The organism is Barrientosiimonas endolithica (assembly GCF_030296655.1).
Classification (GTDB): domain Bacteria; phylum Actinomycetota; class Actinomycetes; order Actinomycetales; family Dermatophilaceae; genus Barrientosiimonas; species Barrientosiimonas humi.
On sequence record NZ_AP027735.1, the window covers coordinates 3,106,392 to 3,163,029 of the forward strand.

Genomic DNA, 56,638 nt, shown 5'->3' on the forward strand with positions numbered 1-56,638 from the left:
TCGGGCACGTCGCCCTCGACGATGCGCTGGGCCAGGCCCTCGACGACGGCGGTCTTGCCGACGCCCGGGTCACCGATGAGCACCGGGTTGTTCTTCGTCCGCCGGCTGAGCACCTGCACGACGCGCCGGATCTCGGAGTCGCGGCCGATGACCGGGTCGAGCTTGCCCTCCCGGGCCACGGCGGTCAGGTCGGTGCCGTACTTCTCCAGCGCCTCGAAGGTGCCCTCGGGCTCGGCGCTGGTCACCTTGGAGCCGCCGCGGGTGGCGGGGATGGCCGCCTCGAGAGCCTGCGCGTCGAGGCCGAAGTCGCCGGTGCGCGCGAGCGCGACCAGCAGGTGGTCGGTCGAGACGAACGAGTCGCCCATCGAGGACATCAGCTGACGCGCCTGCTCCATGACGTTGGCCAGGGCGCGCGACATCGACGGCTGCTGCACCGACGACCCTGCGGCCGTGGGGAGCTGCCGGATCGCGGCGTCAGCGGTCTGGCGCACCGCCGCGGGCGAGGTCCCGACGGCCTCGAGCAGCGGTGCGGTGGTGGTGTCGGTCTGGTCGGCGAGCGCCGCGAGCAGGTGGGCGGGCTCGACCTGCGGGTTGCCGTCGGTGGTCGCGCGGCGCACGGCCGCCGAGATGGCCTCCTGCGCCTTGGTGGTCAGCTGAAGATCCAAGGGTGCTCCTGGGGTGATCGAGACGGGTTCACTTGGTCCAACGAGCCAAAGTTGAGTCTATTCCGCTCAAGGCTGACTTTCTTGCTGCCGCGACCCTCGGCGGGAACGCGAAGGGCCCCGGTGACTCGCGTCACCGGAGGCCCCTCACGCTAGGCCCAAACCGGGCCCGCCGCAGGTCTCATCGAGCTACGGGTTCACGGTCACCAGGGTGCGCGCGGCCTCGGTCGACCCGTTGTTGAACGAGATGAGTCCGAGGTAGCGCTGCCCGGCGGTCAGCCCGCTCCAGCTCGCGGTCACCGTGACCGGCTGACCGATCTGGACCTGCTGCGAGGCCGGGGTGGCCGTGAGGTTGCCCGCCGGAGTCGAGCCCACGACGAAGCTGTGCAGCTTCACCGGGACGGTCGCGGGACCGGCGTAGTTGTCCACGATGACGGTGTACGTCCCCGCGGGCGGGTTCTGCAGCGTCACCGCCTCCTCCGAGGTGCCGCCGCCGCTGGTGCCGACGGTCTGCCCGTTCCGCTGGACGGTCAGGTCCAGGTCGGTGCCGGAGGTGTAGTCGCTGTCGAACGTCGCGAACCGCGCCACCTTGGTGCCGGCCGGGACGTTCACCGTGAACACCGCGTCGGTGGCCGTGGTGGCGTCCTTGGTCTGCACCGCGCTCGGCACGAGGCCGGCGGGAGCCGCGGTCATGGTGCCGGTGAACCCGGGCGTGACCTTGATCTCCTGCGAGCCGCTGGTGCCGGTGCCGGTGATCTCGGCCGGGGCCGAGGCCGCCACCGCGCGCACCGCGATCGGGCTGCGCACGGACTGGCCGCGGTTGCCCTCCCACGTCAGCGCACCGAACGACCACTGACCGAACGCCGCCGACGTGCGGGTCAGCGTCACCGTGAAGGTGCGCGACTGACCCGGCGGGACGGTGATCGAGCTCGGCGACACCGTCGCGGTGAAGCCGGCCGGCGCCTGCACCTTGGCGGTGTAGCGGGTGGCCTTCTTCTCCACGTTGGTGACCGTGCGGGTCACGGTCTGGCGACCGGCGAGGTCACCCACCGCGATGCTCGGGTAGTTCAGGTCGCTCGGGTCGGTGCTCCCGGCGGCCTCGCAGGTGCTGGCCTCGGTGACCAGCTGCAGCTGGCCGATGCCGCAGGCGTAGCGCAGCCAGTCGTTCCAGCCGGCGTCGTACACCAGGCCCGGGTTCATCGCCTGGGCAGGACGCACGTGGCCCGCGCCGTAGTCCAGCGGCGTCGCCGCGCGACCGGCCCGCTGGATCGGCTGACCGGTGTTGTCCAGCGTCGTCGCCGTGGTCATCAGCGCCGACTTGACCGCCGCCGGCGACCACGTCGGGTACTTCTGCATGACCAGCGCGGCGATGCCGGCGATGTGCGGCGTCGACATGGACGTGCCGGAGTAGGAGCCGAAGTTGTTGCCGTTGTTCCCCGGAGGGGCGACCGCCGCGATGACCGACGACCCCGGAGCGGTGATGTCGGGCTTGAGCAGGTCACCACCGCCGGCGAGCGCCGGACCGTAGGAGGAGAACCCGCTCATCTCCGGCGCGCGCACCGGCTTGGGGTCGACCGCCGAGATCGTGGCCGTCGCGCCGCTGGTCGCGGCGTAGGTCTTGATCGCGGCACCGCTGGTCGCGTCGACGTGGATCGACGGGACCGCGTGGTAGTCGGCGTCGAGCGACTGACCGGCGGCGGTGTTGGCCAGCACCATGCCGACGCCCCCGGCGTTCTTCACCGCGAGGCTCTTGTCGGTGCGGGCGTTGCCGCCGCGGTCGCAGATCACGATCTTGCCCTGGGCCTTGGCCGGGTCGAGCGCGGGCTGCACGCCGTTGCCGGCGTTGCCGTCCGCGTCGCTCTGGCACAGCCGCGCCGCGTCGGCGGGCGCACCCGCCGCGGCGACCGATGCCGCGGTGACCAGCGGGGCCGGGCCCACGCCCGGGCCGACGCCGACACCGTCGTACGTCTGGCCGTTGCCGAGCGTGATCGTCTTCTTGGCGCCGCGGTCGTGCGTCGAGGAGGCGACGGTCGTCGTCCACGGCGAGTTGTGCGCCACCGAGGAGGTGCCGACGGTGTCACCGGAGTTGCCGGCCGAGGTCGCGACGAACACACCCGCGTCCGCGGCCGAGAGGAAGGCGAGCTCGTCGGGGGTGACGACGTACTCGCGCGAACCGGAGATGGAGTAGTTGATGACGTCGACCCCGTCGCCGACCGCGGTGTCGATGGCGGCCACCAGGTCGCTCGTCGAGCCGCTGGCGGAGCCGTCGGGCGTCGCCCACAGCGCCTTGTACGCGGCGATGCGGGCCTGCGGCGCCATGCCGCTCATCGTGCCGACGTCGGTGCCGTCGATCGTGGCCTTCACGCCGTCGTTGCCGGCGGCGGTGCTGGCGGTGTGCGAGCCGTGGCCGTTGTAGTCGCGCGGCGACTTGAACTCGAACGGGTAGACCGTCGCGTTGTCGGCGAAGTACTGCGCGCCGATCAGCTTGTTGTTGCACTTCACCGGGGTGCCGCTGGTGCCCGGCTCGCACTTGCCCTTCCACTTGCTCGCGATGGTCGAGCGCTCGGTGGCGGACATCTCGGTCTCGGCGAACGCGGGGTTCTCGGGCCAGATGCCGGAGTCGATGACGCCGACGATCATGCCCGCGCCGGCCTGGTTGGGGCCGCCGAACTGCTTCTGCCAGACGCCGGTGGAGCCGTCGAGCCCGAGGAACCGCGGGGTGCTGACGGTGTCGGCCTTGCGCTTCTCGTCCTTCCAGACGCGCAGCACGTTGGGCGACTTCTCCAGCGCGTTGACCTGGCTCGCGGTGAGGTTGGCGGTGAAGCCGTTGAAGGAGACGCTGTACTGGTGGGTCAGCGCCGAGGTCGGAGCACCGACCGAGCGCAGCACCTGCGTCTGCTTGCCCTTGAGGTACCTGCCGTACGCGACGGCCGGCGCAGAGCTGCGCTGCACCTTCTTGCCGCGTGCGGGCTTGGTGGCGGCCAGCCCGGACTGACCGCCGGTGTAGCTGGCGATCGGGGCACCCGCGACCTGGACGACGTATCGCGCCTTGGGGCCGGAGTCGGACGGGGCGCCGGAGGCGGACGGGGCGCCTCCTGCGAGCGGAGCGACGGCCAGCGCCGCACTCGCCGCGCCGACCACCACCGCTCTGCGCGTGACGTACACAGACATGAACGAAACTCCTCGTGCAGGGAACGCCGCGCAAGAAGGTGTGCGGCGTGGGCACAAAGTAGGCGCAAATCAGCCACCGGCGGCGGCTACTCGTCAGTAGTTTCCGACCGTGTCGGACGTCCACCCCTGGGGGCACTTGTGGGGATCCCACCCTGCGGGTGAGGGTGGCCGCATGAGCGACGACACCCAGATCACCGTGGAACGCACCATCGATGCGCCGGCCAGCGAGATCTTCGACGTGCTGAGCAACCCCAAGCGCCACCCCCAGCTCGACGGCTCCGGCTTCGTGCGCAGCGAGGACCAGGGCGACCGCATCCAGCAGGTCGGCGACGTCTTCCGGATGAACATGGAGGGCGACCACATGGGCGGGGAGTACCAGACCGACAACACCGTCACCGGCTACGCCAAGGACAAGCTGCTCGCGTGGCAGACCGCCCCGGCCGACACCGACCCGCCCGGCTGGGAGTGGGTCTGGGAGCTGGAGCCGCAGGGCCCGGACAGCACGCTGGTGCGCCACACGTACGACTGGTCGAAGGTGACCGACACCGCTCTGCTGCAGAAGGTCGGTTTCCCGCTGGTCACCGAGGACCAGCTCGAGGACACCCTGGGCAAGCTCGCCGAGACGGTGTCGAGCTGACCATGGCTCGTCTGGAGGCGGTGCAGGGCGACATCACGCGCGAGCGCGTCGATGCGATCGTCAACGCCGCCAACAGCTCGCTGCTCGGTGGCGGCGGCGTCGACGGCGCCATCCACCGGGCAGCGGGCCCGGCTCTGCTGCAGGAGTGCCGCGCCGTGCGCCGCGACCGGCTCCCCGACGGGCTGCCGGTCGGCGACGCCGTCGCCACCGGGGCCGGCGATCTCCCCGCCCGCTGGGTGATCCACACCGTCGGCCCGAACCGCCGCGCGGGACAGACCGACCCGGCGCTGCTCGCCTCGGCCTACACCCGCTCGCTCGAGGTCGCCGACGAGGTGGGTGCGCGCACCGTCGCCTTCCCGGCGGTCAGCGCCGGCGTCTACGGCTGGGACCCGGGCGAGGTCGCCCGCATCGCGGTGGAGGCCACCCGCACGTCGCCGGTGACCGAGCGCCTCGAGCTCGTGCGGTTCGTGCTGTTCAGCGAGGACGTGCTCGAGGAGTTCCGTTCTGCCCTGGGCGATCTCGCCGATCAGTGACGGTCGGGTGAGACGTCCTCGTCGAGCCAGCCGTCGTGCTCCTCGGCGAGCGCGCCGAAGCGGGCCGCGAGCGCTCGCGCAGGCGCCCCCGTCGGGTCGTCGATGGTGTTGACCCCGACGTAGACCGCCCACTCGTGGTCCTCGGAGTCGTCCTCGCCGGAGAGCGCCTCGCGCACCACCCGCACCTCGGAGAACCCGTCGTCGTCGCGCAGGTCGTCGGCGACCGCCTCGGCGTCGTCGCGGCTCGGGAACACCAGCAGGAAGTCGACCACGCGACAAGGGTGCGACCTGCCCACCGGTGCGTCAATCGACCACACCCGTGTCGCCCTCGATTCACCCGCCGTGCGCCTGGGGCTCGGCGCAGGTTTGCCCGGGCTGCCTACCCTGCCGCGCGATGGCGGGGCGATTCGTGGCCGTAGGCGACTCCTTCACAGAGGGCGTCGGCGACAGCAACGTGTTGTATCCCAACGGAGTTCGCGGGTGGGCCGACCGGATGGCGCGGCAGCTGGGCCGGCACGACCCGGCGTGGGAGTACGCCAATCTCGCCATCCGCAGCAAGGTGCTCGACGAGGTGGTCACCGAGCAGCTGGACCGGGCGCTCGAGCTCGACCCCACGGTCGTGTCGTTCTACGCCGGCGGCAACGACATCCTCGCGCTGCGGGTCGACATGGACTCGGTGCTGCAGCGCTACGAGGCCGCCCTGACCAGGCTGGTCGGCAGCGGCGCCTGGGTGCTGGTCTTCACGACGTTCGACCTGAAGATGTCGGCGATGCTCGAGCCGTTGAAGCGCCGGATCCGCTTCTACAACAACGGTGTTCGGCACCTGGCCGCGCTGCACGGCGCGCAGCTGGTCGATCACACCCAGTGGCGGGAGTACGACGACCCACGCCTGTGGAGCCTCGACCGGATCCACATGTCGCGGCTGGGGCACAAGCGGCTCGCGGGCTACGTCTGCGACTCGATCGGGGTGCCGCACACGCTGAAGATCCCCGAGCTGCCCGACTGGGAGCCACGGCACTGGCGGCAGGTGGTGAAGGAGGAGCGGGTCTTCCTGCGCGACGAGGTGGTGCCGCTCGTGCGCCGCCGGATGAGCGGCGTGCGCGAGGGAGACACCCTGCAGCCGAAGTGGCCCGACCCCGTGCACCCTGCGGACGGGCTGAAGAAGCTCGCGCGCCAGCGGGCCGCCGAGGCCGACCGCGTCGCCCCCTGAGCAGCAGCCCCGCCAGGCAAGCCGATCGAGTGGCCCCGCGAGGGACGAGCGGGGCGTATCGAGATCGACGGCGGCACACATCGCACGACGGCGGACCACTTGTGATGTGGTCCGCCGTCGTACTTTCTGGTCCGCCGTCGTCGACGACGCCGGGAAGGTGAACCTGCCAGCCGCCGGTCAGCGGTGGTACGGGCCGCGAGGGGTCCAGGGCGCCAGCGCCGTGGACGTGGAGCGGCGCACCGGCCGCTCGCCCAGCCGCAGCGCGACGATCTGGCCGTCGGAGCCCGCGGCGAAGATGCGCCGGCCGGTCTGCTGCTCCAGCTGCTCGACCTGCTCGGTGAGCTCGCCGACGCGCGAGCGCAGCGCCTCGACCTGGTCCTGCAGCTCGAAGATCCGCCGTATGCCGGCGAGACTCACCCCGTCCTGCGACAGGCGCTGCACCTCGCTGAGCCGACGGATGTCGTGCGGGGAGTAGCGCCGGCCACCCCTCCCGTGCGGGAGGGGGTGACCAGGCCGAGACGGTCGTACTGCCGCAGGGTCTGGGCGTGCATCCCGGCCAGCTCGGCGGCGACCGAGATGACGTAGACGGGAGCGGTGTCGCCCGAACCCCGGGGGCTCATCGCGTGGCCTTCTCCAGCAGGTCGGACCGCGGGTCGAGCCCCTCCTGCTGCTCCTGGTCGCGCAGCGCCTCGACGGCCTTGGTGGCCTCGTCGGTGAGGCGCTGCGGCACCACGACCTGCACCTTGGCGAGCAGGTCGCCGGTGCCCTTGCCGGTCTTGATGCCGCGGCCCTTGACGCGCAGCACGCGACCGCTGGGGGTGCCGGGCGCGACGCGCACCTTGACGGGCTTGCCGTCGAGCGTCGGCACCTCCACGGTCGCTCCCAGCGCGGCCTCGGCGAAGGTGACCGGCAGGTCGACGGTGAGGTTGCGCCCGTCGCGGCCGAACACCGGGTGCGGCTCGACCGAGACGTGCAGGATCAGGTCGCCGGCCTTGGCGCCGGGCTGACCCGGCTCGCCCTTGCCGCGCAGCCGGACCTTCTGCCCGTCCTTGACGCCCGCCGGGATGCGCGCGGTGACGGTCTTGCCGTCGGAGTCGCGCAGCGTCACGGTGTCGCCGGACGCGGCCTGGCGGAACGACAGCGAGGCGTTGGCCTCGACGTCGCGGCCGGGTCGCGGGCCGGCGGGGGCGCCGTACTCGGAGTAGCCGCCGTAGTCGGAGTAGCCACCGCGGCCGCCGCCGAACGCCCCGCCGAACGGCGAGCCGCCCTGGCCGCCGAGGCCGGACAGCAGGTCCTCCAGGCTGATGCCCTCGGCACCGCCACCGGTGGAGTAGCGCACGCGGGTGCCGCCCGGGCCACCCGGACCGCCGGCACCGAAGGCGCTGAAGATGTCCTCGAAGCCACCGGCGCCGCCGCCACCGCCGGGCCCGCCGGCACCCGCGGTGAACCGGGCACCGCCGCGGACCATCTGGCGTACGGCGTCGTACTCCTGGCGCTTCTCGGGGTCGGACAGGACCGCGTTGGCCTCGCCGATCTCCTTGAACTTCTGCTCGGCCGCGGCGTCACCCGGGTTCTTGTCGGGGTGCCACTTGCGGGCCAGCTTGCGGTAGGCCTTCTTGATGTCGCTCTCGGACGCGTCCTGCGGGACGCCGAGAACGGAGTAGAAGTCCTTCTCGAACCAGTCTTGACTCGCCATCACACCTCCTTTGCCGGATGGCTGGTCGGTCTTCTCGTGGGCATCAGGCCGGGTCGGCCACGCTCACCCGCGCAGCGCGGACGACGCGGTCGCCGATCTTGTAGCCCGGCTGCATGACCTGCACGACCGTGGTGCCCTCGCTGCCCTCGGGCAGGTCGGCCTGCACGTGCATGAGCGCCTCGTGCAGCGTCGGGTCGAACGCCTCGCCCTTGGCGCCGATGCTCTGCACGCCGAAGCGGGTGAGCGTCGACTCGAGCTTGTCGGCGATCTTCGCGAAGGGCGTGCCCTCGGCCAGGTCGCCGTGCTCGCGCGCGAGGTGGATGTCGTCCATCACCGGCAGCAGCGCCTCGACCACCGAGCCGATCGCGGCGTCGCGGTCCTTGGGCCGCTCCCGCTTCATCAGCTCGCGGTAGTTGTGGAAGGCCGCCTTCTCGCGCAGCAGCTGGTCCTGCAGCTCGGCGGCGCGCTCGTCGGCACCGCCCTCGTTCTGTACGTCGGTCTCGCCCTGGGCGGGACCGCTCCCCGGGCGCCGTCCGGCGCCTCGGGCTGGGGGTGGAGCCGGGGGCCTGCTGACCGGTCGGGTCGACCGGCTGCTCTGGCCCGGGCTCGGGGTTCTGCTGGCTCACAGCCGAATCTCCTTCTGCCGCACCGCTGTCGCGCACCTTCCCAGTCTGCGGGTCGATGCGGCGCTTGTCGCGGATGACGGGGCGGCCGTCGTCCTCCGCCGGCTCCTGGGAGCCGGCGGAGGAGTAGGCGTCGGTCACTTCTTGTCGGCCTCGTCGTCGTCGATGACCTCGGCGTCGACCACGTCGTCGTCGGACGAGGCGCTCGAGCCGGCGTCGTCGGCGTCGGCCGCGCCGGACGTACCGCCCGCGGGCTGGCCGTCGGCCTGGCCCTCGGACTGCGCGTAGACCGCGGCCCCCATCTTCTGGGAGGCGTCGGACAGCGCCGTCGCCTTGGCCTGGATCTGGTCGGCCGGGGTGCTCTCGTCCTTGAGGGCGTCCTTCAGCTCCTGGATCGCGTTCTCGACCTCGGTCTTGTTCTCGGCCGGGACCTTGTCGCCGCTGTCGGAGAGGAACTTCTCGGTGGAGTAGACCAGCTGCTCCGCGGTGTTGCGGGCCTCGGTCTCCTCACGCCGCTTCTTGTCCTCGGCCGCGTGCTCCTCGGCCTCGCGCACCATGCGCTCGATGTCCTCCTTGGGGAGGGCCGAGCCGCCGGTGATCTGGATCGAGGCCTCCTTGTTGGTGCCGCGGTCCTTGGCCGACACGTGCACGATGCCGTTGGCGTCGATGTCGAAGGTGACCTCGATCTGCGGCACGCCACGCGGGGCCGGCGCGATGCCGGACAGCTCGAAGTTGCCGAGCAGCTTGTTGGCCTTGGCGATCTCGCGCTCGCCCTGGAACACCTGGATGTCGACCGACGGCTGGTTGTCCTCGGCGGTCGAGAAGACCTCCGAGCGCTTGGTCGGGATCGCGGTGTTGCGCTCGATGAGCTTGGTGAAGATGCCGCCCTTGGTCTCGATGCCGAGGCTCAGCGGCGTGACGTCGATGAGCAGGACGTCCTTCTTGTCACCGGTGAGCACGCCGGCCTGCAGCGCGGCGCCCACGGCCACGACCTCGTCGGCGTTGACGCCCTTGTTGGGCTCCTTGCCGGTGAGGTCCTTCACGACCTGGGCGACGGCGGGCATGCGGGTCGAGCCGCCGACGAGGACCACGTGGTCGATGTCGGAGACCTTGATGCCGGCGTCCTGGATCACCTGCTCGAAGGGCTTCTTGGTGCGCTCGAGCAGGTCCTTGGTGAGCTGCTGCTCGAACTGCGCGCGCGAGATGCTCTCGTCGAGGTGGATCGGGCCGTTCTCGCCCATCGAGAGGTACTGCAGCGAGACGTTGGTGGTCGTCGCGCTGGACAGCTCCTTCTTGGCCTGCTCCGCGGCGTCGCGCAGACGCTGCATGGCGATCTTGTCCTTGGACAGGTCGACGCCGGTGGAGTTCTTCACCTGGCGCAGCAGGTGGTCGACGACCGCCTGGTCCCAGTCGTCACCGCCGAGCTTGTTGTCACCGTTGGTGGCACGCACCTGGATGGTGGAGAAGCCGTCCTCGGGGTCCTTGCCGACCTCGAGCAGCGAGACGTCGAACGTGCCGCCACCCAGGTCGAAGACGAGGATGAGCTCGTCCTCCTTGCCCTTGTCGAGGCCGTACGCCAGCGCGGCCGCGGTGGGCTCGTTGATGATGCGCAGGACGTTGAGGCCCGCGATCTCACCGGCCTCCTTGGTGGCCTGCCGCTCGGCGTCGTCGAAGTACGCCGGCACGGTGATGACGGCGTCGGTCACCGGCTCGTTGAGGAAGGCCTCGGCGTCCTGCTTCAGCTTCTGCAGGATGCGGGCGGAGATCTCCTGGGCGGTGTACTTCTTGCCGTCGATCTCGGTGCTCCAGTCGGTGCCCATGTGGCGCTTGACGGAGCGGATGGTCCGGTCGACGTTGGTGACGGCCTGGCGCTTGGCGATCTCGCCGACCAGCACGTCGTTGTTCTTCCCGAAGGCCACGACGGAGGGCGTGGTACGTCCGCCCTCGGCGTTGGCGATGATCTCCGGGTCGTTGCCGTCGAGGAAGGCGACGGCCGAGTTGGTGGTGCCGAGGTCGATACCTACCGCACGTCCCATGTGTGTTGACTCCTCGTGAGTTCGGGGTGCGGCACCGGGTGCGGCGCCGCGTCTGACTAGGTCTGACTCAACTCCTGGCCGCCCGAGCCTGTCAAGATCGGACTCCGCAAAGTTGCGTTCACTAGGCTCAACCTTGGGACGGGGGTTCTGTTCCGGGTCACCCGGGTTGCGCGACGTGATCTGCGTCACACGCTACGCGCGGGGCGGCGGGCGCGGTCGGTTGCCGCCGTGATCGCTGCGCGAGCGCGTCGAGTGGTCACTCGTTGTCGGTACGCACGCGCCGGCACCCGCATCGAGTGACCACTCGGCGGGTGCCGGTCGGCGGGCGGTCGGGCGTCAGCCCGTGAGGTCGCGTGGGCGCAGGTCGAGGCGGCGCAGCAGCTGGGCGTTCAGCGCGACGACGACGGTGGAGGCCGACATCAGGATCGCGCCGACCGACATCGGCATCGTGATGCCCACGGGCGCCAGCACCCCGGCGGCCAGCGGCACCGCGACGAGGTTGTAGCCGGCGCCCCACACGAGGTTCTGCACGCTCTTGGCGTACGTCGCCTGGGACAGCTCCATCACCGACACCACGGAGCGCGGGTCGTCGGAGGCCAGGATGATCCCGGCCGAGCCGATCGCCACGTCAGTGCCGGCGCCGATTGCGATGCCGACGTCGGCGGTGGCCAGGGCGGGGGCGTCGTTGACGCCGTCGCCGACCATCGCGACCTTGCGCCCCTCGCCCTGCAGCTCGGCGACGGACGAGGCCTTGTCCTCCGGGCGTACACCGGCGTAGAAGCGGTCGATGCCCAGCTCCTCGGCGACGGCCGCGGCCACGGGCTCGGCGTCGCCGGTGATCATCACGACCTGGACGTCGCGGTCGTGCAGCCGCTCCACCGCGGCGCGCGACTCGGCGCGGATCTCGTCGGCGAGCCGCAGCGCGCCGGCGATGCGCCCGTCGACCGCGACGTGCAGCACGATCGCGCCCTCGGACTTCCACGGGTCGGTGGCAGCCAGCTCCTCGCCACCGACCTCGCGCACCATCGCCGGGCCGCCGACGCGCACCTCACGCCCGTCGACGGTCGCGGTGACACCCACCGCCGGCGCCGAGGTGAAGTCGGTCGCGCGAGGCACCTGCAGGTCACGCTCCTGCGCGGCGCGGACGATCGCCCGGGCCAGCGGGTGCTCCGAATCTGCTTCTGCCGCAGCGGAGTACGCCAGCAGCTGCTCCTCGTCGAGCCCGGACTCCGCGGTCGGCGACACGGCGGTGACGGCCGGGCGGCCCTTGGTGAGCGTGCCGGTCTTGTCGAAGATCACGGTGTCGACCGTGCGCATCGACTCCATCTCGAGGCGGCTCTTCACGAGGATGCCGGCGCTCGCGGCGCGCTCGGTGGCGATCGAGACCACGAGCGGGATGGCGAGACCCAGGGCGTGGGGGCAGGCGATGACCAGCACGGTGATCGCGCGGGTCACCGCGTCCTCCGGGGTGCCGACGACCGTCCACACCGTCGCGGTGATCAGGGCGGCGCCGAGCGCGAACCAGAAGAGCCAGCCCGCGGCCCGGTCGGCGAGGCGCTGAGCGCGGCTGGCCGACCCCTGCGCCTCGGCCACGAGGCGCTGGATGCCGGCGAGCGCGGTCTCGTCGCCGGTCGCGGCGACCTCGACGCGCAGACCCGAGTCGGTCGCGACGGTGCCGGCGACGACCTGGTCACCCGGCCCACGGCGTACGGGCTTGGACTCGCCCGTGATCATCGACTCGTCGAGCGAGGCGCTGCCGTCGATCACCTTGCCGTCAGCGGGAACTCGGCCGCCGGGGCGCACGAGCACGACGTCGCCCACGCGCAGGTCGGCGGGCGCGACGCTGACCACCTGGTCGCCCTCGACGCGCTCGGCCTCGTCGGGCAGCAGGGCCGCGAGCGAGTCGAGCGCCGAGGTGGTCTGGGCCAGCGAACGCATCTCGATCCAGTGGCCGAGCAGCATGATCACGACCAGCAGCGCCAGCTCCCACCAGAAGTCGAGGTCGTGCGGCAGCAGGCCGAGCGTCGCGCCCCACGAGGCGACGAACGCGACGGTGAGCGCGAGCGCGACGAGGAGCATCATCCCGGGCCGGCGGGCGCGGATCTCGTCGACGGCGCCGGTGAGGAACGGGCGGCCGAACCAGACGTACAGGATCGTGCCGAGCACCGGCGACACCCACGACAGGCCGGGCACGTCGGGCAGCGAGTAGCCGAGCAGGTCGGCGAACATCCCCGACAGCAGCACGGTCGGCACCGCGAGGATCAGCGACCCCCAGAAGAGCCGGCGGAACATCGCGACGTGGTCGCCGTGCCCGCCGTGGCCTCCCCCGTGGCCCTGGTGGCCACTCTGCTGACCCTCGCCCCCGCCGTCGTGGCCCGCGTGCTGGGCGTGGTCGTGCTCCTGGTGCTCGACGTGCTCCCCGGTGTGCTCTCGCATAGCCCATGTATACCCCCTAGGGGTATTACTGGCAAGCGGGGCTCAGCGGTCTCGCCCTGTCCGCTTGTGCTCCTACGGTCCGGCCATGGAGCAGCGCTCGATCCGCATCCGCGGAGCCCGCACGAACAATCTCGACGGCCTCGACCTCGACCTGCCGCGCAGCACCCTGGTCACCGTGGTCGGCGTCTCCGGCTCGGGGAAGTCCTCGCTGGTCTTCGACACGATCGCCGCCGAGGCGGGGCACCAGGTCAACGAGACCTATCCGCCGTTCACCCGCAACCGCCTACCCCGCTGGACCCGCCCGGACGTCGAGCGGCTCGACGGGCTGTCCCCCGTGGTCGTGATCGACCAGCGGCGACTCGGCGGCAACGCCCGATCCACGGTCGGCACCATCACCGACGCGTGGACCTATCTGCGGCTGCTGTTCTCGCGGGTGGCACAGCCGTACGTCGGGGAGTCGAACCACTTCTCCTTCAACGACCCGCTGGGCATGTGCCCGACGTGCTCGGGCCTCGGCGAGGTGGTGGTCCCGGCGGTCGAGGAGTTCCTCGACCTCGACCGCAGCCTGGCGGGTGGTGCGATCCGGCTGCCGGGGTTCGGGAACGGCGGGTACTGGTTCCGGCAGTACGCCGACATCGGCTCGTTCGACGCCAGCACCCCGCTGCGGGAATGGACTCCGGCCGAGCGCGAGGCGCTGCTGCACGGCGGGCCGGCCGCAGCCCGGTTGGGCACTCGACCACCCGCCGACTACGAGGGCGTCGTCGAGCGGTTCGAGCGGATCTACCTGCACACCTCCGACACGGTCTCGGACCGCAAGCGCGAGACGATCGAGCGCTTCACCCGCTCGCAGACCTGCCCCGACTGCGGTGGTGAGCGGCTCAACCCCGACAGCCGTGCGGCGAGGTTGCTCGACCGGACCATCGGCGAGATGTCGCGCCTGGAGGTCACCGAGCTGCTGGACGTCGTTCGTGCCGTTGACGATCCGACCGTCGCGCCGGTCGTCGCCGAGCTCTCCGAGCGGCTCGGGGCGATGGTCACGATCGGCCTCGGCTACCTGCACCTGGGACGGGCGACGAGCACTCTCTCCGGCGGTGAGGCGCAGCGGATCAAGACCGTGAAGCACCTCGGGTCGAGCCTGATCGAGATGCTGTACGTCTTCGACGAGCCCACCGTCGGGCTGCACCCGCACGACGTCGGATCGATGGTGGAGCTGCTCACCCGGCTGCGCGACAAGGGCAACAGCGTGCTCGTGGTCGAGCACGACCCCGCCGTCATGGCCGCCTCCGACCAGGTGGTCGAGATCGGACCGGGCGCCGGCGGCGAGGAGGTCGGCTCGTCTTCCAGGGCACGTACGCCGAGCTCACCACCGCAGACACCCCCACCGGCGACGCCCTGTCGACCCAGCAGCCGCTCACCACCGACCCGCGCGAACCCACCGGCTGGCTGCGGGTCGACGACGCCACCCGCAACAACCTCGACCACGTCACGGTCGACGTGCCCTGCGGGGTGCTGACCGTGCTCACGGGCGTGGCCGGTTCCGGAAAGTCAAGCCTCGCAATGGAACTCGTCGGGCAGCATGGCGCGATCGTCGTCGACCAGAAGGCCGTGGCGACGAGCCGGCGTTCGACGCCGACGACGTACACCGGGATCGCGGCGCCGATCCGTCGACTGTTCGCGAAGACCAACGGGGTGCCAGCCTCGCTGTTCAGCGCCAACTCCGACGGTGCCTGCCCGGACTGTCGCGGCCTGGGCGTGCGATACACCGACCTGGCGTTCATGGACGGGCAGGAGACGGTGTGCGAGACCTGCCACGGGCGACGCTTCAAGAACGAGGTGCTGCAGCACACGGTCGACGGCCTGAGCATCGCCGACCTCGACGACCTGCCGATCACCGAAGCGCTGAAACGCTTGGACGACAAGGCCGTTCGGCGTGGGTTGGAGCACCTCGACGCGGTGGGCCTGGGATACCTACGGCTCGGGCAGTCGCTCAGCACCTTGTCGGGCGGCGAGGCGCAGCGGGTCAAGATCGCCAAGGAGCTGCGCGAGACCACCGTGCCGACGACGTACGTCCTCGACGAGCCGACCACCGGCCTGCACCTGCGCGACATCGGCACGCTGCTCGGCGTGCTCGACGCGCTGCTGGACCAGGGGCACACGGTCGTGGTCATCGAGCACAACCTCGACGTGATCCGCCGAGCCGACTGGGTGATCGACCTCGGACCGGGTCCGGGGCGGCACGGCGGCCGGGTGCTGTTCGAGGGGCCCGTCGCGCAGCTGCGCAGGACCGTCACGGCCGAGGCGCTCGGGCTGGGCAGCTGAGGCTGAACCGAGCCCACAGCCCCCATGAAGCCGGGTTAGGTGCGTTTGACCCTGATGCATTGAGGTCAAACGCACGTAACCCGGTTTCATGCTCGGGAGATGGCCTTGGCCCGGTTGCGGGGTGGGGTCGATCGGGGCTCGTGCGGGGCGATCCGGTCGCGGGTGCGGTATTGGTTGAGCATGGCCCCGGCCGCGACCACGCCACCCACCCCAGTCCCCGCCCCGTGGGTGCTGCACGTGGACATGGACCAGTTCCTCGCCGCCGTCGAGCTGCTGCGGCGGCCCGAGCTCGTCGGGCTCCCGGTCGTGGTGGGCGGACGGGGCGACCCCACCGAGCGGGCCGTGGTGTCGACGGCGTCGTACGAGGCGCGCGCGTTCGGCATCCGCTCCGGGATGCCGCTGAAGCTGGCGGTGCGCAAGTGCCCCGACGCGGTCTTCCTACCGGTCGACTTCCCGGTCTACGAGGCGGCGTCGCAGCAGGTCATGGCCACCCTGCGAGCCTTCCCCGGCGCGGTCGTCGAGCTGCTCGGCTGGGACGAGGCGTTCGTCGGCGTGACCACCGCCGACCCGGTCGCGACCGCGCGCGAGATCCAGGCCGCCGTGCTCGCCGCGACCGACCTGCACTGCTCCGTCGGCATCGGCGACACCACGGTGCGCGCGAAGAACGCGACCGACTTCGGGAAGCCGCGAGGGACGTACCTGCTCACCCGGGACAACTGGCTCGAGGTGATGGGCGAGAAGCCGACCAAGGCGCTGTGGGGCATCGGCAACCGCATCGCCGAACGCCTGACGACGCTCGGGATCCGCACGGTCGCCGAGCTCGCCGCCGCCCCCGACGAACCGCTCGTCGCGGAGTTCGGCCCGTCGACCGGACCGCACATCGGCCGCCTCGGACGGGGCGAGGGCAGGGCCACCGTGGACGACACCCCGTGGGTTCCGCGGGCGCACGGCCACGAGACGACCTACCAGCACAACCTCACCGACCCGGCCGAGATCGCTTCTGCCATAAGGGAACTCGCCGACCAGTGCGTCGCCGACATCCGCCGCGAGGGCCGTCCGTGCCAGCGCGTGCACCTCAAGGTGCGGTTCGCGCCGTTCTTCACCGTGACCCGCGTGCGCAAGCTGCCCGACCCGACGTACGACGTCGCCACCATCACCGACACCGCCCTGGCACTCCTGGGCGGGCTCGGCGACGAGCGACCGATCCGGCTGCTCGGCGTGCGCGCCGAGATGGTGCCGCCGGAGGGTGGGTACGACGTGCGCGGGCACGGCCGCCCGGCCGCGCCCTGAGGAGGGCGCGACGCACGACGCTGGCCCTCAGAGCACCAGCGCCAGCAGCAGCACGAACGGCAGCGACACCAGCGACCCCAGGCTGGTCGCGACGGTGAGCGTCTTGAGCGCCCCCTGCGTCGAGAGGCCCAGCAGCGACTTGAACATCCAGAAGAAGTTGCTGTTGACGTGCAGCGCGAACATCGCACCCGAGGCGATCGCCAGGCAGATGACCACCGGAGCCACGCCGGTCGAGGCGACGACGGGCGCGATGATGCCGCCGGCCGTGATGGCCCCGACCGACACCGACCCGATCGCGAAGTGCAGCACCGCCGCGATCAGCCACGCCAGCACCACGCTCACCAGCACGGGCGCGCCCGCGTCGGCGGAGAACAGCCCGGCCAGCGTCTTGTCCAGGCCGGTCGCCTTGATGACCGCGCCGAGCGAGCCGCCGATGCCGGTGATCAGCAGGATCTCGCCGGTGGTGCGGAAGCCGCGCGCGAGCGCGTCCTCGGTGCGGTTGGTGCCGAGCACGCGCCGCCCGGTGACGAACGCGATCAGCAGCCCGACGAACAGCGCGAGGTTCGCGTCGCCGACGAACGCGATGAACGGGTTGGAGAAGCCGAGCAGGTCGGCGAACGCCCCGAACGCGATGAGCACCAGCGGCACCAGGATCGGCAGCAGCCGCACGAGCAGCGGCAGCCGCAGCGCCTTCTCGGGCACGTTGTCGAGGTCGTCCTCGTCCGGTACGTCCGTCGCGCCTGCCGCAGCGCCCGCACCTGCCGCACCCGCCGCGGTGGCACCGCCCGCACCTGCCGCAGCGCCCGCACCGGCCGCAGCCGACCCCGTCGCCGAGCCCGCGGCCATGGCCTCGTGCTGGGCGACGTACGCCGCGTGCTCGGGGTGGTCGGGGTGCTCGACCTCGTTCACGTCGATGTCGGTCGCCGGGTTCCACAGGCCCATGCGCAGCAGCTGGCGGAACAGGAACGTCACGATCAGCGCGGTCGCGAGCCCGAGCGGGGCGCCGTAGAGCAGGTAGGTGCCGAGCGGCACCTTGATCAGCCCGGCGACCGCGACCGCGGCGAGGCCGGGCACGACGAAGACGTAGCCGGCGAAGATGCCGACGCCGAGCGCCCCGGCGAGCCAGGGCAGACCGTTCTTGCGGTCGACGACCTGCGCGGACTGCCGGGCCATCGGGGCGGAGAGCACGACCTGCACGTCGACGTAGATCGAGGGGAAGATCGTCGCGAGCGCCGCGCTGATGGCGTAGGGCAGTCGGCCGCCGACGCGCCGCGCGATGACCTCGACCAGCGCCGCGAACGTGCCGGTCGCCTGCAGCAGCGACCCGATGAGCACGCCGAACCCGATGAGCAGACCGACCTCGGCCATGATCTCGCCGAACCCGCCGGTGATCTCCTCGAGCGTCTTGGCGAAGCCGACGCCCGCCGCGAGCCCCAGGTAGAGCGCCGAGATGATCAGCGAGATCACCGGGTCGACCTTGAAGCGGATGATCAGCAGGATCGCCACCAGGATCGCGATCGCGGTGTGCAGCATCTCCACGGTGGGCTCCATCGACGCCGTGATTTCAGAAACCACCGAGCGTACTGGCGCGCCCGGCCCCCGGACGCAGGATGACCGCGGCTCGACACGGCATCGGCCCCCTCGCTATTATCGCCGCATGACGATGATTCAGCCGAGCGCGACCGAGCGGGCCACCGAGCCGCTCGAGACCGTCGCGCCGCTCGACGAGCGCGCCGCTGCCGTCTCCGCAGCCGCGATGTTCCGCAGCATGGGAGACCCGGCACGCCTCGCGATCCTGCGCCACCTGCTGATCCGCGAGCACCGGGTCGTCGAGCTGATCGAGCACCTCGGGCTGGCTCAGTCGACCGTCTCGCAGCACCTGGCCTGCCTGCGCGAGTGCGGCCTGGTGACCTATCGGCCGGTCGGGCGCGCGTCGGCGTACTCCGTGACGCAGCCCGAGCTGGTGACCGCGTTCTTCGCCGCGGCCGAGCAGCTGCTGGAGTCGACCTCCGACGCGGCGCAGGCCTGCTCCACGGCGGGGGTGCGCTGATGGGCGCCGGGCACTCCCACGGCGGCGGCGCCGCCGGTCACGCGGGCGGTCGGCACCGCTGGCGGCTCGCGGTCGCGTTCGGCCTGGTCGCCTCGTTCTTCCTCGTCGAGCTGATCGCCGGTCTGATCTCCGGGTCGCTGGCGCTGCTGTCCGACGCCGGTCACATGGCCGCCGACGTGGTCGCCCTCGGCGCCGCACTCACCGCCACCCGCATCGCGACCCGCAAGGACACCACCGGCCGGCGCACCTACGGCTCCTACCGCGCCGAGGTCTTCGCCTCGGGCCTGACCGTGCTGATCATGCTGGCCGTCGCGACGTACGTGACGGTCTCGGCGATCAGCCGCATCGGCGGCTCGCCCGAGGTCGCCACCGGCCCGATGTTCATCGTCGGCGGCATCGGCCTCATCATCAACATCGTCGCGCTCCTGCTGCTGCGCAGCGGCGCCTCGGAGAGCATCAACGTCAAGGGCGCCTACCTCGAAGTCATGGCCGACACCCTCGGCTCGGTCGGGGTCATGGTCGCCGGCGTGCTCATCATGATCACCGGCGACGCCATCTGGGACACCGTGATCGCCCTCGCCATCGCGATCTTCGTCGCGGTCCGCGCGATCATGCTGGCCCGCGAGGTGCTCACCGTGCTCGGCCAGCACGCCCCGGCCGGCATCGACCCGGTCGAGGTCGAGACCAAGCTCGCGGCGATCCCCGGCGTGCGCGAGGTGCACGACCTGCACCTGTGGACCCTGACCTCGGGCATGAACGTCGCCACCGCGCACCTGGTCTCCGACGACCCCAGCCAGACCACCGCGCTGCTGGAGCAGGCGCAGAACCTGCTGCGCACCGACTTCAAGGTCGAGCACGCGACGCTGCAGGTCGAGCAGGACCCGACCCGCTGCGCCGAGGTGAGCTGGTAGTCCGAACCGGCCGATCCCGTACGCCCTCCCCGGCTCTTCCGGTAGTCTCATTTTCGGGGAGAGTCGCCACGTAGCGCCGCACCTGTTGCATAGAGTTCTCATTCGTGACGCAAGTGAGGATCAAGCAGGCTGCGGCTCTGCTGGGGGTCAGCGACGACACCGTGCGCCGGTGGTGCGACGCCGGCCGGCTGGAGTCGACCACCGACTCCGCCGGTCGGCGGGTGATCGACGGGACTGCGCTGGCGGCGTTCGCCCAAGGGCTCGCCGCCGGCGCCGACTCCCCGCGCGGCCCACGCCGTCGTCGGCCCGCAACCGGATGCCGGGCCTGGTCACGCGCGTCGTGCGCGACACGGTGATGGCGCAGGTGGAGCTGCAGTGCGGCCCGTTCCGCGTCGTGTCGCTGATGAGCCGTGAGGCGGCCGACGAGCTGGGGCTGGAGCCCGGCGCGCTCGCGATCGCGACGGTGAAGTCGACCAACGTCGTCGTCGAGACCGAGGAGGCCGGGGCATGAGCAGCACGTCGAGGATCGCGTCGAGGAGAGCGGCCCCGGCCGCGGTTGCCGCCCTGATCACCGTGGCCGGCTGCGGCAACGGCACCGGGGAGGGCGCCGGCGAGAACGCCGGCTCCGCCGCGCCGGGTGCCGGGTCGGGGGCCGCGTCGAGCGGGCGGGTGACCGGCACGATCACGGTGATGGCGGCGGCGTCGCTCAAGGAGTCGTTCACCTCGCTGGCCCGCACCTTCGAGCAGCAGCACCCGGGCACCAAGGTGGTGCTGAGCTTCGGTCCGAGCAGCGGTCTGGCGGGGCAGATCACCCAGGGCGCGCCGGCCGACGTGTTCGCCTCGGCGAGCCGCAAGAACATGGACCAGGTGACGCAGGCGGGCGACGCCGCCTCGCCCACGACCTTCGCCCGCAACCAGCTCACGATCGTCACCCCGGCGAGCAACCCCGCGAAGGTGCGCGGGCTGAGCGACCTGACGAAGCCGTCGGTCAAGACCGCGGTCTGCCAGGCTCAGGTGCCGTGCGGGGTGGTGGCCGCGACGGTGTTCCGCAACGCCGGGGTCACGGTCAAGCCGGTCACCCAGGAGGTCGACGTCAAGGCCGTGCTGTCGAAGGTCACGCTCGGCGAGGTCGACGCGGGCCTGGTCTACGTCACCGACGCCAAGGCCGCGGGCACCAAGGTCGCCCAGGTCGCGATCCCCGCCGACGACAACGCCTCGACCGACTACCCCATCGCGCCGCTCACCGGCAGCAAGAACCCCGCCACCGCCAAGGCGTTCGTCGACCTGGTCCTGTCCCAGACCGGGCGCCAGGTGCTCACCGGCGCGGGGTTCGCTGCGCCATCCTGATGCCGTGAGCCTCCCCGACGTACGCCCTCGCCGGGCGCGGTCGAGAGCGCCCTGGCCCCTGGGGGTGCCGGCGCTGCTGGCCACCCTGCTGCTCCTGCTCCCGCTGCTCGCGATGCTGCTGCGGGCGCCGTGGACCGACCTGCCGCGGCTGCTGGCCCAGCCCGAGGTGCGCACGGCGCTGCGTCTGTCGCTGCTGTGCGCGACCGCGGCGACCGCCATCTCGCTCGTGCTGGGCGTGCCGCTGGCCTGGGTGCTGGCGCGCTCGCAGGCCCGGGGCATCCCGCTGCTGCGCGCGCTGGTGACGGTGCCGCTGGTGCTGCCGCCGGTCGTGGGCGGCATAGCGCTGCTGCTGGCGTTCGGGCGCGAGGGCGTGGTCGGTCGGTGGCTGGACCAGTGGTTCGGGGTGAGCCTGCCGTTCACGACGACCGGGGTGATCGTGGCCGAGACGTTCGTGGCGATGCCGTTCCTCGTGGTGAGCGTCGAGGGGGCACTGCGGGCGGCTGGTGAGGACCTGGAGGAGGCCGCCGCGACGCTGGGCGCCTCGCGTGCGCGAGCGTTCCGGCTGGTCACGCTGCCGCACGTGCTGCCCGCGCTGGTCGCCGGGGCGGTGCTGTGCTGGGCGCGGGCGCTGGGCGAGTTCGGCGCGACGATCACCTTCGCCGGCAGCTTCCCGGGGACGACGCAGACCATGCCACTCGCGGCCTACCTCGCGCTGCAGACCGACCCCGACGCGGCGGTGGCGCTGTCGCTGGTGCTGCTGACGGTCTGCCTGCTGGTGCTCGTCGGGCTGCGCGAGCGCTGGTGGCCGCACGGGAGCGACGCGTGAGCGAGGTCGGCAGCCTGCGCGGGGTGGCCGGTGCCGGGAGCTTCCGGCTCGAGATCGATCTGACGCTGCGGGCCGGTGAGGTGGTCGCGGTGCTCGGCCCCAACGGCGCCGGCAAGTCGACCCTGCTGCGCACGCTCGCGGGGCTGAACCCGTTGCGCTCCGGGCAGGTCCGTCTCGGCGGCACGCTGCTCGACGACGCCGAGGCCGACGTGCTCGTGCCGCCCGAGCGCCGCGAGGTGGGCCTGGTCTTCCAGAGTTATCGCCTGTTCCCCCACCTCAGCGTGACCGACAACGTCGGGTTCTCCTGGCGGGCGCGCGGTGCGAGCAAGGCGCAGGCGCGCGAGCGGGCCGCCCCGTGGGTGCGGCGGCTGGCGCTGGAGGAGCTCGCCGACCGCAAGCCGCGGCAGCTGTCCGGTGGGCAGTCGCAACGGGTCGCGATCGCGCGGGCGCTCGCGTCGGAGCCACAGCTGCTGCTGCTCGACGAGCCGCTGGCCGCGCTCGACCCGCGGTCGCGCACCGAGATCCGCTCGTCGCTGCGCCAGCACCTCGCGGAGTTCCCCGGCGCGGTGCTCATGGTGACCCACGACCCGGTCGACGCCATGGTGATGGCCGATCGGTTGCTGGTCATCGAGCAGGGCCGCGTGGTCCAGGACGGCTCCCCGGTGGAGGTCGCGCGGCGGCCGCGGACGGCGTACGTCGCTCGGCTGGTCGGCCTGAATCTCTATGCGGGACAGCACGACTCGCACACCGGTTCGGTCGCGCTGGAGGGCGGCGGCCGCCTGGTCGCGACGACCGAGGACGAGCCGCTGCACGGGGAGCACGTGCTCGTCACGCTGCGACCCGCGGCCATCGGCGTGCACCGCGAGCGCCCCTCGGGCAGCCCGCGCAACTCCTGGCCGGCGAGGGTCGAGGGACTGGAGCAGCTGGGCGACCGCGTACGGCTGGCGACCAGCGGCGAGCCACCCGCCGTCGTCGACCTCACGCCCGACGCGGTGGCCGAGCTGGGCCTGCAGGTCGGCGACTCGGTGTGGCTCGCCGCGAAGGCCACCGAGGTGCTGGCCTACCCCGATACCGCCCAGGCAGAACAGCCCCCGTCGCCGGCGGTCTCGGAGTAGCCGGCGGCACTGAGCCGGGCCGCCGGCCACGCCCGGGCCGCCGGCCACGCCCGGGCCGCCGGCGACGCCCGGGGGACCTCGGAGCCGGCCTTAATCTGGGGCACGTGGTGCGCCACCCCGGCCCGGCCCACGGGACGCCCCACCCGCGACTGGCGCACGAGGCGCCCCAGAGTAAAGCCGTCCCGATGCGTCCTCCCGGGCCAACCGATCAGATACCGACCGTTCGCCGCCGGGGAGCCGGTCTCGGCGCCGGTCCGCGGCCCGGCGCGCGGCGGCCCGGCCCGAGCGGGCACGCTGGCCTCATGCGCCTGCCGATCCCTGACGACGTCCTCGCCGCTGCCGAGCGCCTCGACGGCGTCGCGCACCGCACGCCCGTGCTCACCTCGACCCGGCTCGACGAGGCGCTCGGCCTGCAGGTCTTCCTCAAGTGCGAGAGCTTCCAGCGCATGGGGGCGTTCAAGTTCCGCGGCGCCTACAACACGCTGGTGCAGCTGACGTCGGAGCAGCGCAGGGCCGGGGTCGTCGCCTACTCCTCCGGCAACCACGCCCAGGCCGTCGCCCTCGCCGCGCGGCTGCTCGACATGCCGGCCACCATCGTCATGCCCACCGACGCGCCACGGATCAAGCACGAGGCGACGCTGGGCTACGGCGCCGAGGTGGTGCAGTACGACCGGCACACCGAGTCGCGCGAGGAGATCGGCCGGGCGATCGCCGCGGAGCGTGGCGCGGTCGTCGTGCCGCCGTTCGACCACCCCGACATCGTCGCCGGTCAGGGCACCGCCGCGCTCGAGCTGCTGCAGGACGTCGGCCCGCTCGACGCGCTCGTCGCGCCGATGGGTGGCGGCGGGTTGGTGACCGGATCTGCGCTGGCCGCAAGGCTTCTGGCGCCCGACGCGCAGATCTTCGGCGTCGAGCCCGCCGCCGGCGACGACGCCCGGCGCTCCCTCGAGTCCGGCGAGATCGTGCGCATCGACACCCCGCGCACCATCGCCGACGGGGCACAGACGCAGGCGCTCGGCGAGGTGACGTTCGCCCTCGCACGCCAGCTGCTGACCGCGGTCTGGACGGCGACCGACGACCAGCTCGTGGCGTCGATGCGCACCCTCGCGAGCACGCTGAAGATCGTCGCCGAGCCGACCGCGGCCCTCGGCCTCGCCGGGCTCACCGAGCACCGCGACGAGCTCGCCGGCCGACGCGTCGGCGTCATCGTCTCCGGCGGGAACGTCGACCTGGGCCGCTTCGCCGAGCTGGTCGGGGGTGCGGCATGAGCGGGTCGGAGGGCCGTCCGCCGCAGGCCCAGCACCCGCACGAGCCGCACGACGCGGCGTTCGCGACCCGGCTCAACTGGCTGCGCGCGGGCGTGCTCGGCGCCAACGACGGCATCGTGTCGATCGCCGGCATCGTGGTCGGGGTCGCGGGTGCCACCACCGACCGCTCGGCCATCCTGATCGCCGGGGTCGCGGGCGTCGTGGCGGGCGCGATGAGCATGGCGGTCGGCGAGTACGTCTCGGTCAGCACCCAGCGCGACAGCGAGAAGGCGATGCTCGCCCTGGAGCGCCGCGAGCTGCGCGAGATGCCCGCTGAGGAGCTCGACGAGCTCACCGCGCTCTACGTCGACAAGGGCATCGAGCCCGCGCTCGCCCGCGAGGTGGCCGAGCAGCTGACCGCCAAGGACGCCCTGCGCGCGCACGCCGACATCGAGCTCGGCATCGACCCCGACGAGCTGGCCAACCCGTGGCACGCGGCGGGCGCGTCGTTCGTGTCGTTCCTCGTCGGTGCGCTGCTGCCGATGATCGCGATCCTGCTGCCGGGGCCGACCTGGCGGGTGCCGGTGACGTTCGTCGCGGTCCTCGTCGCGCTGGCCCTCACCGGCCGGATCAGCGCCCGCCTCGGCCAGGCCCCCAGCCTCCCCGCGGTGCGACGCAACATGGTGGGCGGCGCGCTCGCCATGGCACTGACGTACGCCATCGGCACCGCGGTCGGCGTCGGCGTCTGACGGGCGGCCGACGGCGGGCGTACGTTGGTCGCATGGCCGAGAGTCCCGTCACCGTCACGCGGGAGGGCGCCGTCGCCCGCGTCACCCTCACCAACCCCAAGAGGCGCAACTCGCTGTCGGAGGACACGCTGCGCCGGCTGCTCGCCGCGCTCGACGAGGTGGCCGCGAGCGACGCGACCGGCGTCGTGCTGCAGGCCGAGGGGCCGGTCTTCTCCGCGGGGCACGACTTCGCCGACGTGGCCGCGCGCGACATGGTCGGGGTGCGCGACCTGCTGGCGCTGTGCCAGTCGGTGATGGAGCGGATGCACACGATGCCGCAGGTCGTGGTGGCGCGCGTGCACGCGCTCGCGACCGCGGCCGGCTGCCAGCTCGTGGCCTCCGCCGACCTCGCCGTCGCCGCCGACACAGCGGGCTTCGCGCTGCCCGGCGGCAAGGGCGGCTGGTTCTGCCACACCCCGGCCGTGCCGGTCGCGCGGGCGATCGGGCGCAAGCGGCTGATGGAGATGGCCCTCACCGGCGACGTCGTCGACGCGAAGACAGCGCTCGACTGGGGCCTGGTCAACCAGGTCGTCCCCGAGGGCGAGCTCGACGCGGCGGTCGACGACCTGCTCGCGCGCGCGACCCACGGCAGCGCCGCCTCGAAGGCGTGGGGCAAGCGTGTGCTCTACGCCCAGCTCGACCGACCCGAGTCCGACGCGTACGCCGTCGCCGCCGAGGCGATGGCCGCCGCCTCGCAGACAGGCGGCGCCAAGGAGGGCATGAGCGCCTTCCTCGAGAAGCGCAGACCCTCCTGGACCGACTGACGCAGGGGCGCCGGGCGTACCTATGCTCGGGGTGACGCCGACGACGAGGTCGGCGCCCGATCCGTGAGCCAGGAGGCGGCGACACCATGCGCGACTACGGCAAGTTCTACATCGGTGGCGAGTGGGTGCAGCCCACCGACGGGACGCCCCTCGACGTGATCAACCCCGCGACCGAGCAGGTCGCCGGCCGGATCACGCTGGGCACGGCGGCCGACGTCGACCGGGCGGTCGAGGCGGCGCGCACGGCGTTCGAGGCGTACGGCCGGACCGAGCCGAAGGAGCGCCAGGAGCTGCTGTCGGCGATCGTCGCGGAGTACAAGAAGCGCAGCGGCGACCTCGCCGCCGCCGTGACCGAGGAGATGGGCGCGCCCACCAAGCTGTCCGAGACCGCGCAGGTCGGGATGGGCCTCGGCCACCTCGTGACCGCGATGAAGGCGCTGGACTCCTACGCCTTCAGCGAGGACCGCGGCACCACCCGCATCGTGCGCGAGCCGATCGGCGTCTGCGCGTTCATCACCCCGTGGAACTGGCCGCTCAACCAGCTCTCCGCCAAGGTCGCGCCGGCCCTGGCGACCGGGTGCACGATGGTGCTGAAGCCGTCGGAGGTGGCGCCGTTCTCGGCGTACATCTTCGCCGAGATCCTTGACGCCGCAGGCGTTCCCGCGGGCGTCTTCAACCTGGTGAACGGCGACGGGCCGACCGTCGGGGCCGCGCTCGCCGCGCACCCGCAGGTCGACATGATCTCGATCACCGGCTCGACCCGCGCGGGCGTCGAGGTCGCCAAGGCCGCCGCGCCGACCGTCAAGCGCGTGCACCAGGAGCTCGGCGGCAAGAGCCCGAACATCATCCTCGACGACGACGCCTTCGAGAAGGGCGTGAAGATCGGCGTCGCCAGCGTCATGCACAACAGCGGGCAGTCGTGCAACGCGCCCACCCGCATGCTCGTGCCGGCCGCGCGCATGGAGGAGGCCAAGAAGATCGCCCAGGCCGCGGCCGAGAAGACCACGGTCGGCGCGCCCGACAGCGAGGCGCGCATGGGGCCGGTCGTGTCCGAGGCACAGTGGAACAAGATCCAGGACCTGATCCAGAAGGGCATCGACGAGGGCGCCACGCTGGTGTCCGGCGGCACCGGCCGCCCCGATGGGTTGGACGCCGGATATTACGTGAAGCCAACGGTTTTCGCCGACGTGAGCAACGACATGACCATCGCGCGCGAGGAGATCTTCGGGCCGGTTCTGTCGATCCTGCCGTACGACGACGTCGACGACGCCGTGCGCATCGGCAACGACACCGACTACGGGCTGGCGGCGTACGTCTCCGGTTCCGACACCGAGCAGGTGCGCTCGGTCGCGTCGCGCCTGCGCGCCGGGCAGGTCAACCTGAACAGCGCCCAGGTCGACCTGAGCGCGCCGTTCGGTGGCTACAAGCAGAGCGGCAACGGCCGCGAGTGGGGCGACACCGCGTTCGACGACTTCCTGGAGACCAAGGCGGTCATCGGCTACACGCCGGCCGAGAGCTGACGCTCAGCCGGTCGCGGTGACCTCGCTGACCTGCATCACCGGCGTGATGTCGGTGTAGTTGGCGATGTCGCCGAGGATCTGGTCGGCGTTGGGACCGAAGCCCGCCGCCCAGGCCTCCTCGGTCTCGACCTCGAACCAGCACGCCGCCTCGTAGACCGCGGGGGCGTTCGGCGCACCGCCGTTGAGGCCGCGCTCGACGCCCCACGCGGTGACGGCGGAGCCCACCAGCTCGGCCACCATCGGCACGTGCCGGGAGCGGTAGTACTCGTGGTCGAACCGGGCTCCTCGGTGCGCGGGTAGAGGACGCTGACCTTGATCACGGGGGCTCCTTGGGTGCGACGGGCGCGCCGGGCGGCGGCAGGACCCCGCCCAGGCTAGCGGGGCCGCCGCCGCGTGCAGATGGACAGGACAAAGGATTCGGGGCCCGCGGGACTCCGCGGCTCGGTGCGGGCGGCCGCCCGTTGTTCCTGTCCAGATGTACGCCCTCGTACCCTCGTGACATGTGCGTCGACGATGCCGGGCGAGCGAGCCCGCGAGCACGCCCGGAGGAGGAGACGCGCTCAACGGACGCAGCGCCCTCGTACTTCGTCCCGGTCGCGGACCACACCTATCGCCCGACGTCGCTGACGCAGGGGGCGTGGCGGGAGGACGAGCAGCACGTGTCGGTGCTGGCGGGGCTGGCGGCGCACGAGATCGAGCAGCACGAGCCGCGGGCGGACCTGCTGGCCTGCCGGTTCAGCTTCGAGATCCTCGGCCAGATCGCGCGTGAGGAGATCAGCTTCGAGGTGCGCACCGCTCGCCCCGGCCGGACCATCGAGCTGGTCGAGGCGGTCGGCACGATCGGCCCGCGCCCGGTGCTGCTGACGCGCGCCTGGCGGCTGCTGACCTCCGACACCACCTCGGTCGAGGGCATCGAGCTGCCGGCCATGCCGAAGCCGCAGGACTGCGAGCCGTTCGACGGCGCGGCGCAGTGGCAGGGCGAGTTCCTGGCGTCGCTGGAGTGGCTGGCCGCGCCGGGCGGGCGCGACGGCCGCCGGCAGGTGTGGACCCGCACGCCGGTCGACCTGGTCGAGGGCGTCGAGGTGGGCGACCTCGCGCGGTTCGTGTCGCTGGTCGACCTGGCCAACGGCGTCGCGACGCGGCGGCACCCGAAGACGATGGGTTATCCGAACGTCGAGCTGTCGATCCACCTGCTGCGCCGCCCCGACCCGGAGTGGGTGGGGCTGGACACGTCGGTGTCGTTCGGCCCGGACGGCGTCGGTCTGACCTCGACGGTGCTGAACGACGTGCACGGCCCCGTCGGCACCGCCGCCCAGAGCCTCACGCTGCGCCTGCCGTAGCACACAAGCCGGTCGAGCAGCGCGGAGCTACTCGACCGGCTTGTTGCTCGACCGGCGTGGGTGCGGTTACTCGGTGATCCGGCGGCGCAGCACCAGGTAGGCGCCACCCAGCAGCGACACCAGGGCCGCGCCGGCGCCGGCGGTGCCGGTGTTGCCGAGGCCCGCGGCGCCCGTGCGCCCGGTCTCGACCGGCGGGCCGGTCACCGTCGGCTCACCCGGCTGACCAGGATCGGTCGGCTCACCCGGGTCGGTGGGCGTCGGCTCGGCGCCGCCACCGGTCACCTCGACCGGGATCTGCACCGTGGTGCCCGACGGCGCCGCGGTGAGCGTGAGCATCGCGGGCCCCGACGGCGTGCCGGCCGGGATCGTGACCGTGACGTCGGCCGAGCCGTCGCGCGTGGGGTACGGCGGCGCGGTGCTCTTGCCCGCGGTGATCGGGAACTCGCCGAGCGACGCGTCGCCCAGCCTCGCGGTGAGCGTGGTGTTGGTCGGCGACCCCACGCTGGTCAGGTCGGTGCCGGAGACGGTGAAGCTGACCTCCTCGCCGGCCGCGACCTGCGTCGGCTGGTCCTGCACGGCGACCGCGCCCTTCTTGAACGACGGCGACAGCGGGCTGTTCTCGCGGATCCACTCCACGAACAGCGACTGGTCGATCAGGCCGGAGTCGCGGGTGTTGGTGCCCTCGCCGAACGCGGTGAAGTTGTCGCCGCCGCCGAGCAGGAACGAGTTCGACGCGACGGTGTACGTCTTCGCCGGGTCGAGCTCCTCGCCGTCGACCATCACCGTGGTCACCCGCGAGCCCTCCGCGGCCGTCGGGTCGTAGGTGTAGGTGACGTTCTCGGACAGCCCCAGCTTTAGGAACGGCCGCGACGAGCCGGCCGGCTGCCACTGCTGCTCGAGCACCTTCAGGAACTGGGCCCCGGTGAGCTCCTTGGTGACCACGGTGTTGTTGAACGGCATGATCGAGGCGGCGTCGGCGTACGTGATCTTGCCGTCGTCGTTGATCAGGTCCGAGCGCACGCCGCCGGGGTTCATGACGCCGATGTCGACGCCGCCGGGACGGCCCGGCTTGTTGATCGACTCGAGGTAGCTCTGGGCGATCATGTTGCTCAGCGTCGACTCGCGCATGCGGTCGTCGCGCTGCCCGTCGGGGCTGAACGCGGTGGTGATGTCGCCGGTCTGCTCGCCGATCTGGCGCGCCCCGATCTCGGCGGCCTTCTTGTTGGCGGAGTCGACGATCTGCGCGCTCGCGCGGTAGCGCGGGTCGGCCTCGCACGCGGCGGTCGGCTCGGTCACCGGGCGCAGCCCCATCTGGTACTGCGTGACCTTCTTGGTCTCCGGGTCGTAGCCGAGCGTCAGCTCGCCGAGGTTGTTCGCGTAGTAGCCGGTCTGGATCACCGGGCGGGTGCCGTCGCCGGGCACCGGGCCGTCCCAGGTGTAGTCCATGTGGGTGTGGCCGGTGATGATCGCGGCGACCTTCGGCGAGGTGTTGTTGACGATCTTGCCGAACTCGTCGCTGCCGGCGACGCCCTCCTGCAGGGTCGCGCCCTCGCCGCCGACCGGGGAGCCTTCGTGGTAGGCCGCGACGACGACGTCGGCCTCGCCGTTGCCGGCGTTGCCGTCGGTCAGCTGGTCGGCCACCCGGTTGACCGCGGTGGACGGGTCGCCGAAGTCGAGGCCGCTGATGCCGTCGGCCGCGACGAGCGACGGGACGTCCTTGGTGACCGCGCCGACGACGCCGATCTTCACGCCGTTCTGCTCGACGATCTTGTACTCCGGGAGCGCGGGCGTCTGCGTGCCCTTGCGATAGACGTTCGCACCGAGGTACGTCCAGCTCGCCCGGTCCGCGACGCGGCCGGTGAGGTCGGAGAAGCCCTTGTCGAACTCGTGGTTGCCCACCGAAGACGCTTGCAGGTCAAGGGAGTTCAGGAAGTCGATCGCCGGTTCGTCGTTCTGCGACGCCGACTCGAACGGCGTGCCGCCGATGTTGTCGCCGGCCGCGACGAACGTCGCCCCGGGGTTCTCCCGCTGCGCCGTGGTGACGGTGCAGGCGAAGTCCTTGGTGAAGTGACCGTGGTAGTCGTTGATGTTGAGCAGGGTCAGTTTCGTCAGCGACGGGTCGATCGACCCACCGCCCACGTTGGTCGCGGCCTGCGCGGGGGTGGTGGTCGCCATGGCGAGCGCCAGGACTCCTCCGACCGCGGCGATCCGACCAGGCATCGCTCGCCTCATGGGGCTGTCTCCTTCGTCAGCTGCGGGTCCCAGGGGGTGCCGGGCGTGCGGAAGCAGACGGCGCGGACCCGCAGGAGCCAATATGCCCGCGCCCGCGGGGGCTTGGGGCGCAGCGAGGCAAAAGTCATGCACGCGCCATGGAGCGTTCACGGCGATGCGGGGCGCAGGGCGTTCGAGGCCCTCACCGTGGCAGGTGTGGAACTCGGGACCGCACGACCGGGTGACGTCAGCGTCGTCGCGCATCGCGGCGGCGCAGGGCTCGGCCCGGAGAACCAGCTGGCGACCTTCGCGACCTCGCACGCCCTCGGGGTGCGGGTCCTGGAGACCGACGCGCGCGCGACCGCCGACGGCGTCGCCGTCGCGCATCACGACGCGACCCTCGACCGCACGACCACGCTGCGCGGGGCGGTGCGCGACCGCAGCTTCGCCGACCTCGGCGGTCAGGTGCTGCGCATGGACGAGCTGCTGAGGGCGCATGACGACGTCGAGCTGCTCGTCGACGTCAAGGAGGCCCGGGTGGTCGGGCCGCTCGTCGCGGCGATCCAGGCGACGCGCAGCGCCGACCGGGTGTGGGTGGCCGGGGGCTGGGACCACTGGCTGTCCGCGGTGGTCGAGCGCTGCCCGGGCGTACGTCCGGCGCTGGGCTGGCGGGGCCTGTCGACACTCATGTGGTCGGCCCGGCGCGGGGTACGCCCGCGGCGGCTGGCGGGGCGGGCGTACGCCGCGCACGTGCCGTGGCGGCTGAACGGCGTGCGCTGGCTCGCCGACGAGCGGGTCGCGGTGCGGCTGGTGGAGCAGTGCGCCGACCTCGGGCTGGTGCTGCGCGCCTGGACGATCGACCGGCCCGACCTGCAGCGGCGCCTGGTGCGCCAGGGGTGCCGTCGATCATCACCGACCGCCCCGACCTGGCCCGCGAGGTGCTGATCGGCGAGAACCGCTGGTCCCCCATGGGCACCCCCAAGCTGGTCGAGTAGTCCCCCACGCTGGTCGAGTAGCCGGCGAGGAACGAGCCGGCGTATCGAGACCACTCACGCTGGTCGAGTAGCCCCCACGCTGGTCGAGTAGCCGGCGAGGAACGAGCCGGCGTATCGAGACCCACCCGAAGACGGCGCCGTCTCGCACTTCGCCAAGCCTTCCGCGTTCGAGAACGCCGTTCTGCGATCTCGCCTAGCATCCCGGCTCGTGGGTCGACACTCAGCTCCCGAGCCGCGCCGCGGCCGCCACGCGCTGCCCGGGCAGGGCCGCTTCCTGTCCTGGGCGGTGGCGCTGGCGCTGGTCGCCGCGCTGGTCGGCGGCGGGGTCTGGGCGTGGCGCGCGGCCGACGGCGACGAGCAGCCGGTCGCGGGCGAGCAGTCCGAGGACTGCCCGGAGAGCCCGCTGCGCATCGCGACCACCAACGAGATGCGGGTGCCCCTCGGGGCGCTGGTCAGTCAGGGCAACTCGACCGACTGCGTACGGTTCGTCGTCGACACCGCCACCCCGCTCGCCGTGGCCAACGCCGTGCACGGCAACGACCCGCTGCGGCCGGCGGTCTGGGTGCCCGACAGTCCGCTGTGGGCGCGCGAGTCGGGTCTGTCGGGGCTGCAGCAGGGGCCGACGATCGCGACCAGCCCGACCGTGGTCGCTGTGCCGCAGTCGCTGCGCGGGGCGAACGTCTCCGGCACCCAGCCGTGGAAGACGATCCTGGAACGCACCGGTGGCAGGTTCGGCATGGACAACCCGGCCGACGACACGCCTGCCCTGATGTCGTTGAAGGGGTGGCGGAGTCGTACGGCGGGAGCGCGGCCGGGCGCCAGCAGCTCACCGGCCTCGTGGTCAGGATGAGTCACTCCGACAACGCGAGCAGCACGATGCTCACCGATGCGGACGACCCGAAGAAGGCGCGGGCGTTCCCGACCAGCGAGCAGGCGGTGGCGGCGTACAACACCGAGCACACGGGGTCGAAGCTGTCGGTCGTGGTGCCGAAGGAGGGGTGGCGCAGCTGCGCTACCCGGTGCTGCGCATCCCTGGGAGCCCGGGTGGCGACGACGCGGCGTACGAGCGGTTCACCAAGCTGGTGACGAGCCCGCTCGCGCGAACCATCATGCGCAACAGCGGTTTTCGGGTGCAGGGTGAGACGACGCCCACCGTGCAAGGGGCGCCGGTGAGCCTGCCGTCGAACACTCCCGACCCGTCGGCGCAGGACCTGTCGGCGCTGCTCACGGCGTGGAACAAGGCGGCCCGGGAGAGCCGGATGCTGGTCGTGCTCGACGTGAGCGGGTCGATGCTGCGCAAGGCGCCCAAGGGCGACAGCCGGATCAACCTCGCGCGCAAGGCCGGCGCGGTGGGTCTGCAGACGCTGCCGCAGTCGACCGAGATGGGGCTGTGGGTGTTCTCCACCGCGCAGCAGGGCAAGCGTGACTATCGCGAGGTGCTGCCGATGCGGCGACTCGACTCCACCGTCGGCGGCAGCAGCCAGGCCTCGATGCTGGGCGCCGCGTTGGACACGATGCCGAGCGAGGTGCGCGGGGACACGGGCCTGTACGACACCGTGCTCGCGGCCTATCGCGAGGCGCAGCGCAACTACAACCCCGGCCGGGAGAACTCGGTGGTCGTGGTCACCGACGGCGCCAACGAGGACACCACCGGCGGCATCTCGCTGGACGGGCTGCTCGGCGAGCTGCGCCGGCTGCAGGGCAACGGCAAACCGGTGTCGGTCGTGCTCGTCGGCGTGGGTCCGAGCACCAACCTCGACGCGATGCGCAAGATCGCCCAGGCCACCGGTGGCTCGGCTCAGGTCGCCGAGAACCCCGACGACATGGTGGGGATCTTCTTGAAGGCGGTGGAGAGCAGGGAGGGGTAGGCGAGGCGGCGAGCGCCTCGATCGCTCTCGTCACTGACTCAACCGCCCTCACCATGGAAAGCCCGCGAGTAAAGCCACTACCCAGGCCAGCAACAGCGCCCAGAATCGGAACGAAGGGCGAGTCCTCGTGATGCCGACCTGGGCCGTCGGCCGGTGCTGTTGGTGAGCACCCACCGCGATGCGGAGGATCCGCAGCCCGGCCGAACCTGCGAGCCACCTCTCCTGGAACTCTGACTCCTGCAGGCTCATGACCGTGATCCGCTTCACAGACGCGCCCTCCCTGAGTTGAACGCGCGGATAGTTGAACAAATTCTTCTCCACCGGTTGCTCAAAGTTGGCAACAACGGTCTCATATGTCCACACAGGGTTTCGAATAAATATCCGACCATCAGACCAGAGACGCGCGACGGGGCGCGCAAATATGGTTTCTAGCGTCAGCATTAAAGCCAGAACGGGGACCCATGTCGTCCAGATGAACCACCAGCCGAGAGGATCTTCCCCGCGCACCGCATTCCAGGCGGGGTAGAAATAGGCAGTGAATGCTAACACCCCCAGGGCAGAAGGATGCCCGCTAGACGGTTCGTGCGATTATGAAGCTCCATGCTCTGTGGGGAGTTCCTTGGTTCAGCGAAAATCGCCGCCAGGATCTCATCGTCATCTGGAACATCGCCCGGCCTCCAGGCGCCTGGAGGCTGATACTTCATCGACCAACCTTCCGGGATCACCACTTTATGCTCCGCTGGAACATGTAAGTCGCTCCGCTCACTTGAGCACTGTGGAAATAGTACGATGGCCGATATCGCCACCGGGGAGTCCGCTTATACTGCACCACCGGTCGCCTCCCTGAGCGCACAATCACGCGGCGCACGGAGTAACTCCGATACGTCGCAGCCCCCACACCCTGGTAGAGCCTCCTTAGAGCCATGCCTGCTCCTCCACCCAGCGCGACGAAGGCTAGATTCTTAGCAAACGCACCCCTCCACTGACGCGACCCGATCTTTCCTTGTGTCCGGGCTGAGATGAATGCAGCACCTACGCCCGCAGCGAGACACGCGCCGCCGCTTGCAAATACGCATACTCCGAACGCGGCAGCCGTGGCGGCCCGCGCCGCATTTTTCCAGGTCAACCACTTGGGTTTGCGCCATTTGCCGTCAAGGTCGAAACTGTTGATGGGGTCTTGGGGGTAGGTGTAGGCGGTGTCGTTGCCGCCGTACACGGGGTCGGGGGTGGTGAAGGCGCCGGTGGCGGGGTTGTACAACCGTACGCCCATCAACGTCAGCCCGGCGGTGTCGGTGGTGTTGGAGCGTTGCTGGGCCCCGAGCCAGCCGTACCCGATGGGCCCGACCACGGCCGGGTCGTTCACCGGGGTGAATCCGTAGGGTTGGCCGAACTCGGTGTAGTCAGACCACCCACCCATCGACGTGCACGGGACATCGGTGGCCTGGTCGGCCGCCACGGTCACCGAGGACACGTTGTCCCCGTGCGGGTTCGACAGGTTCACCGTCGCCTCGCCGGTGTCGGCGATCATCGCCCCCAGCTCCGAGGAAACACCTTCCACGAACCGTGTCGTCGTGGTGCCCTGACCGGGGCGGGTCTCTTCCACCCAGGACGGGTTGTCCGAATCGTCGGTGTAGTGCCGCACCACGGTCTTGGTGACCGAGGTCGCGTCCGTGCTGGTCTGGTTCGCCCGACGATCCTGAGAGTCCAGGGTCAGCTCGGTCGAGATGGCCCCTTGGGTGATGGTCCGCGCCAGGTCCGTGTCGAAATACCCGATGGTGATGTCACCGGCGTCCCGGTTCGGGGCGTCGCTGGCCGGGACCGTGGTCTGCCGCCCGAACGCGTCATAGACGTACGCGCCGGGCGCGGCCGCGCCCTCGACGGCCTTCCCCGAGGTGGGCCGGTCCGCCGCGTCATAGGCATAGGTCGCGGTCGCCTTGTAGGCCGGGGCCGGGTTGGCACAGTCACCATCAGTGCTGACCGCGAACGACTCCCCGGTGCGGGCCCCGTTCAAACCCGCCGGGCCGTCGAAGGCGTACGTGCGCACATAGCACGGCGCGGCCGGTGTGGCCGGGGTGTCCGGGCCCAACCCGGCCGGGGCACCCTGCCCGTGCCCGACCCGGTCCGCGACCCGCACCAGCCGCCCCGCACCGTCATAGCTGTACGCCCGGTCGTACGGCACCGCCTTCCCGACCTCCTCGGTCCCGGTCTCGCCGGGCTCCGGGGTGGCGGCCGCGGGGTCGGGGTCGAACGCGGCCCCGGTCGAGGTGAACTCCCGCGCGACCCGGCCCAGCCCGTCCCGGTCCACGCTCCAGGCAACCCATGGCGCGGTCGTCGGGGCGCCCGGGGTCCAGGTCGTCTCCCCGGTGTCGGGGTCGGTGGTGGCGGTGACCGGGGTGACCTGCCCGGCATACGTCATCCCGGTCTCCTGGCCCAGGATGTTGCGCTGCGAGGTGGCGGTGATCCCGCCGGGCAGGTCCTGGCGCACCAGGGACCCGGTCGCGTCGTAGGCACCGGTGAAGGTCAACGACCCGCCCGTGCCCGGCCGGGACACGCTCACCTTCGTGACCAGGCCGCGCCGTTCGGTCTTGCCCGCCGCGTCCGTCCCGTCGTAGGCGTACGTGGTGCTGCCCTTGGGGTCGGTGAACGAGGCCACCCTCCCGGCGGTGTCGTACGTCGTGGTGCCGGTCTGTCCGGTGTCGTTGGTGTACCCGACCTTGCGGCCCCACCGGTCATAGGTGGTCGTGACCCGCTTGGTGGTCGCGTCGGTGCCGGCCTCGTTGGCCTCGCCGACGTAGGCCACCAGACCGGTGGCCGGGTCGTACCGGGTGAACGTGCCCGGCACCGGCGTGGAGCCGGGGATCGTCGCGGTCGTCTTGCTGTAGGTCTGACGGCCTGCGGTGTCGTACCGGGTCGCGGTCGTCCTGGTGGCGGCTCCGGAGGTCTCCACCACGGTCGTGGGCTGGCCGTACATGTCGTACCCGGTCGTCTTCTCGTCCGGGATGTCCGGGCCCTGGGTCATCGGCGCACCGGCCATGACCCGGCACACCAGACCCGCCCACGCCTTCGCGGCCGTGGTCGCGCCACAGGTCGGGTCGGCGCTGTTGGCCCCGGCGGTGTAATAGATCGTGCGCCGCGCCCCCGGTGACGTCGAGCTGGTCGCCGACGGTTGCCGGGTCTCGATGACCCGCCCGGCCGAGTCGTACCTGGTGACTCTGGTGATCCCGCCCGTGGTGGTCGAGGTCGCCGCGCCCAGGTCCCACCCGGACGCATCACCGGCACTGACCGGCCCATACCCGGTCGTGGTGCGGGTCAGCTGCACGTCACCAGCACTGCCCTCGGCCGTGCCCACCACGGTCGTGGTGGTCGAGGTCGGCAGGTTGTACCGGCCCCCGGTCGCCGGGTTCACCCCACCGTTCGGGGCGCCCTCGTCATAGCTGGTGGCCTCAGCAACCCTGGCCGTGAGGACCTGCCCGTCGGGCAGGGTCAGCTCACGCACCGGGCTCACCTGCCGCACCAGCAGCGTGCCCGCCGGCACCACGACCTTCCCGGTCGTGTCGGTGATGTCGGCGTTGTAGAACGACTCGGTCGCATACCAGTCGGCCTGGTCCTTGCTGACCGGGCCCACCGCCTTGACGGCGTTGATGCCCTCCGGGGTGAACGACCGGACCTGATTCCCGGCCGTGTCGTAGTCGGTCGCGGTGACCTGCCACTGCCCGGCGCCGTACGTGGCGGTGTTGACCTCCCAGCCCTGATCGTCGGTGAACGACAGGTCGGCGTACGGCCAGTCCGCCGCGCTGATCGACGTGGTGGAGGTGACCGGGCGGTCCGGCCCGAACACCGCGAAACCGGCCGGAAGTCGTCGTCATCCCTCACACTCATCCAACCCTGCCACTCCGACGGATCCCTCGAGATACACCTCGGCAGAGGCATAGCCTGGTTCAGCAACCATGCCCGAGAGCGCGGGGAGCGCCAGATCTTAAGCTGGTATCGCCAAGAGAAGGTGGGGTCGAGAATATATCTTCCGGTGCCCCAATCGGGCATGCGATCTGCTGCAGGGCCTTCATCGTTGTGGCGCGCGCCGTCGTTCGCATATTTCCCAGATATGGCAACATAAGCGATCACGAATTGGAAGAACATCTCTTCCGGTCCAACGATCCCGTACGTAGCCTGTACGGCAATTGCTACTAGTCCTGCCAAGGTAGCCAGCAGTCGAACTGAGAACCTCAGCCGCGGGAGCACATTCGCTACCGTAACCAGCAACGCAGGAGGTAGCCACGCCCAAGCCGACGTCATGCTACAAGCCTATCTGTCCCGCCTCGGCGAACTGGCTGAGCTGCTGGTTCGCCACGCTCTGTTCACCGCTGTCCAGCAACACCATGACCGAGACCGGAATCCGCCTCCCGCGCACCCGGACCCGGCACTTCCACCAGATAGCCACCGGGTCGTACGCCGGCCAGCGCAGCGATCGCCACCGGCACACGAGGGCCGCGTCAGACACCACTGCGAGCACTTCCCAGGGAACTCCGGGCCATCATGAGCTCCGGACCAAGCCCGAATTCATACACTCTCCCCTCGCCACTGCTCCGCGATACGGGAGGCCGCGTCCAACGCGCCCGCCAGCTGTGGATTCTCCGTTTCCGCACGAATCGTCCGAAGCTCGGAGAAGAGCCGCCCGAGCGTTTCATCATCGCCCAAGAATGAGTTGGCGCCACCGTTCAAGCTCGCGACGATGCCGAGCAGGTCGATCGCGAGGTCTTCCTCCTGCTCGTTGGCGAACGACTTCTCAGGTCGGTAGGTGTACGGGTCCAGCAAGTTTCCTATCTCAATGGCCAGCTGCCGCCGCTGTCTCAGCACGCGGCGGCTACGAAGCGCCCCTCGCGCTGTGCGCCACTGGTCCCTAGTCACGAATGCTCCACGGGTCTGGGAAACCGCTGGTGTCGATCTCCCGCTCGTCGGCCACCTCGTTCAGCAGGTCGGCCAGGCCGCCGGCAATCCCAACTTCCTCCTGATCCCCGATCGAGGCTACGTGCCGCCGAAACGCCTCAACGCCACCCGACTCGGCCACCTCAGGCGCGAGCAGCGCGGTATGCGCGCGAAGGTCCAGGAACACGTCCCCCGACAGCCAGTCCCACCCCGGCACGCTCACCGCAGCGTCCCAGTGCGCCTGCGTGCCGAGGTTGGAGACCAACGCGTTCCAGCCCGCCATCACCGGCTTCGCCTTGGCCTTCGGTAACCGCTGGACCGTCGCGACGACACTCCACGCGGTCGTCCACGTCACCCCCGTCCCGTCGGCGCACTCCCGCAGCACGCTCAGCACGGGATCCAGCTTCACCGGGCGCGGCTTGGGGACCTGCAACCGGCCAACCCATTCCGGCGTCTCCGGCTCACCATGCTCCGCGACCCAGGCCTGCTCGGCTTCCGTGCGCGGCAGCGGTCCCGGCGCCGACCAGCCGCGCCACTCGCAGTACGCGCCCACCGCCGACTCATACATCGCCAGGACGCGCAGGCCGCGCTCCACCTCGTCCACGACCTCGAACGGGTACGGATCCCGCTGCGGTGTCCGGACCGTCACGTTGTGCTGCCGGATCGGAATGTCCAACGACGGCGGCACCACCCGAAGAGTCGTACGCCCACGCTTGGCCTGCCCCGCAAGGATCTCTAGCTCGAAGAAGATGCGGTCCCCTGGATCCTGCGAACGCCCCTTCCAGCTTTCTACGCCATTCGACTCCTCCGTCGCGCGAAGCATGCGGCTATAAACGTACCCCTTTGCCGCTGGGACATCCCACGGAGCCAGGATCGTAAAATCGCTGTGCCCAGAACGCCGAAACCAGCTGCCCGCACAGCCACACTCGACGCACCCTTCTTCCGGCCTGTTCATCAGCCACGGACCTCCAACCCGATCTGTCCCGCCTCGGCGAACTGGCTGAGCTGCTGGTTCGCCACGCTCTGTTCACCGCTGTCCAGCAACACCATGACCGAGACCGGAATCCGCCTCCCGCGCACCCGGACCCGGCACTTCCACCAGATAGCCACCGGGTCGTACGCTGGCCAGCGCGCTGGTTCGTCAGCGCCGCTAATCTCTATTCTTTCGATCTGACTTGCCGAGATCGTAGCCTCGCGCAAGAAGAAGGCCGAGCGGACTCGCATCTGAAAGGGCGTTCTGGACAGGACGATGTAATTTCCCAGTGCATATATCCAGCGGCACTGCATGGCCGCCAGAATTATAGCGGCGCACAGCAGAAGCCAGTATCCGCCGACGATTCCCTCGCCAAGGAACAGCCACCCACCGAAGAAGGCAGAGAGGAGCGCCACGAGATCCTGAACCAGGATGCCGAGGACCAGAGGGCGCGCGGCACGGATCTCCTGAGGTCTGTCAGGGCGTCGTTCGCCCTGACCTCGCCGAGCGCGTCGCGGGCCCGTGGAGCTCAGAACGGCCCACCTCTTCCTTGATCGTTCAGCCCCACCCCGACCTCCTCGACCCGATCACTCGAAGCTGCACCATTCCTACCGCGCCGACGGCCGAACCGGCCGTGAGTGTGCGCAACACGCCCACGCGGCGGCGCTGGAAGGGGCCACTTGCGCACACTCACGGGCAGCGGGTCTCGATACGGCCCGCTCGTCCCTCGCGGCCTACTCGACCACCTTGGGTGACCGGGCCTCGATAGGGCCGCTCGTCCCTCGCGGCCTGCTCGACCAGCTTGGGCGGCGCGGGAGCCACCCTCCCCGGCCCGCCCAACTTGGGCATCTACCCTCTCCGGGTGTCCACACCCACCCTCCAGCGCCTCGACCGCAATCCTCCCGACAAGCGGGCGGGTGCTTCAGGGATGCGCACCGACATCCAGGCGCTGCGTGCGCTGGCCGTCATGCTGGTCGTGGTCTACCACCTGTGGCCAGGTGAGCTGACCGGCGGATTCGTCGGCGTCGACGTCTTCTTCGTCATCTCCGGGTTCCTCATCACCGGGCACCTGCTGCGCGACGCCGAGCGCAAGGGTGGCGTCTCGCTCCTGCAGTTCTGGACCCGCCGCGCTTTCCGCCTGCTCCCGGCGTCCTTGCTCGTCATCGTGGTCACGATGGCCGGCGTGCTCGCGTTCGTCGGCGAGGACCAGTGGCGCCGCCACGCCCAGCAGGCCCTCGCCTCCGGGTTCTACGTGCAGAACTGGGTGCTGTCGGCGAGCTCGACCGACTACCTCGCCTCCAGCGAGAGCCCGACCGCCTTCCAGCACTTCTGGTCGCTGTCCATCGAGGAGCAGTTCTACCTCGTCCTGCCGGTCGTGTTCGTGGCCGTGCTCGCCCTCGCAAAGACCCGCTGGCGCACGGCCTTCTTCGCCGCGCTCGTCGCGATCACCGGCGCCTCGCTGTGGTGGTCGATCCAGCTCACCGCCACCAACTCCGCCGCGGCCTACTTCGTCACCACCACCCGCGCGTGGGAGTTCGGCATCGGGGCCCTGGCCTCGTTCGTACGCCCTCGCCACCTCGCGCGCATCAGCCCGGCCGTCGCCTGGGTCGGCATCGGCGCGATCGTCGTCTCGGCCGTGACGTTCAGCGGACAGACCGCCTTCCCCGGTTACGCGGCGCTGCTCCCCACCGTGGGCGCCGCGCTCGCGCTGATCACCCTGCGCCACGACCGGGTGTTCGACACCGTCACGAACACCCGGCCGGTCCAGCTGATCGGCGACGCGTCGTACTCCATCTATCTGTGGCACTGGCCGCTGTTCGTCATCGCGCCCTACGCGCTCGGGCGCGAGCTTGGCTTCCTGCCCCGCCTCGGCATCCTCGTGCTGTCGATCGCCGTCGGCTGGCTGAGCATGCGTTTCGTGGAGACGCCGTTCCGCGCGCGGGGCTTCGCCCGGTGGCGCACCCGCAGCGGTGCAGCGGTGGCAGCCGGCATCGCCGGGGTTCTGGTGCTGTCGAGCGCGGGCCTCGGCCTGGTGCAGCAGCGTGAGCAGCAGGCGGCCGACCAGGTGCAGGACGCGCTGTCGGGAGCCGACCGGTGCGTCGGCGCGCCGGCCCTCGGCCGCAACGACTGTCCGGCTCCCAATAGCCTCACCCCCAGCCTCGCGCTGCTGCCCAAGGACGACGGTAACCGCGGCGACTGCTGGACCGTGCAGGGGTCCTCGGAGTTCAAGCGCTGCACCCTCAACGACCCTGCGAAGCCCGCCAAGCGGGTCATCGCTCTCGGCGACTCGCACAGCAACTCGCTGATCCCGGCGTACGAGAAGGCGGCCAAGTCGCTCAACTGGCGGTTCGAGGCGTCGGGCAAGGCCGGCTGCTATCCGACGACCGCCGACATCGAGGTGGTCGACCGCGACGTGACCGCGTGCGAGACCTGGCGCAACGACGTCATCGACCAGGTCGCCAAGGACGACAGCATCGACATCGTCGTGATGACCCGCAACGAGGCGAGCCCGACCGAGCTGACCTCCGAGAAGCGTCCGCGGCTCGAGGCCGGCATGCGTGAGGCGTGGTCGCGCTTCACCCGCGCCGGCAAGCAGGTCATCGTGATCCAGGACGTGCCCAACCTCGGCCAGGAGCCGCTCGACTGCGTCGCGCGCAACGACGTCGCGGCGAGCACCGAGTGCACCTATGACCAGGACGCCGCGTTCCCCGAGAGCCGTCAGACGCTGCGTGACGCGGCCGAGGGGCAGCGCGGGGTCACCTTCGTCGGGGTCGAGGACTCTTTCTGCGTCGACGGACGCTGCCCCGCGGTGATCGGTTCGGTGCCGGTCTTCTTCAACCCGGGCCACGTCAGCAAGACCTTCGCGGCGACGTGGGGTCCGCAGCTGGCCAGCAAGCTCCGCGACGCGGCGCAGTAGCCCGGGTCACCCGGGGAGCGGTGCGGCGGCGGCCGGAACCAGCCGCAGACGTACGCTCTCGCCGGGCTCCGGCAGCGGCTCGCCGAGCTCGGCGACGGCGTCGGCCTCGACCCCGTCGGCCAGCCGGACCCGCAGCCGCACGACGTCTGCCCCCAGCGCGGCGCCCAGCACGGTGGCCAGGTGCTCGCCGTCGTCGGCGCGGCGCAACGCCTGCGGCCGCAGCGCCAACCGGGCCACGCCCGGGACCAGCCTCGCCGCAGCCTCGCCCTCGAGCACCGTCGAGAACCCGAGGAACTCGGCGATCTGCTCGTCGGCCGGTGCGCGCCAGACGTCCGCCGTCGGGCCCTCCTGGACGATCCGGCCGTGGCTCATCACCGCCATCCGGTCGGCCAGGGTGAATGCCTCGTCGTGGTCGTGCGTCACGAGCATCGCGGTCGTGCCCGAGGTGGTGAGGATCTGCCGCAGGTCGGCGCCGAGCCGGTCGCGCAGCGCGCGATCGAGCGCCGACAGCGGCTCGTCGAGCAGCAGCAGCCGCGGTCTCGCCGCGAGCGCCCGGGCCAGCGCGACCCGCTGCTGCTGGCCGCCGGACAGCGTGCCGGGGCGGCGCCGCTCCATCCCCGGCAGCCCGACCAGCTCCAGCAGCTCCCCCACCCGGCCCGCGGCCTCGGCGCGCGAAAGGCCTTGGCGCCGAAGGGCGTACGCGACGTTGCCGGCGACGTCCTGGTGCGGGAAGAGCTGCCCGTCCTGGAACATCAGCGCCACGCGGCGACGGTGGGTCGGCACGTCGGTGACGTCGTCGCCGCCAATGATCACCCGGCCGGAGTCGGGCCGCTGCAGCCCGGCCACGACCCGCAGCAGGGTCGACTTGCCGCTGCCCGACGGGCCGAGCACGGCGAGCACCCGCCCCGGCTCGAGCCGCAGCGACACGTCGTCGACGGCCGCGGTGCGCTCGAAGCGCACGGTCACGCCGTCGACCTGCAGCGAGGCCCCCGGCCGCGCCGACGACGCGTCCACGTCGCTCATCAGAAGCTCCCCAACGAGCCCACGCGCAGCCGCTCCACGACGCCCATGATGGCCACCGTCACGAGCGCGAGCAGCACCGACGCGGCCAGCGCCATGCCGAAGTTGTCGCCGCCGGGCCGCCCGATCAGTGTGTAGATCACCACCGGCAGCGTCGGCCGCTCCGGCCGCGCGAGGAAGCTCGTCGCGCCGAACTCCCCAGCGACACCGCCATCGCGAACCCGGTCGCCGCGAGCAGCGGGCGCCACACGACCGGCAGGTCGACGCTCAGCCACGCGCGCACCGGGCCGGCGCCGAGCGAGGCCGCCGCCTCGCGCTGGCGCGGGTCGAGCGAGCGCAGCACCGGCGCGAGCGTGCGCACCACCAGCGGCAGCGCCACCATCGCCTGCGCGATCGGCACCAGCACCGGCGAGCTGCGCAGGTCGAGCGGCGGCCGGTCGAGGGTGATGAGGAAGCCGAATCCGACGGTGACCGCAGAGATCCCGAGCGGCAGCATGAACGTCGCGTCGAGCGCCCCCAGCGCCCGCCGACCGCGCGGCGTCGCCGGCCGCCGCGAGACGACGACCGCCACGAGCACCCCGAGCAGCATCGCGAGCAGGGTGGCGTCGATGGCGGTGCGCCACGAGTTCGCCATCGCCTGGGTGACCGGCACGAGCAGCGCGTCGGTCGCCTCGGGCGCCGCGAGCTGGCGGTAGTTGTGCAGCGACCACGCCCCGTCGATGCGCAGCGAGCGCACCACCAGGGTGAGGATCGGGGTGAGCAGGAAGGCGACCGCCGCGACCGTGAGGGCGACCGGCAGCGCGTCCACCCGGGCCGGGCGACGAGGCGAGCCGGTGCGCGCGACCCGCGAGAGCACCCGCTCGCGGCGGGTGCGGGCGGCCTCGGTCAGGCCGAGCAGGGCCAGCACCGCCACCAGCTGCAGCAGGCTGAGCACGGCCGCCGCCTGCAGGTCGAGGAAGTTCGCGGTGAGCAGGTAGATCTCGGTCTCGATCGTGCTGTAGCGCAGCCCGCCCAGCACCAGCACGACGCCGAAAGCCGTTGAGCAGAAAAGGAACACGACGCTCGCGGCGCTCAGGATCGACGGCAGCAGCGCCGGCAGGGTGACCGTGCGGAAGACCTGCGCCGGGCTCGCGCCGAGCGCCGCCGCGGCCTCCTCGGCGCGCGGGTCGAGGCTCTCCCACATGCCGCCGACGGTGCGCACCACCACCGCGAGGTTGAAGAAGATCAGGGCCAGCAGGATCGCCACCCACGACCCGTCGAGACCGAGGAACCCCAGCGGCCCCGACGGCGCGAGCAGCGTGCGGAACGCGACACCCACCACCACGGTCGGCAGCACGAACGGCATCACCACGAGCGCGCGCAGCACCCGCTGGCCGCGGAAGGACAATCGGTGCAGGACGTACGCCATCGGCACCCCGAGCAGCACCGTCACCGCCGTGCCGAGCCCGGCCAGCCACACCGTGAACCACAGGACGCGCTGGGTGCGGCCCCGCCCCAGCACCTCCAGCGCCGAACCGAGCGCCCACTGCCCCTCGGGCCGCAGCCCGCGCAGCGCCATGCCGCTGACCGGCACCACGAAGAAGATCGCGAGGAAGGCCAGCGGCACCAGGGCGGCCACGACGAGCGCCGCGCGCCCGACCCGGCGGGAAGTCACGGGGTCGCTTCCGGCCGGGTCACTGCGAGGTGACGTCCTGCCAGGTCCGCAGCCAGCCCTGCCGCTTCGCCGCGATCTGCTTCGGGTCGACCTCGATCGGGTCGGTGGGCTGCTTGGCGAACGTGGCCCAGTCGGCGGGCAGCTCGACGCTGGAGTCGACCGGGAAGACGTACATCGCCTCGGGCAGCGCCGCCTGGAACTGCTTGCCGACCATCCAGTCGACCAGCGCCCTGGCGCCGGCCGGGTTCTTCGCGCCCTTGAGCACGCCGGCGTACTCGACCTGGCGGAAGCAGGTGTTCAGCAACGCCTTCGTCGTCGACCTCCCGCCGCTCACGGTGAACGCGGGCGAGGTGTCGTAGGACCACACGATCGGCCGGTCGCCCTTGCCCTCGCCCTGGGTGAAGTCGACGTTGTAGGCGTCCTCCCAGCCGCTGGTGATCTTGGCGCCGTTGGCCACGAGCTTCTTCCAGTAGTCCTGCCAGCCGGGGTCGCCGTACTTCCCGACCGTCGCGAGCAGCATCGCGAGGCCCGGCGAGCTGGTGGGCGCACCCGGCGTGACGAACAGGTTCTTGTAGTCCGGCTTCAGCAGGTCATCGAAGCTGTTCGGCGGCGCGACGTTGCGCTTGTCGAACCAGGTGGTGTCCACGTTGACGCAGGTGCTCGCGTTGTCGACCGGCGTGAGCTGGCGCGCGCCGGCCGCGTCGGGGAGGGCGTACGTCTTCGCGCTGGCCGGCAGGGCCCGCGGGCTGTAGTCCTCGAGGACTCCGGCCGACGTCACGCGCGAGGCGAAGGTGTTGTCGACGCCGAAGACGACGTCGCCGAGGGCGAGCCCTTGGTCAGCACGAGCTTGTTCGCGAGCTCGCCGGCGTCGCCGCTCTGGCTGATCTTCACGGCGTAGCCGGTGTCCTTGGTGAAGGCCGCCTGCAGCTCCTTCGACATCGCGAACGAGCCGTGCGTGACCAGCGTGACCGTCTTGCTCGCCGGGCTGCCCGCGGCGCCGGACGAGCCGGAGGCCGCACCGGACGAGCCCGCCGCGCTCGGGGAGGCGGCGCTGCCGGAGCCGCCGGACTCGCCGCCGCCGAGGGAGCAGCCCGCGAGGGCGATGGTGCTGAGTGCGGCCGTGGCCGCGAGGGTCCTGCGTCGCATGACGTCCTCTCCTTGTTGCGAAGAGGGGTCTCGTCCACCGTGGCGGGTGGACGGGAGAACTCGACTTCCTCCACCGGTGCTAACCGGGTCAGGTTCGAGGGTCTGCGGCTGGGCCGCACTCTCAGCGCTCGGGTGCGCTCCCCTGTCGTCCCCTCGACGGTACACGCCGGCTCGTGAAAGGCTCGACCCAGTCGATTCCCCGGCCGCCGTGCGCGGCCACGAGCGAAGGCAGGTGCCCATGGGCAACGCGGTGTGGAAGGTGCTGGCGATCGTCTCCGGAGTCGTCGGCGCGCGAGTGGCGAAGGCAGCGAGCGACGGCACCTGGAAGGCCGCCACCGGCGGCAAGCCCCGGCCAACCCGGCCGACCCCGACGTGTCGTGGAAGGAGGCCGCGGTCTTCGCGATCGTCTCCGGCGCGATCATGGGCGTCGCGCGCATGGTCGCCCAGAAGCAGGCCGCGCACTTCTACACCAAGTCCGCCGGCCACCCGCCGGAGGCGCTCAAGGCCGACCTGCAGGGCAAGGCGAAGGCGAAGTAGCAAGCGGCTACCTCACCAATGATCGAGGCGTACAGGCATGCCTGTACGCCTCGATCATTTTTTTGCGGTGCGAGCAGAGTCAGGGGATGAGGTCGCCCCGGCCGAACATCTGCGCCGTCTCGCGCGCCGAGGGCGACCCGAGCTCGACGTCGGCGCCGGCGTCGAGCAGCAGCCACACGATGGTGTCCTCGCCCTTGAACACGGCGCCGGCGAGCGGCGACTGACCGCGGTCGTTCAGCCGGTTCACGTCGGCGCCGCGCTCGAGCAGCGCGGTCACCACCGCGGCCTGCCCGTGGTAGGCGGCCAGCATGAGCAGGGTGTTGCCCGAGGAGTCGGTGAGGTTCACCGGCACGCCCTGGTCGACGTACGCCCCGAGCCGGACGGCGTCGCCGTCGCGGGCGAAGTCGAAGCAGGCGTGGGCGACCTCGACGAGCCGAGGGTCCATCGCGCCGCTGGCGGAAGTCATGCGGCGATCGTAGATGAGGTCTGCCTTACTTCCCAGTCGGGAGGGCTGCCCAGTCCGGTCCGGGGCCGCGGATCTCCTCGAACGCCAGCCAGGTGCGCGTCGCCGTGACGCCCTTGATCGCCTGGATGCGGTCGAGCACGAGCGTGCGCAGCGTCGTGTTGTCGGGCGCGTGCACCAGCACCAGCGCGTCGAACTCCGAGGCCAGCAGCGCGACCGAGTCGACGAACGGCAGCTGCTGCAGCTCCGCCGACACCGCGCGCCAGGTGTTCTGCTCCATGTTGATCGAGACGTACGCCGTCGTGCCCAGCCCCACCCGCACCGGGTCGATGCGCGCGCTGAACCCGGTGATCGCGCCCTGCTCGAGGAGCCGGTCGAGGCGTGCGTACGCGTTCGCCCGGCTGATGTGCAGCCGCTCGGCGAGCGTGCGCACCGACGTGCGGGCGTCGTCCACGAGCGCGGCGATGATCGCCCGGTCGGTGTCGTCGAGCGGGCGCGGCGGGGCCGACCGTCCAGCCTGCTGGTCCGGTTCGCGCTGCTGAGTGGACGTCTTGCGCTGCTTGGTCGCCATGCAGAGCAGTATGTCTCGCAAACCTCGGCAGGTTTGAGCCATTCGCCGCGCGCGAGGGACGATGGTGTGATGGAGACCACAGTGGCCGGAGCGCCTCCGACAGACCTCCCGACCGACGTCGCGGCGCTGCTGCCCTCCCCGTGCCGGTGCAGCTGCTCGACGCCCAGGGCGCGGCCGGCCGGGAGAGCCACGGTGACTACGCGATGCCGTCCGACGAGCGGCTGCTCGAGGTCTGGCGGCGCATGGTGCTCGGCCGTCGGCTCGACATCCAGTGCACCGCGCTGACCAAGCAGGGCGCCTCGCGGTCTATCCCAGCTCGCGCGGCCAGGAGGCCTGCCAGGTCGGTGCGGTGCTCGGCATCACCGAGCGCGACTGGATGTTCCCGACCTATCGCGAGTCGGTGGCGCTGTTCACCCGCGGCATCGACCCGGTCGAGGCGCTGTCGCTGCTGCGCGGCGACGCGCACTGCGGCTACGACCCGACGGCGCACAAGACCGCGCCGCAGTGCACGCCGCTGTCGACCCAGCTGGTGCACGCGGCGGGCGCGGCCTACGGCGAGCGGCGGCGGGGCAGCGACGCGGTCGCCATGGCGTTCATCGGCGACGGCGCCACCAGCGAGGGCGACTTCCACGAGGCGCTCAACTTCGCGGCGGTCTTCCGGGCGCCGGTGATCTTCTTCGTGCAGAACAACAAGTACGCCATCTCCGTGCCGCTGGCGAAGCAGAGCAAGGCGCCGTCGCTGGCGTACAAGGGGATCGGGTACGGCATCCGCAGCGAGCAGGTCGACGGCAACGACCCGGCCGCGGTGCTCGCCGTGGTCGACGCGGCCGTCGAGCACGCGCGCGCCGGGCACGGGCCGTTCCTCGTCGAGGCGCACACCTACCGGCTCGACGCGCACACGAACGCCGACGACGCCACCCGATACCGCCAGGCCGACGAGGTGACCGAGTGGCTGGCGAAGGACCCGATCGCCCGGCTGCAGGCGTACCTCGAAGGGCGGGGCGTGGTCGACCAGGCGCTGGTGGAGGAGACCGACGCCGAGGGCGAACGGCTCGCGACCGACCTGCACGACCGGATGAACGTCGACCCGGTCGTCGACCCGGCGACGCTCTTCGACCACGTCTACGCCGAGCCGACGCCCCAGCTGCGCGAGCAGCGCGCGATGGTGCTCGACGAGCTCGCCGCCGAGGAGGCGACCACTGATGGCCGACGTCACGATGAGCAAGGCGCTCAACCAGGCCCTGCGCGACGCGATGGCCGCCGACGACGACGTGCTGATGTTCGGCGAGGACGTCGGCACGCTCGGCGGCGTCTTCCGGATCACCGACGGGCTCGCCAGCGACCTCGGCGACGACCGCTGCTTCGACACCCCGCTCGCCGAGTCGGGCATCGTCGGGTTCGCGATCGGCATGTGCCTCACCGGTTTTCGGCCGGTCGTGGAGATGCAGTTCGACGCGTTCGCCTACCCCGCGTTCGAGCAGATCACCTCGCACGTCGCCAAGCTGCGCAACCGCACGCAGGGCCGCGTCGGGCTGCCGATGGTCATCCGGGTGCCGTACGCCGGGGGCATCGGCGGCGTGGAGCACCACTGCGACTCCAGCGAGGGCTACTACGCCCACACGCCGGGGCTGAAGGTCGTCACCCCGTCGACGCCGGCCGACGCCTACAGCCTGCTGCGCGCGTCGATCGCCGACCCCGACCCGGTCGTGTTCATGGAGCCGAAGGTGCTCTATTGGTCCAAGCAGGACGTCGAGCTGCCGGTGGAGACCGAGCCGATCGGGCGAGCAGCGGTGCGCCGCAACGGAACTGACGTGACGATCGTGACGTACGGCCCCTCCGTGCCGACCGCGATGAAGGCCGCCGAGGCCGCTGCCGAGGAGGGCTGGGACGTCGAGGTGGTCGACCTGCGCACGATCGTGCCGTTCGACGACGAGACCGTGGTCGAGTCGGTGCGCCGCACCGGCCGCTGCGTGGTCGTGTCGGAGGCACAAGGCTTCGCCGGCGTCGCCGGCGAGGTCGCCGCGCGGGTGACCGAGCGCTGCTTCCACTCCTCGCGGCTCCCGTCCTGCGGGTGAGTGGGCTCGACATCCCTTATCCCGCACCGAAGCTCGAGCACACCTACCTGCCGGGCGTCGACCGCATCCTCGACGCGATCGCGCGGCTGCAGTGGGACGACGAGCCGGACCGTACGTTCGAGCCGGCGGCGTCCGCATGAGCGCCCCGGGCCGGTCGAGCAGCGGCCAGGCGCCCACCCCAAGCCGGTCGAGCGGCGAGGCGCTGGCCGAGCCGCGTATCGAGACCCCTGACGCCAAGGTCTTCGCCCTCCCCGACCTGGGCGAGGGACTGACCGAGGCCGAGATCGTCGAGTGGCTGGTCGAGGAGGGCGACGAGATCACCGTCGACCAGCCGGTCGTGGTGGTCGAGACCGCCAAGGCGACGGTCGACGTGCCGTGCCCGTTCGCCGGCCGGCTCACCACCCGGCACGGCGCCGCCGGCGAGGTCGTGCAGGTGGGTGCGCCGCTGGTCACCGTCGGCGCGGCCGACGCCGAGCCCGCGCTGGCCGGCGCCCGGCAGTACCGCGAGGAGGAGCGCGCCGGCGACGACCCCGCGCAGGCGCCGCGCGAGGCGGCCACGGAGCCGAACGGCGTTGACGCGCAAGAGGGTTCGGGCGCGGTGCTGATCGGTTACGGCACCGGGTCGGGGCACGGCGCCGGGTCGGCGTCCCGCCGCGCCCGCCGCGCCAGCACCCGACGCGCGTCGAGTGGCCCCCGCTCGTCGAGTGCCGGCGAGGCGCTAGCCGAGCCGGTGTATCAAGACGACGCGGGTCTCGATACGGCCTCCGCTAGCGCTCCGGCCTACTCGACCAGCATGGGCGACTCGACCAGCATGGGCGACTCGACCAGCGTGGACGACTCGACCAGCGTGGACGAGCCGACCGCCGTGCGGGTCATCTCCCCCATCGTGCGGCGGCTGGCCCACGAGCACGGGGTCGACCTGGCGGCGCTGTCGCAGGCGCACGGTCACGGGGTGCTGCGCCGCGCCGACGTCGAGGCCGCGGCGCAGAGCAGCGCCGCCGCCCCTGGCTCCGTGGGCGCCGTCGCGGCTCCCGCTCCGGCGCCGACCCGCGCCACCGGGGCACGGTCCGGCGCGGGCGAGGAGCGCGTACCCCTCACCGGGGTGCGCCGCGCCATCGCCGAGAAGCTGAGCACCAGCCGGCGCGAGATCCCCGACGCGACGACCTGGGTCGACGCCGACGCCACCGGACTACTGGCGGCGAAGGACGAGCTGCGAAAGGCGTACCCCGACAGCGGGATCGGCGTCCTCGCCCTGCTCGCCCGGATCTGCGTCTCGGCGCTGCGGCGCTTCCCCGAGCTGAACGCGAGCGTCGACGTCGAGGCGCAGGAGATCGTGCGGCACGGCGCGATCAACCTGGGCTTCGCCGCGCAGTCGCCGCGCGGTCTCGTGGTGCCCGTGGTGCACGACGCGCACGAGCTGACGACGCGCGAGCTGGCCGCGGCGCTGCGCGACCTGACCGCCGGCGCGCGCGAGGGCAGCCTGTCGCCCGCGCAGCTGACGGGCGGCACGTTCACGCTGAACAACTACGGCGTGTTCGGGGTCGACGGGTCGACGCCGATCATCAACCACCCGGAGGCCGCCATGATCGGCGTCGGGCGGATCATCGAGCGCCCCTGGGTGGTCGACCACGAGCTGGCGGTGCGGTCGGTGACGCAGATCGGGCTGACGTTCGACCACCGCGTGTGCGACGGCGGATCGGCCGGCGGCTTCCTGCGCGCCATAGCCGATGGGGTGGAGCGACCGGTCGCGCTACTGGCCGACCTGTAGCCCTTCCTGGCACGATGCCGTCGGTAGTTCCCCGAACGGAGGAAGACATGACGACGAAGCGACGCACGTTCGCCGCGGCCGTGGCGGCGCTCGCCCTGACGGCCGGCCTCACCGGCTGCTCCAAAGAGGTCGACAACGGCAAGGTGGAGGAGCAGCTGACCGCCGCCCTCAAGCGCTCGGCCCCCGACCGCGACTACGGCAAGGCCGACTGCAACGACGACCTCAAGGCCGAGGTCGGCGAGACCGCCGACTGCGAGATCGAGGTCGACGGCGCCAACATCAAGTACAAGGCCACCGTGAAGTCCGTCGAGGGCGACACGGTGAACTTCGAGTTCACGCCGGGCTGAGCCGCACCTCACCCCGGAGCTCTTCGGAAGGCCGCCTCCTCGGAGGCGGCCTTCTGCTGTGTGGGGGCGGGGGGCCCGGTCGTACAGCGCATGAAACCGGGTTAGGTGCGTTTGACCCTGATGCATCAGGGTCAAACGCACCTAACCCGGTTTCATGCCGGGGAGGGAGGGGTCGCCTCGGGGTGGGGGGTCAGCTCGGGGTGGGGGTGGGGGTGGGGCCGAGGTCGAGGGCGCGGGCGAGGGGGACGCCGACCCGGTAGGGGATGTGGAGGTAGGACGGGGCGTCCAGCACGGTGAGGTCGGCGCGCGCGCCCACGGCGAGGTGGCCGACGTCGTCGCGGCGCAGCGCCCTCGCCGACCCGAGCGTGGCCGCCTGCAGCGCCTCGGCCGGCGTCATGCCCATCTCGCGCACGGCGAGCGAGATCGCCAGCGGGATCGAGCTGGAGTAGCACGTGCCGGGGTTGCAGTCGCTCGCGATCGCGACGGCCACTCCGGCGTCGAGGAGCCGGCGGGCGTCGGGGTAGGGCGAGCGCGTGGAGAACTCCACCCCGGGCAGCAGCGTGGCGACCGTGTCGCTGCCGGCCAGCGCCTCGACGTCGGCGTCGTCGAGATAGGTGCAGTGGTCGACCGACGCCGCGCCGAGCTCGACCGCCAGCCGCACCCCGGGCCGGGGCCGAGCTGGTTGCCGTGCACGCGCAGCAGCAGCCCCGCGTCACGACCCGCGGTCAGGATGCGCCGCGACTCCTCCTCGGTGAACGCGTGCGGGCTGTGCGGCTCGCAGAACACGTCGATCCACCGCGCGTGCGGCACCGCCGCGCCGAGCATGTCGCCGCACACGAGATCGACGTAGGCAGAACGGTCCTCGCGCATCTCGGGCGGGACCACGTGGGCCCCGAGGAACGTCGTCTCGGGCGTGACCTCGGCCGCGAGCCGCAGCGCCCGGGTCTCGTCCTCGACCGTCAGGCCGTACCCGCTCTTCACCTCGACGGTCGTGGTGCCCTGGGCTCGCATCTCGGCGACGCGGCGGGCGAGCAGCGCGCGCAGCTCCTCGTCCGACGCGGCCCGGGTGGCGGCGACGGACACGGCGATGCCGCCACCGTCGTACGGCTCGCCGGTCATGCGCGCGGCGAACTCGGCGGAACGGTCTCCCGCGAACACCAGGTGCGAGTGGCTGTCGACGAATCCTGGTACGACAGCGCGGCCCTCGACGTCGACGCGGGCGTCGGCGTCGGGCGCCTGCACGGCCGGACCGACCCAGGCGACGCGGCCGGCGTCGACCACGAGCGCGGCGTCGGTGACGATGCCGAGCGGGTCGTCGCCGAGCGACGGGTCGTGGGTGACGAGCTCGGCGATGCCGGTGACGAGCGTGCTGGTCATGCGTCCCTCCAGAGCGGGTCGATGGCGTCGGTGAGCAGTCGGCCGGCGTCGCCGAGGCGGTGCCGGCCGCCGGTGACGACCTCTTCGCCGTCGCGGATCACGGTGTCGACGTCGGAAGCGGATGCAGCCAGAAGGATCTGGGCCGGGTCGGCGCCCGCGGTGCGGGGCGTGTCGAGGCGGATCGCGACGAGGTCGGCGCGTGCGCCCACGCTGAGCGAGCCCGCGTCGGGCCACTGGATCGTGCCGTGCGCGGTGACCGCGGCGAGCAGGTCTGCGGGGGTGAGTCGCCCGCGCTGCAGGGTCGCGAGGCGCTCGTGCATCTCTAGCGCTCGCGCCTCCTCGACCATGTCGATGACGGCGTGCTGGTCGGAGCCCAGGGTCAACCGAGATCCGTTGTCGCGCAGGGCTGTTGCCGGACCGATGCCGTCAGCGAGATCGCGCTCGGTGGTCGGGCAGAAGCAGGCGCTGCTACCGCTGCGACCGAGCGAGGCGATGTCGCCGTCGGTGAGGTGGGTCGCGTGCACGGCCGTGAAGCGGGCGTCGAGCAGGCCTGCGGCGTGAAGCTGTTCGACGGGGGTGCGGCCGTAGTGCGCGAGGCAGGCGTCGTTCTCGGCCGGCTGCTCCGACACGTGGGCGTGCACCGCGACGTCGGGGCCGACCAGGCCGGCGACCCGCTGGAGCTGGTCGAACGGCACGGCGCGCACCGAGTGCACGGCCGCGCAGGCCCGGAAGCCGTCGTCGTCGGCAAGGCCCGCGCGGCGCTCCGCCCAGGACTGCACGTCGCCGTCGCCGAACCGGCGCTGCTCGGGGCCGAGCGGCGTGTGTCCGTCGGCCGTGAGCCCGCCGGCGAGGTAGCAGGTGTCGAGGAGCGTGAGCCGCACCCCCGCGTCTCGGGCGGCCTGCCGCAGCGCGCGGCCCATCGCGTTGGGGTCGGCGTAGGGCGTGCCGTCGGGCTGGTGATGCACGTAGTGGAACTCGCCGACGCTGGTCACCCCGGCCAGCGCCATCTCGACGTACGTCGCCCTCGCCAGCGCGAGGTAGGTGTCGGGATCGAGTCGGCCGGCGACGGCATACATCCGGTCGCGCCAGGTCCAGAACGTGCCGCCCCGGTCGTGCGTGCGCCCGCGTAGCGCCCGGTGGAAGGCGTGGCTGTGGCAGTTGGCGAACCCGGGCAGGACGACACCGGGCAGGCGCTGGGCGTCGGCCTGCGGCTGGCCGGCCTGCACGGCTGCGAAGCGACCTTCGTCGACCTCGAAGCACACGTCGCGCGCGAGTCCCGTTGGCAGCAGAGCGAACTCGGCCCAGTAGACCGTCATCGCACCTCCCACTCCTCGACGTCGCCGGGCACGACGCGCAGGACGGGGTGCGGGTCTGGTGCGTCGACCTCGCCGAGGCCCGTCAACCACGCGGGGCTGCGCTGGGTGAGCTTGGCGACCAGGTGGCGCCACTCGTACGCCAGCTGCCCGTCCGTCACCGGGACGACGACCTCGGCGGGCGCGGCCGAGATGCGTTGCCGGTCATAGCGATAGCCGCGCCGGTCGGCCTCGTCGGCGACGCCGTGCAGGTAGGCCGCGACGGCACCCTGCGGGTCGCCCGTCGCGCGCCAGCGGCGCAGCTGCGGATGGTTGGTGTAGCCCTTGGTGCGTCCGGCCAGGACGGCCTGCGCGAGCAGCGTCTCGCGCCAGCAGGCGGTGAGGCCCTGCCGGTCGAGGTATCGCGGGTGCAGCGACCAGACGCGCACGTCACGCCTCCCCGGCGAGGTCGGCGACGACGGCGGTGAGCGCCCGCACGCCGGCGTGGCAGTCGGCCGACTCGGCGAACTCCGTTGGCGCGTGGGAGATTCCGGTGGGGTTGCGCACGAAGATCATCGCGGTGGGGACGCCCGCGTTGGCGAGGATGCCGGCGTCGTGCCCCGCGCCGGTGCCGAGCGTCGGCGCCCCGCCCAGCACCCGGCGTACGCGCTCGGACAGGTCGGCGTCGAAGGGCGTCGACGGGGTCCACGACTCCTCGTGCATCTCACCGGCCAGCGATCCCACGACCTCGCGCACGTCGGCCACGGCGGACCGCACCGCGTCGGCGTCGGAGCCGCGCGCGTCGAGGAAGGTCGTGACGTGGGCGGGGACGGCGTTGATCCCGTTGGGCTGCACCGACATCCGGCCGACGGTGGCGACGCAGCCGTGCCGCTCGGCCTGCTGCCGGGCGGCGAGCACGACCTCGGCGGCCTTGAGCAGGGCGTCGTCGCGGTCCTCGATGCGGGTGGTGCCGGCGTGGTTGGCGGCACCCGGCAGCTCGATGCGCCAGCGCCCGTGCGGCCAGATGTCGGTGCCGACGGCGACCGCGGAGGTGGCCGGGTCGAGGTCGGCGAGCGCACGCCCTGCTCGACGTGCAGCTCGACGAAAGCGCCCACGCGAGAAAGGGTCTCGCGGTCCAGCCCAAGGTCGGTCGAACGGCCGGCGCGCTGCAGGGCCTCGCCCATCGACACCCCGTCGGCGTCGGTGAGGCCGAGCGCCCGGTCGGCCGTCAGCGCTCCGGTGATGACGCGCGACCCGGCGCAGGCAACGCCGAACCGCGCACCCTCCTCGTCGCCGAAGTTCACGACGGCGATGGGGCGGGACGGTCGAAAACCGTTGCGCTGCAACGACTCCACGGTCGCGAGCGAGGAGACGACACCGAGCGGCCCGTCGAACGCGCCACCGTCGGGCACCGAGTCCAGGTGCGACCCGACGACCACCCCGCGCCCGGGCTCCCGGTCCGGGTCGCCCCACCACGCCCACTGGTTGCCGAAGCGGTCCTCGGTGAGGTCCAGCCCGAGCCGGGCGCACTCCCCCGCGAACCACTCGCGCAGCGTGTGGTCCTCGCGCGTCCACGCGAAGCGGTGGTATCCACCGGTGCGGCCGTCGCGCCCCACCGGCGCCAGGTCGGCCCACATCCGGTCGAAGTCGCGCGCCTCGTCGCTCACGTCGCTCATCTCATCGCATCCCGGGTCGGTTGTCGGTGCGCCCTGCTTGGCTGCCGTCATGGAGCCTCGCATCAGTTTCGTCACTCTCGCCGTCGCTGACCTGGAGCCGGTCCGGGCGTTCTACCTGGCGGGGTTGGGCTGGCCGGCCGTGTTCGACGACGGGGACGAGGTGGTGATGATCCAGGCCGGGCCGCAGCTGGTGCTCTCGCTGTGGCGGCGCGACGCGTTCGAGGCCGAGGTGGGCTACGCACCGAGCCAGGGCAGGGCGCCCCTCACCCTGGCCCACAACGTGGCCACCCGCGCCGAGGTCTCC

Annotated in this window: 49 protein-coding genes and 7 pseudogenes (2 of these 56 only partly in view); 28 read left to right on the top strand and 28 right to left on the bottom strand. The window is 71.7% G+C overall.

Annotated features, from left to right (window positions below; translation table 11 throughout):
* Positions 1–665, bottom strand: a pseudogene (gene clpB, locus QUE40_RS15745) (ATP-dependent chaperone ClpB) (it extends 1,986 nt beyond the left edge of the window).
* 186 nt (positions 666–851) lie between these two features.
* A complete protein-coding gene (locus QUE40_RS15750; protein WP_211344607.1) occupies positions 852–3,833 on the bottom strand; it encodes a S8 family serine peptidase in 2,982 nt (993 codons plus the stop codon).
* 172 nt (positions 3,834–4,005) lie between these two features.
* Here QUE40_RS15750 and QUE40_RS15755 point away from each other — a divergent pair, with 172 nt between their 5' ends.
* Both QUE40_RS15755 and QUE40_RS15760 read left to right on the top strand, forming a co-directional pair.
* Positions 4,006–4,470 (top strand): SRPBCC family protein, encoded by a 465-nt coding sequence (locus tag QUE40_RS15755; RefSeq protein WP_142006844.1) that lies wholly within the window; start codon positions 4,006–4,008, stop codon positions 4,468–4,470.
* A 2-nt stretch (positions 4,471–4,472) separates the two neighbouring features.
* Positions 4,473–5,003, top strand: coding sequence for an O-acetyl-ADP-ribose deacetylase (locus QUE40_RS15760; RefSeq protein ID WP_142006846.1), 531 nt, complete (start codon positions 4,473–4,475; stop codon positions 5,001–5,003).
* Here QUE40_RS15760 and QUE40_RS15765 read toward each other — a convergent pair.
* Entirely contained in the window at positions 4,997–5,275 is a 279-nt protein-coding gene (locus QUE40_RS15765) for a hypothetical protein (RefSeq protein WP_142006848.1), read from the bottom strand. The two genes, QUE40_RS15760 and QUE40_RS15765, sit on opposite strands and share 7 nt — an antisense overlap.
* Positions 5,276–5,397: 122 nt before the next feature.
* Between QUE40_RS15765 and QUE40_RS15770 the strand changes: the two genes are divergently transcribed.
* Positions 5,398–6,213, top strand: a complete 816-nt coding sequence (locus tag QUE40_RS15770; protein ID WP_289231545.1) for an SGNH/GDSL hydrolase family protein — start codon at positions 5,398–5,400, stop codon at positions 6,211–6,213.
* Between the two features lie 177 nt (positions 6,214–6,390).
* On the opposite strand, the pseudogene QUE40_RS15775 reads toward QUE40_RS15770, so the two are convergent.
* The 5 genes and pseudogenes from QUE40_RS15775 to QUE40_RS15795 all read right to left on the bottom strand — a co-directional run bounded on the left by QUE40_RS15775 (position 6,391) and on the right by QUE40_RS15795 (position 13,004).
* Positions 6,391–6,833, bottom strand: a pseudogene (locus tag QUE40_RS15775) (heat shock protein transcriptional repressor HspR).
* The gene (locus QUE40_RS15780; protein WP_142006854.1) at positions 6,830–7,909 is read right to left on the bottom strand and encodes a DnaJ C-terminal domain-containing protein; all 1,080 of its coding nucleotides are present in this window, start codon (positions 7,907–7,909) and stop codon (positions 6,830–6,832) included. Before QUE40_RS15780 ends, QUE40_RS15775 begins: the two are co-directional and overlap by 4 nt.
* Positions 7,910–7,952: 43 nt before the next feature.
* A complete protein-coding gene (locus QUE40_RS15785; RefSeq protein ID WP_350227168.1) occupies positions 7,953–8,363 on the bottom strand; it encodes a nucleotide exchange factor GrpE in 411 nt (136 codons plus the stop codon).
* 306 nt (positions 8,364–8,669) lie between these two features.
* A complete protein-coding gene (gene dnaK, locus QUE40_RS15790) occupies positions 8,670–10,568 on the bottom strand; it encodes a molecular chaperone DnaK (protein ID WP_142006859.1) in 1,899 nt (632 codons plus the stop codon).
* Positions 10,569–10,904: 336 nt separating this feature from the next.
* The gene (locus QUE40_RS15795) at positions 10,905–13,004 is read right to left on the bottom strand and encodes a heavy metal translocating P-type ATPase (protein WP_289231546.1); all 2,100 of its coding nucleotides are present in this window, start codon (positions 13,002–13,004) and stop codon (positions 10,905–10,907) included.
* 85 nt (positions 13,005–13,089) lie between these two features.
* Here QUE40_RS15795 and QUE40_RS15800 point away from each other — a divergent pair, with 85 nt between their 5' ends.
* The 3 genes from QUE40_RS15800 (at position 13,090) to QUE40_RS15810 (ending at position 16,613) form a co-directional block, all read left to right on the top strand.
* The gene (locus QUE40_RS15800) at positions 13,090–14,517 is read left to right on the top strand and encodes an excinuclease ABC subunit UvrA (RefSeq protein WP_289231547.1); all 1,428 of its coding nucleotides are present in this window, start codon (positions 13,090–13,092) and stop codon (positions 14,515–14,517) included.
* Between the two features lie 14 nt (positions 14,518–14,531).
* Positions 14,532–15,323: an ATP-binding cassette domain-containing protein gene (locus tag QUE40_RS15805; protein WP_289233107.1), complete on the top strand. Its 792-nt coding sequence runs from the start codon at positions 14,532–14,534 to the stop codon at positions 15,321–15,323.
* 180 nt (positions 15,324–15,503) lie between these two features.
* Positions 15,504–16,613 carry a DNA polymerase IV gene (locus tag QUE40_RS15810; RefSeq protein WP_289233108.1) on the top strand — a complete coding sequence of 370 codons (1,110 nt, stop codon included), beginning with the start codon at positions 15,504–15,506 and terminating at the stop codon, positions 16,611–16,613.
* A 27-nt stretch (positions 16,614–16,640) separates the two neighbouring features.
* Here QUE40_RS15810 and QUE40_RS15815 read toward each other — a convergent pair whose 3' ends face one another.
* Positions 16,641–18,152 (bottom strand): GntP family permease, encoded by a 1,512-nt coding sequence (locus tag QUE40_RS15815; RefSeq protein ID WP_289231548.1) that lies wholly within the window; start codon positions 18,150–18,152, stop codon positions 16,641–16,643.
* A gap of 118 nt (positions 18,153–18,270) precedes the next feature.
* Here QUE40_RS15815 and QUE40_RS15820 point away from each other — a divergent pair, with 118 nt between their 5' ends.
* The 10 genes and pseudogenes from QUE40_RS15820 (at position 18,271) to QUE40_RS15865 (ending at position 27,181) form a co-directional block, all read left to right on the top strand.
* A complete protein-coding gene (locus QUE40_RS15820) occupies positions 18,271–18,663 on the top strand; it encodes an ArsR/SmtB family transcription factor (protein WP_142006870.1) in 393 nt (130 codons plus the stop codon).
* Entirely contained in the window at positions 18,663–19,574 is a 912-nt protein-coding gene (locus QUE40_RS15825) for a cation diffusion facilitator family transporter (protein ID WP_142006872.1), read from the top strand. Before QUE40_RS15820 ends, QUE40_RS15825 begins: the two co-directional genes overlap by 1 nt.
* Before the next feature lie 104 nt (positions 19,575–19,678).
* A pseudogene (locus tag QUE40_RS15830) lies at positions 19,679–20,085 on the top strand (TOBE domain-containing protein).
* On the top strand, positions 20,082–20,921 hold the full coding sequence (modA, locus tag QUE40_RS15835; RefSeq protein ID WP_289231549.1) for a molybdate ABC transporter substrate-binding protein: 840 nt from the start codon (positions 20,082–20,084) through the stop codon (positions 20,919–20,921). The pseudogene QUE40_RS15830 and the gene modA overlap by 4 nt, the downstream one beginning before the upstream one ends.
* Before the next feature lie 4 nt (positions 20,922–20,925).
* Complete coding sequence (locus tag QUE40_RS15840; RefSeq protein ID WP_236022403.1) at positions 20,926–21,747, top strand: ABC transporter permease; 822 nt, start codon at positions 20,926–20,928, stop codon at positions 21,745–21,747.
* Entirely contained in the window at positions 21,744–22,862 is a 1,119-nt protein-coding gene (locus QUE40_RS15845) for an ABC transporter ATP-binding protein (RefSeq protein WP_289231550.1), read from the top strand. The genes QUE40_RS15840 and QUE40_RS15845 overlap by 4 nt, the downstream gene beginning before the upstream one ends.
* 302 nt (positions 22,863–23,164) lie before the next feature.
* On the top strand, positions 23,165–24,130 hold the full coding sequence (locus tag QUE40_RS15850; RefSeq protein ID WP_142006879.1) for a threo-3-hydroxy-L-aspartate ammonia-lyase: 966 nt from the start codon (positions 23,165–23,167) through the stop codon (positions 24,128–24,130).
* Entirely contained in the window at positions 24,127–24,858 is a 732-nt protein-coding gene (locus tag QUE40_RS15855; protein WP_142006881.1) for a VIT1/CCC1 transporter family protein, read from the top strand. Before QUE40_RS15850 ends, QUE40_RS15855 begins: the two co-directional genes overlap by 4 nt.
* Positions 24,859–24,890: 32 nt before the next feature.
* On the top strand, positions 24,891–25,661 hold the full coding sequence (locus QUE40_RS15860) for an enoyl-CoA hydratase-related protein (RefSeq protein ID WP_289231551.1): 771 nt from the start codon (positions 24,891–24,893) through the stop codon (positions 25,659–25,661).
* 86 nt (positions 25,662–25,747) lie between these two features.
* Positions 25,748–27,181, top strand: coding sequence for an aldehyde dehydrogenase family protein (locus QUE40_RS15865; protein WP_289231552.1), 1,434 nt, complete (start codon positions 25,748–25,750; stop codon positions 27,179–27,181).
* A gap of 3 nt (positions 27,182–27,184) precedes the next feature.
* Here the strand turns inward: QUE40_RS15865 and QUE40_RS15870 are convergent, their stop codons facing one another.
* Positions 27,185–27,418 (bottom strand): EthD family reductase, encoded by a 234-nt coding sequence (locus tag QUE40_RS15870; RefSeq protein WP_289231553.1) that lies wholly within the window; start codon positions 27,416–27,418, stop codon positions 27,185–27,187.
* Between the two features lie 263 nt (positions 27,419–27,681).
* Between QUE40_RS15870 and QUE40_RS15875 the strand changes: the two genes are divergently transcribed.
* Positions 27,682–28,521 (top strand): thioesterase family protein, encoded by an 840-nt coding sequence (locus QUE40_RS15875; RefSeq protein ID WP_142006886.1) that lies wholly within the window; start codon positions 27,682–27,684, stop codon positions 28,519–28,521.
* Positions 28,522–28,587: 66 nt separating this feature from the next.
* Here QUE40_RS15875 and QUE40_RS15880 read toward each other — a convergent pair whose 3' ends face one another.
* Positions 28,588–30,696, bottom strand: a complete 2,109-nt coding sequence (locus QUE40_RS15880) for a bifunctional metallophosphatase/5'-nucleotidase (protein ID WP_289231554.1) — start codon at positions 30,694–30,696, stop codon at positions 28,588–28,590.
* A 252-nt stretch (positions 30,697–30,948) separates the two neighbouring features.
* Here QUE40_RS15880 and QUE40_RS15885 point away from each other — a divergent pair, with 252 nt between their 5' ends.
* The 4 genes from QUE40_RS15885 (at position 30,949) to QUE40_RS15900 (ending at position 33,595) form a co-directional block, all read left to right on the top strand.
* A complete protein-coding gene (locus QUE40_RS15885) occupies positions 30,949–31,677 on the top strand; it encodes a glycerophosphodiester phosphodiesterase family protein (RefSeq protein ID WP_289231555.1) in 729 nt (242 codons plus the stop codon).
* Positions 31,678–31,935: 258 nt separating this feature from the next.
* Positions 31,936–32,577, top strand: a complete 642-nt coding sequence (locus QUE40_RS15890; protein WP_289231556.1) for a substrate-binding domain-containing protein — start codon at positions 31,936–31,938, stop codon at positions 32,575–32,577.
* Positions 32,574–32,813, top strand: a complete 240-nt coding sequence (locus QUE40_RS15895; RefSeq protein WP_289231557.1) for a hypothetical protein — start codon at positions 32,574–32,576, stop codon at positions 32,811–32,813. Before QUE40_RS15890 ends, QUE40_RS15895 begins: the two co-directional genes overlap by 4 nt.
* Entirely contained in the window at positions 32,726–33,595 is an 870-nt protein-coding gene (locus QUE40_RS15900; RefSeq protein WP_289231558.1) for a VWA domain-containing protein, read from the top strand. The genes QUE40_RS15895 and QUE40_RS15900 overlap by 88 nt, the downstream gene beginning before the upstream one ends.
* Before the next feature lie 48 nt (positions 33,596–33,643).
* On the opposite strand, the gene QUE40_RS15905 is transcribed toward QUE40_RS15900, so the two are convergent.
* The 5 genes from QUE40_RS15905 to QUE40_RS15925 form a co-directional block, all read right to left on the bottom strand.
* Positions 33,644–34,144 carry a hypothetical protein gene (locus tag QUE40_RS15905; protein WP_289231559.1) on the bottom strand — a complete coding sequence of 167 codons (501 nt, stop codon included), beginning with the start codon at positions 34,142–34,144 and terminating at the stop codon, positions 33,644–33,646.
* A 172-nt stretch (positions 34,145–34,316) separates the two neighbouring features.
* Complete coding sequence (locus QUE40_RS15910) at positions 34,317–37,433, bottom strand: hypothetical protein (RefSeq protein ID WP_289231560.1); 3,117 nt, start codon at positions 37,431–37,433, stop codon at positions 34,317–34,319.
* 719 nt (positions 37,434–38,152) lie between these two features.
* The gene (locus QUE40_RS15915) at positions 38,153–38,407 is read right to left on the bottom strand and encodes a hypothetical protein (protein WP_289231561.1); all 255 of its coding nucleotides are present in this window, start codon (positions 38,405–38,407) and stop codon (positions 38,153–38,155) included.
* An 85-nt stretch (positions 38,408–38,492) separates the two neighbouring features.
* On the bottom strand, positions 38,493–39,341 hold the full coding sequence (locus QUE40_RS15920) for a hypothetical protein (protein ID WP_289231562.1): 849 nt from the start codon (positions 39,339–39,341) through the stop codon (positions 38,493–38,495).
* Positions 39,342–39,472: 131 nt separating this feature from the next.
* Entirely contained in the window at positions 39,473–39,907 is a 435-nt protein-coding gene (locus tag QUE40_RS15925; RefSeq protein WP_289231563.1) for a hypothetical protein, read from the bottom strand.
* A gap of 446 nt (positions 39,908–40,353) precedes the next feature.
* Between QUE40_RS15925 and QUE40_RS15930 the strand changes: the two genes are divergently transcribed.
* A complete protein-coding gene (locus QUE40_RS15930) occupies positions 40,354–42,408 on the top strand; it encodes an acyltransferase family protein (RefSeq protein ID WP_289231564.1) in 2,055 nt (684 codons plus the stop codon).
* A 6-nt stretch (positions 42,409–42,414) separates the two neighbouring features.
* Here the strand turns inward: QUE40_RS15930 and QUE40_RS15935 are convergent, their stop codons facing one another.
* Genes QUE40_RS15935 through QUE40_RS15950 form a run of 5 tightly spaced genes read right to left on the bottom strand, consistent with a single transcriptional unit; the run spans position 42,415 to position 46,228 of the window.
* Positions 42,415–43,431 (bottom strand): ABC transporter ATP-binding protein, encoded by a 1,017-nt coding sequence (locus tag QUE40_RS15935; protein WP_289231565.1) that lies wholly within the window; start codon positions 43,429–43,431, stop codon positions 42,415–42,417.
* Positions 43,431–43,571, bottom strand: coding sequence for a hypothetical protein (locus tag QUE40_RS19770; RefSeq protein ID WP_433997014.1), 141 nt, complete (start codon positions 43,569–43,571; stop codon positions 43,431–43,433). The genes QUE40_RS15935 and QUE40_RS19770 overlap by 1 nt, the downstream gene beginning before the upstream one ends.
* The gene (locus QUE40_RS15940; protein ID WP_433997015.1) at positions 43,568–45,082 is read right to left on the bottom strand and encodes an ABC transporter permease; all 1,515 of its coding nucleotides are present in this window, start codon (positions 45,080–45,082) and stop codon (positions 43,568–43,570) included. Before QUE40_RS15940 ends, QUE40_RS19770 begins: the two co-directional genes overlap by 4 nt.
* 19 nt (positions 45,083–45,101) lie before the next feature.
* A complete protein-coding gene (locus tag QUE40_RS15945; protein ID WP_289231566.1) occupies positions 45,102–45,860 on the bottom strand; it encodes a thiamine ABC transporter substrate-binding protein in 759 nt (252 codons plus the stop codon).
* Entirely contained in the window at positions 45,857–46,228 is a 372-nt protein-coding gene (locus QUE40_RS15950; protein ID WP_289231567.1) for a type 2 periplasmic-binding domain-containing protein, read from the bottom strand. The genes QUE40_RS15945 and QUE40_RS15950 overlap by 4 nt, the downstream gene beginning before the upstream one ends.
* 372 nt (positions 46,229–46,600) lie before the next feature.
* On the opposite strand from QUE40_RS15950, the gene QUE40_RS19775 reads away from it, so the two are divergent.
* Entirely contained in the window at positions 46,601–46,765 is a 165-nt protein-coding gene (locus tag QUE40_RS19775) for a DUF4235 domain-containing protein (protein WP_433997016.1), read from the top strand.
* A gap of 79 nt (positions 46,766–46,844) precedes the next feature.
* On the opposite strand, the gene QUE40_RS15960 is transcribed toward QUE40_RS19775, so the two are convergent.
* Positions 46,845–47,231, bottom strand: a complete 387-nt coding sequence (locus QUE40_RS15960; RefSeq protein WP_142006903.1) for an ankyrin repeat domain-containing protein — start codon at positions 47,229–47,231, stop codon at positions 46,845–46,847.
* Positions 47,232–47,256: 25 nt separating this feature from the next.
* Positions 47,257–47,799, bottom strand: coding sequence for an Lrp/AsnC family transcriptional regulator (locus tag QUE40_RS15965; protein WP_289231569.1), 543 nt, complete (start codon positions 47,797–47,799; stop codon positions 47,257–47,259).
* A 271-nt stretch (positions 47,800–48,070) separates the two neighbouring features.
* Between QUE40_RS15965 and QUE40_RS15970 the strand changes: the two are divergent.
* The 4 genes and pseudogenes from QUE40_RS15970 to QUE40_RS15985 form a co-directional block, all read left to right on the top strand.
* Positions 48,071–48,787 (top strand): annotated as a pseudogene (locus QUE40_RS15970) (thiamine pyrophosphate-dependent enzyme); the annotation flags it as partial.
* Positions 48,788–49,001: 214 nt separating this feature from the next.
* Positions 49,002–50,014: pseudogene (locus QUE40_RS15975) on the top strand (alpha-ketoacid dehydrogenase subunit beta).
* The gene (locus QUE40_RS15980) at positions 50,011–51,642 is read left to right on the top strand and encodes a dihydrolipoamide acetyltransferase family protein (protein ID WP_289231570.1); all 1,632 of its coding nucleotides are present in this window, start codon (positions 50,011–50,013) and stop codon (positions 51,640–51,642) included. The pseudogene QUE40_RS15975 and the gene QUE40_RS15980 overlap by 4 nt, the downstream one beginning before the upstream one ends.
* 47 nt (positions 51,643–51,689) lie before the next feature.
* Positions 51,690–51,989: a DUF4333 domain-containing protein gene (locus tag QUE40_RS15985; RefSeq protein WP_289231571.1), complete on the top strand. Its 300-nt coding sequence runs from the start codon at positions 51,690–51,692 to the stop codon at positions 51,987–51,989.
* 190 nt (positions 51,990–52,179) lie between these two features.
* Here QUE40_RS15985 and hutI read toward each other — a convergent pair.
* From hutI to QUE40_RS19465, 5 genes and pseudogenes are all read right to left on the bottom strand, one after another.
* A pseudogene (hutI, locus tag QUE40_RS15990) lies at positions 52,180–53,366 on the bottom strand (imidazolonepropionase).
* Entirely contained in the window at positions 53,363–54,682 is a 1,320-nt protein-coding gene (locus QUE40_RS15995) for a formimidoylglutamate deiminase (protein WP_289231572.1), read from the bottom strand. The pseudogene hutI and the gene QUE40_RS15995 overlap by 4 nt, the downstream one beginning before the upstream one ends.
* A complete protein-coding gene (locus QUE40_RS16000) occupies positions 54,679–55,107 on the bottom strand; it encodes a pyrimidine dimer DNA glycosylase/endonuclease V (protein WP_289231573.1) in 429 nt (142 codons plus the stop codon). The genes QUE40_RS15995 and QUE40_RS16000 overlap by 4 nt, the downstream gene beginning before the upstream one ends.
* 1 nt (position 55,108) lies before the next feature.
* Positions 55,109–55,576: a M20/M25/M40 family metallo-hydrolase gene (locus QUE40_RS19460; RefSeq protein WP_350226995.1), complete on the bottom strand. Its 468-nt coding sequence runs from the start codon at positions 55,574–55,576 to the stop codon at positions 55,109–55,111.
* Between the two features lie 212 nt (positions 55,577–55,788).
* A pseudogene (locus QUE40_RS19465) lies at positions 55,789–56,397 on the bottom strand (M20/M25/M40 family metallo-hydrolase); the annotation flags it as partial.
* Between QUE40_RS19465 and QUE40_RS16010 the strand changes: the two are divergent.
* A protein-coding gene (locus tag QUE40_RS16010) for a VOC family protein (protein ID WP_289231574.1) crosses the window boundary here: on the top strand, positions 56,384–56,638 show its 5' portion. 204 nt of this gene lie beyond the right edge of the window; 255 of the gene's 459 nt are visible here — the first part of the coding sequence; it begins with the start codon at positions 56,384–56,386; its stop codon lies beyond the right edge, outside the window. The pseudogene QUE40_RS19465 and the gene QUE40_RS16010 overlap by 14 nt on opposite strands.

What these genes read in the sequence shown, in the direction of transcription:
- QUE40_RS15850 (WP_142006879.1), top strand. Translation starts at nt 23,165, where the DNA reads ATGCGCCTGCCGATCCCTGACGACGTCCTCGCCGCTGCCGAGCGCCTC.
- QUE40_RS15895 (WP_289231557.1), top strand. Translation starts at nt 32,574, where the DNA reads ATGAGTCACTCCGACAACGCGAGCAGCACGATGCTCACCGATGCGGAC.
- QUE40_RS15860 (WP_289231551.1), top strand. Translation starts at nt 24,891, where the DNA reads ATGGCCGAGAGTCCCGTCACCGTCACGCGGGAGGGCGCCGTCGCCCGC.
- QUE40_RS15935 (WP_289231565.1), bottom strand. Translation starts at nt 43,431, where the DNA reads ATGAGCGACGTGGACGCGTCGTCGGCGCGGCCGGGGGCCTCGCTGCAG.
- QUE40_RS15985 (WP_289231571.1), top strand. Translation starts at nt 51,690, where the DNA reads ATGACGACGAAGCGACGCACGTTCGCCGCGGCCGTGGCGGCGCTCGCC.
- dnaK (WP_142006859.1), bottom strand. Translation starts at nt 10,568, where the DNA reads ATGGGACGTGCGGTAGGTATCGACCTCGGCACCACCAACTCGGCCGTC.
- QUE40_RS15755 (WP_142006844.1), top strand. Translation starts at nt 4,006, where the DNA reads ATGAGCGACGACACCCAGATCACCGTGGAACGCACCATCGATGCGCCG.
- QUE40_RS15825 (WP_142006872.1), top strand. Translation starts at nt 18,663, where the DNA reads ATGGGCGCCGGGCACTCCCACGGCGGCGGCGCCGCCGGTCACGCGGGC.
- QUE40_RS15920 (WP_289231562.1), bottom strand. Translation starts at nt 39,341, where the DNA reads ATGCTTCGCGCGACGGAGGAGTCGAATGGCGTAGAAAGCTGGAAGGGG.
- QUE40_RS15965 (WP_289231569.1), bottom strand. Translation starts at nt 47,799, where the DNA reads ATGGCGACCAAGCAGCGCAAGACGTCCACTCAGCAGCGCGAACCGGAC.
- QUE40_RS15770 (WP_289231545.1), top strand. Translation starts at nt 5,398, where the DNA reads ATGGCGGGGCGATTCGTGGCCGTAGGCGACTCCTTCACAGAGGGCGTC.
- QUE40_RS15950 (WP_289231567.1), bottom strand. Translation starts at nt 46,228, where the DNA reads ATGCGACGCAGGACCCTCGCGGCCACGGCCGCACTCAGCACCATCGCC.
- QUE40_RS15880 (WP_289231554.1), bottom strand. Translation starts at nt 30,696, where the DNA reads ATGGCGACCACCACCCCCGCGCAGGCCGCGACCAACGTGGGCGGTGGG.
- QUE40_RS15810 (WP_289233108.1), top strand. Translation starts at nt 15,504, where the DNA reads ATGGCCCCGGCCGCGACCACGCCACCCACCCCAGTCCCCGCCCCGTGG.
- QUE40_RS15875 (WP_142006886.1), top strand. Translation starts at nt 27,682, where the DNA reads ATGTGCGTCGACGATGCCGGGCGAGCGAGCCCGCGAGCACGCCCGGAG.
- modA (WP_289231549.1), top strand. Translation starts at nt 20,082, where the DNA reads ATGAGCAGCACGTCGAGGATCGCGTCGAGGAGAGCGGCCCCGGCCGCG.
- QUE40_RS15995 (WP_289231572.1), bottom strand. Translation starts at nt 54,682, where the DNA reads ATGACGGTCTACTGGGCCGAGTTCGCTCTGCTGCCAACGGGACTCGCG.
- QUE40_RS15855 (WP_142006881.1), top strand. Translation starts at nt 24,127, where the DNA reads ATGAGCGGGTCGGAGGGCCGTCCGCCGCAGGCCCAGCACCCGCACGAG.
- QUE40_RS15800 (WP_289231547.1), top strand. Translation starts at nt 13,090, where the DNA reads ATGGAGCAGCGCTCGATCCGCATCCGCGGAGCCCGCACGAACAATCTC.
- QUE40_RS15960 (WP_142006903.1), bottom strand. Translation starts at nt 47,231, where the DNA reads ATGACTTCCGCCAGCGGCGCGATGGACCCTCGGCTCGTCGAGGTCGCC.
- QUE40_RS15795 (WP_289231546.1), bottom strand. Translation starts at nt 13,004, where the DNA reads ATGCGAGAGCACACCGGGGAGCACGTCGAGCACCAGGAGCACGACCAC.
- QUE40_RS15820 (WP_142006870.1), top strand. Translation starts at nt 18,271, where the DNA reads ATGACGATGATTCAGCCGAGCGCGACCGAGCGGGCCACCGAGCCGCTC.
- QUE40_RS15980 (WP_289231570.1), top strand. Translation starts at nt 50,011, where the DNA reads ATGAGCGCCCCGGGCCGGTCGAGCAGCGGCCAGGCGCCCACCCCAAGC.
- QUE40_RS15865 (WP_289231552.1), top strand. Translation starts at nt 25,748, where the DNA reads ATGCGCGACTACGGCAAGTTCTACATCGGTGGCGAGTGGGTGCAGCCC.
- QUE40_RS15760 (WP_142006846.1), top strand. Translation starts at nt 4,473, where the DNA reads ATGGCTCGTCTGGAGGCGGTGCAGGGCGACATCACGCGCGAGCGCGTC.
- QUE40_RS15780 (WP_142006854.1), bottom strand. Translation starts at nt 7,909, where the DNA reads ATGGCGAGTCAAGACTGGTTCGAGAAGGACTTCTACTCCGTTCTCGGC.
- QUE40_RS15750 (WP_211344607.1), bottom strand. Translation starts at nt 3,833, where the DNA reads ATGTCTGTGTACGTCACGCGCAGAGCGGTGGTGGTCGGCGCGGCGAGT.